Source organism: Nocardioides soli (assembly GCF_014191495.1).
Classification (GTDB): Bacteria; Actinomycetota; Actinomycetes; order Propionibacteriales; family Nocardioidaceae; genus Nocardioides; species Nocardioides soli.
The window spans coordinates 799967-857637 of the sequence record NZ_JACHWR010000003.1; the positions used below are offsets into that span (position 1 = coordinate 799967).

Consider the following 57671-nt stretch of genomic DNA (forward strand, 5'->3'; position numbering starts at 1 on the left):
CGCTGCCCACGCTGATCCTCGCGCTGGGCGCGCTGATGTCGCTGGACCCGTCACTGGTCGAGGGCGCGGCGGCCGCCGTGGTGATCGTGCGCCTCGTCGGCATCGGTGCGGTCGTCGACCGGTTCAGTGACCGGACGCATCGGCGGCGATCCTGGCTGGCCGGCGCCGTGGTGGCCGGGGTCAGCGTGCTGATCGTGGTGCTGAAGCTGGCCTTCGCGCACTGAGCACCTGCGGCCCCTCGGCACGGCGCGCCGTCCGACGGTCGTCGGGTCAGGCGTCGTCCTGGCGGCGCTTGAGATATCGCTCGAACTCGCGGGCGATCGCCTCGCCGGACGCCTCGGGGAGGTCGGTGGTGTCCCGCGTCTCCTCCAGCGAGCGGACGTAGTCGGCGACGTCCTCGTCCTCCTGGGCGAGCTCGTCGACGCCGCGCTCCCAGGCCCGCGCGTCCTCGGGGAGCTCGCCGAGGGGGATGCTCGCCTCCAGCAGGTCCTCGAGCTGGCCGAGCAGCGCGAGCGTGGCCTTGGGGCAGGGCGGCTGCGCGACGTAGTGAGGCACCGCCGCCCAGTACGACACCGACGGCATGTCGAGCCGCCCGCAGGCGTCCTGGAACACGCCGACGATCCCGGTCGGCCCCTCGTAGCTCGACTCCTCGAGCTTCAGCCGATCCATCAGCTCGGGCTCGCTGGCGGTCCCGGTCACCGGGATCGGCCGGGTGTGCGGCGTATCGGCCAGCAGCGCCCCCAGGGAGACGACCAGCTGGGCGCCGAGCTCGTCACAGGCGGCGAGCAGCTCCGCGCTGAACTGCCGCCAGCGCATGTTGGGCTCGATGCCGCGGACCAGGATGACGTCGCGGTCGAGGGTCGGGGGAGAGGCGATCGCGATCTGGGTGGTCGGCCAGGTGATCCGGCGGTGGCCGTTCTCGTCCACGCCGACGAGGGGCCGGTTGACCTGGAAGTCGTAGAAGTCCTCCGGGTCGATGGCGCCGACCACGCGCGCGCCCCAGACCTTCATCAGATGGTCGACGGTCGAGGAGGCGGCGTCCGCCGCGTCGTTCCAGCCCTCGAAGGCCGCGATCACGATCGGGTCCACCAGGTCGGGAACGCCCTCGAGCTCGATCACTCCTCCAGCGTAGTCTCCGAGGCGAGCACGCCGAGGATTTCTGCTGCCTCCGGGCCCGGTGTCACGATCTGGGAAGCCTGTCCACGAGGTGGACGAGGTTCCTAGGCTGGATCCTGGCCGTCCCCGCTGGCGGCCCGAGAGGAGAACTCGTGCCATCAGGGCAGACCCCGTCGCCCCACCTCCGGCCCGACGCCACCGAGGAGCTCACCCGCGCCCTCGAGTCGCGGATGCTCGTGCTGGACGGAGCGATGGGCACCGCGATCCAGCGCGACCGCCCGGACGAGGCGGGCTACCGCGGCGAGCGCTTCGCCGACTGGCCCTCCGACCTGATCGGCAACAACGACCTGCTCACGCTGACCCAGCCCGAGATCATCGCGGGCATCCACCGCGAGTACCTCGACGCCGGTGCGGACATCATCGAGACCAACACCTTCAACGCCAACGCGATCTCGCTGGGCGACTACGGCATGGCGGAGCTCGCCTACGAGCTCAACCTCGAGGCGGCTCGGCTCGCGCGCGGCGAGGCCGACGCGGTGGCGACCCCGCAGTGGCCGCGGTACGTCGCCGGGGCGCTCGGCCCGACCACCCGCACGGCGTCGATCTCGCCCGACGTCAACGACCCCGGCGCCCGCAACGTCTCCTTCGACGGCCTCGTCGCGGCGTACCTCGACGCGGCGCGCGGCCTCGTCGACGGCGGCGTCGACCTGCTGGTGATCGAGACGATCTTCGACACGCTCAACGCCAAGGCCGCCATCTTCGCGGTCGAGTCGCTCTTCGAGGAGCACGGACGCCGCTGGCCGGTGATCGTCTCCGGCACCATCACCGACGCCTCCGGCCGCACCCTCTCCGGTCAGGTCACCGAGGCGTTCTGGGACTCCGTGCGCCACGTCCGCCCGCTCGCGGTCGGCCTCAACTGCGCCCTCGGCGCGAAGGAGATGCGCCCCTACATCGCGGAGCTGGCCCGGATTGCCGACTCGTTCGTGTCCTGCTACCCCAACGCGGGTCTGCCCAACGCGTTCGGCGAGTACGACGAGGCGCCCGAGGAGACCTCGGCCGTCATCGCTGAGTTCGCCGAGAGCGGCTTCGTCAACATCGTCGGCGGCTGCTGCGGCACCACCCCGGACCACATCGCGGCGATCGCCGACGCGGTCCGGGGCAAGCAGCGTCGTACCCCCGTCGAGCTGTCGCCCGGCATGCGCCTGTCCGGCCTCGAGCCGCTGACGATCACCGACGACAGCCTCTTCGTCAACGTCGGCGAGCGCACCAACATCACCGGGTCCGCGCGGTTCCGCAACCTGATCAAGGCCGGCGACTACGACACCGCGCTCTCCGTCGCGGCGCAGCAGGTCGAGAACGGCGCCCAGGTCATCGACGTCAACATGGACGAGGGCATGATCGACGGCGTCGCGGCGATGGACCGCTTCACCAAGCTGATCGCCAGCGAGCCCGACATCAGCCGGGTCCCGGTGATGGTCGACTCCTCCAAGTGGGAGGTCATCGAGGCCGGCCTGAAGAACATCCAGGGCAAGCCGATCGTGAACTCGATCTCCATGAAGGAGGGCGAGGAGAAGTTCCGCGAGCAGGCCCGCCTCTGCCGCAAGTACGGCGCCGCGGCGGTCGTGATGGCCTTCGACGAGGACGGGCAGGCCGACAACCTCCAGCGCCGGACCACGATCTGCGAGCGCGCCTACCGGATCCTCGTCGACGAGGTCGGGTTCGCGCCCGACGACATCATCTTCGACCCGAACGTGTTCGCGGTCGCCACCGGCATCGAGGAGCACGCGTCGTACGGCGTGGACTTCATCGAGGCCACCCGGTGGATCAAGCAGAACCTGCCGGGCGCCAAGGTCTCCGGTGGCATCTCCAACGTGAGCTTCTCCTTCCGCGGCAACAACCCGGTCCGCGAGGCGATCCACGCGGTCTTCCTGTACCACGCGATCGCGGCGGGCCTCGACATGGGCATCGTCAACGCCGGCGCGCTGGCCGTCTACGACGAGGTGGAGCCCGAGCTGCGCGAGCGGATCGAGGACGTCGTACTCAACCGGCGCCCCGACGCCGCGGAGCGACTGCTCGAGATCGCGGAGAGCTACAACAAGGCCGGTGACGAGGCCGAGGCCGCCGCCGACGAGTGGCGCTCGCTCCCCGTCGCCGAGCGGATCACCCACGCCCTGGTCAAGGGCATCGACGCCTACGCCGAGGTCGACACCGAGGAGCTGCGGCTCGAGATCGCCGCACGCGGGGGGCGCCCGATCGAGGTGATCGAGGGCCCGCTGATGGACGGCATGAACGTCGTCGGCGACCTGTTCGGCGCCGGCAAGATGTTCCTGCCGCAGGTCGTGAAGTCCGCCCGGGTGATGAAGAAGGCGGTCGCCTACCTGATCCCGTTCATCGAGCAGGAGAAGCTCGACAACCCCGAGTTCGCGACCGCGAAGGACACCAACGGCACGATCGTGATGGCCACGGTCAAGGGCGACGTCCACGACATCGGCAAGAACATCGTCGGGGTCGTCCTGCAGTGCAACAACTACGAGGTCATCGACCTCGGGGTCATGGTGCCGGCGCAGAAGATCCTCGACGCCGCGGCCGAGCACGAGGCGGACATGATCGGCCTGTCCGGGCTGATCACCCCGTCGCTCGACGAGATGGTCAACTTCGCGGCCGAGATGCAGCGCCAGGGGCTCGACATCCCGCTGCTCATCGGGGGCGCGACCACCTCGCGCGCGCACACGGCGGTGAAGGTCGACAAGAAGTACGACGGGCCGGTGGTCTGGGTCAAGGACGCGTCGCGCTCGGTGCCCACCGCTGCGGCGCTCCTGGACGACAAGCAGCGCCCCGCCCTGCTGGCCACGATCCAGGAGGACTACGACGCGCTGCGCGCCCGGCACGCCGCCAAGCACGACCGGCCCCTGCTCAGCGTCGAGGGGGCCCGCGAGAACCGCACCCCGGTCGACTGGGACGGCTACGTCCCGCCGGCTCCGGCCCAGCCGGGCGTCCACGTGCTGTCGGCGTACGACCTGGGCGAGCTGCGCGAGTTCATCGACTGGCAGCCGTTCTTCAACGCCTGGGAGATGAAGGGGAAGTTCCCCGACATCCTCAACAACCCGCAGACGGGGGAGACGGCGCGCAAGCTCTACGACGACGCGCAGGCGATGCTCGACCGCGTCGTCGAGGAGAAGTGGCTCACCGCGAATGCGGTGTTCGGCCTGTTCCCGGCGAACGCCGTGGGCGACGACATCGAGCTGTACGCCGACGACGCGCGCGCCGAGGTCCGCGAGACCCTCCACCACCTGCGCCAGCAGGGCGAGCACCGCGCGGGCGTGCCCAACCGGGCGCTCAGCGACTTCGTCGCGCCGAAGGAGACCGGCCTGGCCGACCACGTCGGCGCGTTCGCGGTCACCGCCGGCCTGGGCTCGGTGGAGCGGATCATGAAGTTCAAGGAGGAGCTCGACGACTACTCCGCGATCCTGCTCGAGGCGCTGGCCGACCGGCTCGCCGAGGCGTTCGCGGAGCGGCTGCACCAGCGGGTGCGCACCGAGTTCTGGGGCTACGACTCCGGCGAGACCCTCGCGAACGAGGACCTGATCGCCGAGAAGTACCGCGGCGTCCGACCGGCCCCCGGCTATCCCGCCTGTCCTGAGCACACCGAGAAGCAGACGCTGTGGCGGCTGCTCGACGTCCACGCGAACACCGGCATCGAGCTGACCGAGTCGATGGCGATGTGGCCGGGCGCCGCGGTGTCGGGCTGGTACTTCTCCCACCCGCAGTCGCAGTACTTCGTGGTCGGCCGACTCGGTCGCGACCAGGTCGCCGACTACGCCGAGCGCAAGGGCTGGACGATGCCCGAGGCGGAGCGCTGGCTCTCGGCCAACCTCGGCTACGACCCCGATGACTGAGCGCCGGAGGAGTCCGTACGCCGTCCTGTGGGACATGGACGGCACGCTGGTCGACACCGAGCCCTACTGGATCGAGACCGAGTTCGAGCTCGCCGCCAAGTACGGCGGCACGTGGAGCAAGGCGCACGCGCTGAACCTGGTCGGCAACGGCCTGCTGGACTCGGGCCGCTACATCGTCGATGTCTTCGGCATCGACGTACCACCCGAGCAGATCGTGGAGGAGCTCCTCGACGGCGTCGTGGCCCGGGTCCAGGACTCGGTGCCGTGGCGACCCGGTGCCGTCGACCTGCTGGCCAGCCTCGCGGACGCGGGCACGCCGTGCGCATTGGTGACGATGTCCTATGAGCGCCTCGTCGCGCCGATCCTGAGCGGGCTCCCGGCCGAGACTTTTCGGGTGATCGTCACCGGCGACCAGGTCGAGTTCGGCAAGCCGCATCCCGAGCCCTACCTGACCGCTGCGGCCGCCCTCGGCGTCGCCGCCGGCCACTGCCTGGCGATCGAGGACTCCAACACCGGCGCCAAGTCGGCCGAGAGCGCGGGCTGCCTGGTCCTGGTGGTCGAGAACCATGTCCCCGTGCTGCCCAGCGAACGTCGGGTCTTCGCCGAGACCCTGGAGGGCATCGACCTCGACGGCGTCTGGGCCGAGTTCGACCGCTGAACCGACGACGGTGGTTGAGGAGGTTGCGCTAGCAACCGTCTCGGTGGTTTCGAGACAGGCGCCAGCGCGCCTTCCTCAACCACCGCGCCCCCGACGACGGTGGTTGAGGAGGTTGCGCTAGCAGCCGTCTCGGTGGTTTCGAGACAGGCGCCAGCGCGCCTTCCTCAACCACCGCGCCCCCGAGAACGGTGGTTGAGGAGGTTGCGCTAGCAGCCGTCTCGGTGGTTTCGAGACAGGCGCCAGCGCGCCTTCCTCAACCACCGCGCCCCCGAGAACGGTGGTTGAGGAGGTTGCGCTAGCAACCGTCTCGAAACCCACGCACCCACCCCGACCCAGTCCCGACAGCCACCGCCCCGGATGGTGGTTTCGAGACAGGCGCCAGCGCGCCTTCCTCAACCACCGCGCCCCCGAGAACGGTGGTTGAGGAGGTTGCGCTAGCAACCGTCTCGAAACCCACGCACCCACCCCGACCCACCCCGACCCAGTCCGGCCCAGTCCCGACAGCCACCGCCCCGGATGGTGGTTTCGAGACAGGCGCCAGCGCGCCTTCCTCAACCACCGTGGCCCCGAGAACGGTGGTTGAGGAGGTTGCGCTAGCAACCGTCTCGAAACCCACGCACCCACCCCGACCCACCCCGACCCAGTCCGGCCCAGTCCCGACAGCCACCGCCCCGGATGGTGGTTTCGAGACAGGCGCTAGCGCGCCTTCCTCAACCACCGGTACCGCCCAGGCGCTAGCGCGCCTTCCTCAACCACCGATACCGCCCAGGCGCCTGCGCGCCTTCCTCAACCACCGTGAAGCTCAGGCGCGAGCGCTCTCACACACGTCAACCACCGGGCCGGCGTCAGCCGGGCGACCCGACCTCGTCGTCGACGAGCGGGTCGCGCTCGGGCAGCGGGGGTGGGGTGCCGCCGTAGGCCGGGCAGATGGCCTGGTGGGCGCACCACGAGCACAGGCGGCTGGGACTGGGCCGCCAGTCGCCGGACTCCTCGGCGCGCCGGATCGCGTGCCAGACCGCCTCGACCTTGCGCTCGGTGGCGCGCAGGTCGGCCTCGTCGGGGACGTAGCGGAGGATCTCGCCGTTGCCGAGGTAGACGAGCTGGAGCATGGCGGGCACGATGCCGCGGGTGCGCCAGATGACCAGCGCGTAGAACTTCATCTGGAAGAGCGCCCTGCCCTCGAACATCTCGCTCGGACTCGACCCGCTCTTGTAGTCCACCACTCTGATCGAGCCGTCGGGCGCTACGTCGAGGCGGTCGACGAAGCCGCGCAGCAGCAGCTTCGACTCGAGCAGCGTCTCGACGTACAGCTCGCGCTCGGCCGGCTCGAGTCGGCGCGGGTCCTCGAGCGTGAAGTAGCGGGCCAGCACCTTCCGGCACGCCGCGAGCCAGGACGTGATCTCACGCCCCTCGGCGCCCTCGAACATCTCGTGGAGCGTCGGCTCCTGCTCGACGAGCGCCTCCCAGGCGGGCTCGAGCATGTCGTCGGCCCGCTCGGGCGTCCGGTCGGTGGCGGGCAGGTCGAAGAGGTCCTCGAGCACCTTGTGGATGACGGTCCCGCGGACCGCGTCGGGGGAGAAGGGCTCGGGGAGCCTGTCGATGGTGCGGAAGCGGTAGAGGAGCGGGCATGTCATGAAGTCGCCCGCGCGGCTCGGGGACAGTGCCCCGAGGACGTCGACGCCGTCGACCGGGGTCGAGATCCGGGTCGCCGGCGACTCCTGCTCCACACCCACGCGCTCACCCTAGACGGGCGCACGGACAGTGCCGGGCCCCGGGCGACGCGGGGGAGCGGAGGACCGGTCGGATAGCCTCGGAGACGTGCCCGACTCGCCTCCCCGTCCCCGGCCACCGGGCACCATCAGGATCGGCACCGTCGCCGGAAGCGACGTCCTCGTCTCGTCCTCGTGGTTCCTGGTCGCGGGCCTGATCGCGATCATCGTCGCGCCGCGCATCGAGGCCTCCGAGCCCGGCCTCGGCGCCTGGAAGTACGTCGCGGGGCTCGCGTTCGCGGTGATCCTGTACCTGTCGGTACTGCTCCACGAGGCCTCGCACGCCATCGTCGCCAAGCGCCTCGGGTTCCCGGTCGGGCCGATCACCCTGCACTTCCTCGGCGGCATGACGTCGATCGAGGGGGAGGCCCGCAAACCCCGGCAGGAGTTCCTGATCGCCGTGGTCGGCCCGCTGACCTCACTGGCGGTCGGCATCGTCGCGGTCGGGCTGTGGTTCGTCACCCCCGAGGGGCTGCTGCTGGTGGCCGTCGAGGGCCTGGCGGGCGCCAACCTGCTGGTCGGACTGCTCAACCTGGTGCCCGGACTGCCTCTCGACGGGGGGCGCGTGCTGAAGTCGCTGGTCTGGCAGGTCTCCGGCAACGCCCACCGCGGCACGATCGTCGCGGGCTGGACCGGGCGCGCGACCGCGGCCGCGGCCCTGCTCTGGCCGGTCTTCCAGGAGCAGCTCACCGGAACCCCTCCCACCATCCTCGACTTCGCGCTGGCGCTGATCGTCGCGGCGTTCCTGTGGTCGGGCGCCACCGCCGCGATGTCGGCCGCCCGCCTCCGCAGCCGGCTCCCGCGACTGGTGGGCCGGCAGCTCGCCCGGCGCACGCTCGCCGTCCCCGGTGACCTGCCGCTCGCCGAGGCCGTACGCCGCGCGCAGGAGGCCCAGGCGGGGAGCCTGGTCACGGTCACCTCGGACGGCCACCCGGTCGGCATCGTGAGCGAGGCCGCGCTCAACGCCACCCCCGAGGATCGCCGGCCCTGGGTCGCGACCTCGACCGTGGCGCGGACCCTCGACGACGGACTGCGGCTGCCGGCCACGATCGCCGGCGAGGACCTGGTCACCGCGATCAGCCGGCACCCGGCCGCCGAGTACCTGCTGGTGGAGGAGGACGGCTCGATCTGCGGAGTGCTGGTGACCGTCGACGTCGACCGGGCCTTCCGCGAGGCCGGCCGCTGATGGCCACTAGGGTTCCGAGGATGTCCGACAGACCCGATCCGCAGCCCGCTCGACAGACCGCGCCCGACGTCGCGCCCGAGGCCTGGTCCGGCGTGCACCGCGGGCCGCTCCGCGCGGGCGAGTGGGTGCGCCTCACCGACAGCAAGGGGCGCCGGCACAACATCTGCCTCGAGCCGGGCAAGCGCTTCTTCTCCAACCGCGGGCACTTCGACCACGACGAGCTGATCGGGCGTGAGGAGGGCTTCAGCGTCACCTCCTCGGCCGGCGGGGAGTACCTCGTGTTCCGGCCGCTGCTCTCCGAGTTCGTGGTCTCGATGCCCCGCGGCGCCGCGGTCGTCTACCCCAAGGACGCCGCCCAGATCGTCGCTCTCGCGGACATCTTCCCCGGCGCGCACGTCGTCGAGGCGGGGGTCGGGTCGGGCGCGCTCACCTGCTCGCTGCTGAGGGCCGTCGGACCGTACGGCCGGGTGTCGTCGTACGAGCGTCGCGAGGAGTTCGCCGACGTGGCCCGCCGCAACGTCGGCCAGTTCTTCGGCGCGCCCGAGGGCGAGACCCACCCCGCCTGGCGGCTCACGCTCGGCGACCTCGCCGAGGCGCTGCCGGCGTCGGAGGAGCGCGCGGACCGGATCATCCTCGACATGCTCGCGCCCTGGGAGTGCCTCGACGCCGCCGCCGACGCGCTGTGGCCCGGTGGCATCGTCTGCGCGTACGTCGCCACCACCACGCAGCTCTCGAGGTTCGTCGAGACCGTCAGGGTGCACGGCGGCTTCACCGAGCCGCAGGCGTGGGAGTCGCTGGTCCGCGACTGGCACGTCGAGGGTCTCGCGGTCCGGCCCGGCCACAAGATGATCGGGCACACGGCGTTCCTGGTCACCGCGCGCCGGATGGCCCCCGGGCAGCGGGCCCCGATGAAGAAGCGCCGTCCGGCACCGGGCGCCTACGGGCCGGACTACACGGGCCCGCGCCCCGCCGGGATCCCCGTCGAGCCTGCCGAGTGAGGCCGGAGTAGCGCCGGGTGACGGCCCGGTGACCGGGTCGCGTCCAAATCGTGATCAACTCCGCGAAATGAACCGGCTTGTCCCCTGTTCCCTTGGGTAGTGTCGAGGACACAGGAGGTGGCGCTGATGTCGACATCATCGGAAGGCGTGCCCAGCCCGGGGGGCCGTAGCCCCGAAGAGCTGACCGAGCAGGTGCGGCTCCTGGAGGCGGAGGTCACGGACCTCAGGTTCCGGCTCCGGGAGAGTCCCTCCGGCTCGCGCGGTCTCGAGCTCCGGCTCGCCGACGCGCAGCGCTCGCTGGCCGGCCTGACCGCCCAGAACGAGCGGCTGGCCCAGACCCTGCGCGAGGCGCGGGAGCAGATCATGAAGCTCAAGGAGGAGGTCGACCGGCTGGCGCAGCCGCCCGCCGGGTTCGGCACCTTCCTCTCGCGCAACGAGGACGACTCGATCGACGTGTTCACCGGCGGACGCAAGCTCCGCGTCAACGTGAGCCCCAGTGTCGACCTCGACGGTCTCCAGCGCGGCCAGGAGGTCATGCTCAACGAGGCCCTGAACGTCGTGGGCGCGCTCGAGTTCGAGCAGGTCGGCGAGGTCGTGATGTTCAAGGAGCTGCTCGCCGACGGCGACCGGGCCCTGGTCATCGCGAACGCCGACGAGGAGCGCGTCGTGCGCCTGGCCGAGCCGCTGTGCGGGGAGACGATCCGCGCCGGCGACTCGCTGCTGCTCGACTCGCGCTCCGGCTACGTCTACGAGAAGGTCCCCAAGTCGGAGGTCGAGGAGCTCATCCTCGAGGAGGTCCCCGACATCGCCTACGAGTCGATCGGCGGACTGGCGGGCCAGATCGAGCAGATCCAGGACGCCGTGGAGCTGCCCTACCTCTACCCCGAGCTGTTCAAGGAGCACCAGCTCAAGCCGCCCAAGGGCGTGCTCCTCTACGGCCCGCCCGGCTGCGGCAAGACGCTGATCGCGAAGGCGGTCGCCAACTCGCTCGCGAAGAAGGTCGCCGCCAAGACCGGCCAGGAGGGCAAGTCCTACTTCCTCAACATCAAGGGCCCCGAGCTGCTCAACAAGTACGTCGGCGAGACCGAGCGGCACATCCGCCTGGTCTTCCAGCGGGCGCGCGAGAAGGCGAGCACCGGCACGCCGGTCATCGTGTTCTTCGACGAGATGGACTCCCTGTTCCGCACCCGCGGCTCCGGCGTGTCCTCCGACGTCGAGAACACCATCGTCCCGCAGCTGCTCAGCGAGATCGACGGCGTCGAGCTGCTCGAGAACGTGCTGGTCATCGGCGCCTCCAACCGCGAGGACATGATCGACCCCGCGATCCTGCGACCCGGCCGGCTCGACGTGAAGATCAAGATCGAACGGCCCGACGCCGAGTCGGCGCGCGACATCTTCAGCAAGTACCTCACCACCAGCCTGCCGCTGCACGCCGACGACATCGCGGAGTTCGGCGGCGACCGGGACGCGACCGTCGCGGGCATGATCCGCGCAACCGTGGAGCGGATGTACACCGAGACCGAGGAGAACCGCTTCCTCGAGGTCACCTACGCCAACGGCGACAAGGAGGTCCTGTACTTCAAGGACTTCAACTCCGGCGCGATGATCCAGAACATCGTCGACCGGGCCAAGAAGATGGCGATCAAGGACTTCCTCGACCACGAGCAGTACGGTCTGCGGGTCTCCCACCTGCTCCAGGCGTGCGTGGACGAGTTCAAGGAGAACGAGGACCTGCCGAACACCACGAACCCCGACGACTGGGCCCGGATCTCCGGCAAGAAGGGCGAGCGGATCGTCTTCATCCGCACGCTCATCACCGGCAAGCAGGGCACCGAGCCGGGCCGGTCCATCGACACGGTCGCGAACACCGGTCAGTACCTGTAGACCGCACGCGACCACGATGGTCGAGGGGCGAGGCGCGCCAGTGCCGAGCCTCGAGACCACCGCGGACCGAGGCTGCTTCTCGGCTCACCGGGTTTCGAGGCTCCTGCGCTCGTTCCTCGCTCCGGAGCACCTCAACCACCGCAGGTTTCGAGGCTCCTGCGCTCGTTCCTCGCTCCGGCGCACCTCAACCGTCGCGGGCTCAGCGTGAGTGCCGCACCGCGAGGACGGCGCGCACCTGCTCCTCGTCGAAGGGCTCCCCGAGCCAGGCGAAGAACGGCGCCAGCGCGGCCGGGTCGGCGACGTAGTCGTCGTACCTGACGTGGTACGCCGCGTCGCCCAGGTCGGCGGCCGTGGCGAGCAGCCTCGCCTCGGCGCGCTCGAGCCGCTCCGGGGCGGTCGGGTCGTCGGCCCACCACATGCTCTTCGAGACGTCGTCGTGGTTGCGCGTGTTCACGACGAACCGGGCGTCGGGGAAGACCTGACGCAGCCAGGCGACGAAGTCGCCGAGGTCCTCCTTGGTCCACCGGATCTCCTTGAACCCGATGACCCGGGTGTCCTCCTCCGGCCGCAGGATGGTGTCCAGCGCCAGGCGGCGGAAGCCGGCGATCGACCGCTTGCTCGGGTAGCCGTCCATGCCGAAGAAGGGCCGGGTCGGGTCCGTCGGCGTCTTCGTGCCGGTCAGCCGGCGCATCACCTTGCGCTGCACCCGCCGTGCCTCCATGCCGGTGCGGTGGTAGTCGTAGAGGAGGCGCATCATCTGCCGGTTCTCGCCGCGGATCAGGTAGCCGGGGATCGAGTTCAGGACGCCCTGCAGCAGGGTGGAGCCGGAGCGCCCGTAGGTGAGCACGAAGAGGTACCCGAGGTCGGTGCGACCTTCGAGTGCGGCCAGCCGGCGGCGCAGCGCGGCGTTCTCGTCGCGGAGCCGGGCGAGCTCGCCGCGGCCGCGCAGCACTCTCGGCGGCCTCCCGGCCCCGTCCGTCTCCGTCCTGCTCATCGGGTCGAACCTACGGCCCGCCCGCGGTAGACGTAGGTCCAGGGTCGGCCGGCCGCCGGCCCGGGCAGGTAGGCGGCCGCCAGGGTGGCCGGTGTCAGACCCGCCGCCTCGACCAGCGCCGGGACGTCGCGGCTGAGATGACAGCCGCCCGCGACCCGCCGTTGGACCGGGTCCAGCCGCCGCTGCCAGGAGGCGACCTGGGGGTCGGGGGAGCGCCCGTGCTCCAGGAAGTGCAGGCTGCCGCCGGGGCGCAGCACCCGGCGCACCTCCGCGAGCGCCCGGGCGACGTCGGGGATGGTGCACAGCGTGAACGTCGACAGCACGGCGTCGTACGACGCGTCCTCGGCCTCGAGACGCTGTCCGTCGAGACCGACCCTGGCGACCGGTACCGGGCAGGCGGCGCGGGCCCGCTCGGACATCCGCCAGCCGACGTCCGACGGCTCGACCGCGTCCACGCTCTCGACCGCCTCGGGGTAGAGCGCCGCGTTGCGCCCGCTCCCGAAGCCGATCTCCAGCACCCGGCCACCGAGCCCCGTGACCGCCTCCCCACGCAGCCGCATCACCGGCCCGGTCGAGAGCGAACGGTCCGCCAGGCGCGGGACGACATGCTCGGTCCACCAGCCCATGCTCCGGAGCCTACGGCCTCTGCGGCTCGCGTACGCTCGAGTCATGAGCGAGCGCAGCGAGCGAGTCATCCAGGACAGCGTGTGCTGTGCCTCATGCGCGCACGGAGCGAAGCGAGTGCGCGCATGAGCGTGCGACGGGTGATGGGGACCGAGGTGGAGTACGGCATCGCCGTGCAGGGCCAGCCGCTGGCCAACCCGATGGTCGCCTCCTCGCAGATCGTCAACGCCTACGCGTCCGCGACCCTGCGGGCGCGCCGCGCCCGGTGGGACTTCGAGGAGGAGTCGCCGCTGCGCGACGCCCGCGGCTTCGACATGTCGCGGCAGGTCGCCGACCCGAGCCAGCTCACCGACGAGGACATGGGGCTGGCCAACGTCATCCTCACCAACGGCGCCCGCCTGTACGTCGACCACGCCCACCCGGAGTACTCCACGCCCGAGGTGACCACGCCGCTCGACGCGGTCACCTGGGACAAGGCGGGCGAGCTGGTGATGCTCGACGCCTCCCGGCGGGCCGGGCAGCTGCCGGGCGGACCGCCGATCGTGCTCTACAAGAACAACACCGACAACAAGGGCGCCTCCTACGGCGCCCATGAGAACTACCTGATGCGCCGCTCGACGCCGTTCGGCGACATCGTGCGGCACCTGACGCCGTTCTTCGTCAGCCGCCAGGTGGTGTGCGGTGCCGGCCGGGTCGGGATCGGCCAGGACGGCCGGGGCGACGGGTTCCAGATCAGCCAGCGCGCGGACTTCTTCGAGGTCGAGGTCGGCCTCGAGACCACCCTGAAGCGGCCGATCATCAACACCCGCGACGAGCCGCACGCCGACCCGGAGAAGTACCGCCGTCTCCACGTGATCATCGGCGACGCGAACCTGGCCGAGATCTCGACGTACCTCAAGGTCGGCACCACCGCGCTGGTGCTGGCGATGATCGAGGACCGGTTCATCACCACCGACCTGACCGTCGACGCCCCGGTCGCCGGCCTGCGGGCGATCTCCCACGACGCCTCGCTGCAGCACCGGGTGCGCCTGGTCGACGGGCGCGAGCTCACCGGCGTCCAGCTCCAGCTGGAGTACCTCGACCTGGCTCGCAAGTACGTCGAGGACCGCTACGGCACGGACGCCGACGCGCAGACCGTCGACATCCTCGCGCGCTGGGAGTCGGTGCTCGACCGCCTCGAGCGCGACCCCATGTCGCTGGCCGGCGAGCTCGACTGGGTGGCCAAGCTGCGGCTGCTCGAGCAGTACCGCCAGCGTGACGGGCTGGAGTGGGACGACGCCAAGCTGCAGCTGATCGACCTCCAGTACTCCGACATCCGTCCCGAGAAGGGGCTCTACCACCGGCTGGTCGCCGGAGGCCGGATGACGCGGCTGCTCGAGGACACCGTCATCGAGCGCGCCATGCACGACCCGCCGGAGGACACCCGGGCCTACTTCCGGGGTCGCTGCCTGGAGAAGTACGCCGAGCACGTCGCCGCCGCCTCGTGGGACTCGGTGATCTTCGACCTTCCGGGCCGCGAGTCGCTGCAGCGGGTGCCGACCATCGACCCGCTGCGTGGCAGCAAGGCCCACGTCGGAGAGCTGCTCGACCGCAGCGAGACCGCCGAGGCGCTGTTCACCGCGCTCACCTCCTGAGGCACCTCCCGAGGCTCACGGGCCGGCTTCCCGGATCCCGGTGTCTCGACGCGCCGCCGCGTCGCTGACCGGGTACCGCTGACTGGATAGGGTGGTGGTATGGCACAGGAGCAGAAGCAGCCGCGCCGCTCGTCGGAGTCCGAGGCGGCCGTCGAGACCGCGCCCGAGACCGACGTCGCCGAGCGCAAGGAGGCTCTCGACGACGAGGTTGACGACATCCTCGACGAGATCGACGACGTGCTCGAGACGAATGCCGAGGACTTCGTGAAGTCCTTCATCCAGAAGGGCGGGGAGTAGGAGTGGGCGAGCGAAGCGAGCTCACCATCCAATGCCGCGCCCTCCGTGCCTCATGCGCGCACGGAGCGAAGCGAGTACGTGCATGAGCAGTCCTCGTCTCCCGGCCGCCTTCCTGCAGCCGGGCACCACGTCGTTCGCCGACTTCCTCGCCGAGCAGGCGCCCGACCTGCTGCCGGGGCGCCGGGCGGTGCCCCAGGGGCAGGCACCGGGCCACGCCGGGGAACTGGCCCCGCACGGCACCACGATCGTCGCGGCGACCTTCGCCGGCGGCGTCGTGATGGCCGGTGACCGGCGCGCGACGATGGGCAACATCATCGCCCAGCGCGACATCGAGAAGGTCTTTCCGGCCGACGAGTTCTCCGCCGTCGGCATCGCGGGCACCGCCGGGATCGCCGTCGAGATGGTGCGGCTCTTCCAGGTCGAGCTGGAGCACTACGAGAAGATCGAGGGCACCACGCTCTCGATGGACGGCAAGGCCAACCGCCTCGCGGCGCTGATCCGCGGCAACCTGGGCATGGCGATGCAGGGTCTCGCCGTCGTACCCCTCTTCGCCGGCTACGACCTCACCACCGACCAGGGCCGGATCTTCAGCTACGACGTCACCGGGGGACGCTACGAGGAGACCGCCTTCCACTCGGTGGGCTCGGGCTCGCTGTTCGCGCGCGGCTCGCTGAAGAAGCTCTACCGCGACGACTTCGACGAGACCGGGTGCGTCACGGCGGTGGTCCAGGCGCTGTACGACGCGGCCGACGACGACTCGGCCACCGGTGGGCCCGACCTGACCCGGCGGATCTTCCCCGTCGTCCAGGTGATCACCGCCGACGGCGGGCGCCGGCTGGCCGACTCGGCCGTGGCCGCGGTCGCCGACCAGGTGATCGCCGGCCGGATGACCCGGCCCGACGGCCCCGCGGCCCCGCTGATGGAGGGTGGCCAGGCATGAGCATGCCGTTCTACGTCTCGCCCGAGCAGCTGATGAAGGACCGGGCCGACTTCGCCCGCAAGGGCATCGCCCGGGGACGCTCGGTGGTGGCGGTGCAGTACGCCGACGGCGTGCTGTTCGCGACCGAGAACCCCTCCCAGGCGCTGCACAAGGTCTCCGAGATCTACGACCGGATCGCGTTCGCCGCGGTCGGCCGCTACAACGAGTTCGAGAACCTGCGGATCGCCGGCGTCCGCCTCGCCGACATGCGCGGGTACGCCTACGACCGCCGCGACGTGACCGGGCGCGGCCTGGCCAACGCCTACGCCCAGACGCTCGGCACGATCTTCTCCAGCGGTGGCGAGAAGCCCTACGAGGTCGAGCTCTTCGTCGCCGAGATCGGCGACAGCGCGGCCGACGACCAGCTCTACCGGCTCACCTACGACGGCCAGGTGGCCGACGAGCACGGCTTCGCCGTCATGGGCGGCGCCGCCGACGTGGTGGGCGGCTACCTCGAGGAGCGGTACGCCGAGGGCGCCTCCCTCGCCGACGCGCTCCGGCTCGCCGTCGAGGCGCTGGGCCACAACGAGGCCGAGCACCGGGTCATCGAGGCGGGCGACCTCGAGATCGCCGTCCTCGACCGCACCCGCTCGCAGCCCCGGAAGTTCTCCCGGCTCCGCCCGGCCCGGCTCGCGGAGCTGCTCGGCGACCGGACGCCGGTGCCGACGGCCGAGCCCGCCGAGCAGCCGACGGACCAGACGGGGGCGCCAGCCGCCGACACCGGTGACGACGGCCCGCCGGTGGCACCGCCGGTCTCCTGACCGGCGGCCGCCCCGGCCTCCGGGCCCGCTCCGACGACTCGTCGGGCCCGAAGTGACCCGGTTCCAACCTCGGTGCGCCTAGGCTGCAACCGTGGACAGGCGGATCTTCGGGATCGAGAACGAGTACGGCGTCACGTGCACGTTCAAGGGGCAGCGGCGGCTGAGCCCCGACGAGGTCGCGCGCTACCTGTTCCGCAAGGTCGTCAGCTGGGGGCGCAGCAGCAACGTCTTCCTCCGCAACGGCGCCCGGCTCTACCTCGACGTGGGCAGCCACCCGGAGTACGCCACGCCCGAGTGCGACGACGTCGTCGACCTGGTCACCCACGACAAGGCGGGGGAGCGGGTCCTGGAGGGCCTCCTCCTGGACGCCGAGCAGCGGCTGCACGACGAGGGCATCGCGGGCGAGATCTACCTGTTCAAGAACAACACCGACTCGGCCGGCAACTCCTACGGCTGCCACGAGAACTACCTCGTCAGCCGGGCCGGGGAGTTCTCCCGGCTGGCCGACGTCCTCATCCCGTTCCTGGTGACCCGGCAGATCGTCGTCGGGGCCGGCAAGATCACCCAGACGCCGCGCGGCGCCTCGTACTCGGTCTCCCAGCGCGCCGAGCACATCTGGGAGGGCGTCAGCAGCGCCACCACGCGCAGCCGGCCGATCATCAACACCCGCGACGAGCCGCACGCCGACGCGGAGAAGTACCGGCGCCTGCACGTGATCGTCGGCGACAGCAACATGAGCGAGACCACCACGATGCTCAAGGTGGCCAGCTGCGACCTGGTGCTGCGGATGATCGAGGAGGGCGTGGTGATGCGCGACCTCACGATGGAGAACCCGATCCGCGCGATCCGCGAGATCTCCCACGACGTCACCGGCACCCGCAAGGTGCGGCTCGCGAACGGCCGCGAGGCCAGTGCGCTCGACATCCAGCAGGAGTACCTCTCGAAGGCACGCGACTTCGTCGACCGCCGGGGGATCAGCACCCCGGTGATCGAGCAGGCCCTCGACCTGTGGGAGCGCGGCCTCAAGGCGGTGGAGTCCGACGACCTCGGTCTGGTCGACCGCGAGATCGACTGGGTCATCAAGTGGAAACTGATCGAGCGCTACCGCGCGAAGCACGGCCTGCCGCTCGGCCACCCCCGCATCGCCCAGCTCGACCTCGCCTACCACGACATCCACCGCGGCCGCGGCCTCTACTACCTGCTGGAGAAGCGGGGCATGGTGGCGCGGGTGACCAGCGACCTGAAGATCTTCGAGGCCAAGTCGGTGCCGCCGCAGAACACCCGCGCCCGGCTGCGTGGCGAGTTCATCCGCCGGGCCCAGGAGCGCCGCCGCGACTTCACCGTCGACTGGGTACACCTGAAGCTCAACGACCAGGCCCAGCGCACCGTGCTGTGCAAGGACCCGTTCCGCGCGCACGACGAGCGGGTGCAGCGCCTGATCGACGGGATGTGAGCGCGGTCAGGTTGCCTTCAGGGTCGGCCGCTAGGGTGTCCGGGCTGGAGTCTCAGCATGTCCTCTGCATCCGAACCGAAGGTTGATCCCGTGTCACGACGTCTGCGACGGCTCCCGGCCATCGTCCTGCCGCTCCTCCTGGCCACCACGCTGGTCGCCTGCGGCGACGACGACGGCTCCGACAGCGGCTCCGGCTCGACCGATGCCCTGCACGGCATCACGATCACCGGCGACGTCGGCAAGGAGCCCGAGGTCGAGTGGGACGGCGAGCTCAAGGTCGACAAGACCGCCACCGAGGTCGTCACCGAGGGCGACGGCGAGAAGGTGGCCGAGGGCGACCAGGTCTCGGCCCACATCTGGATCGGCAACGGCACCACGCAGGAGAAGGCGTACTCGACGTACGACCAGAAGCAGCCGGAGTCGGTCCAGGCCAGCAACGACCTGAGCCCGGTGTTCAAGGACGCCATCATCGACCGGACCATCGGCTCGCGCATCGCCGTCACCGCCACCGCCGCCGACGCCTTCGGCGAGGCCGGCAACGCGCAGATGGGCATCGGCAACAAGGACACCGTGCTGCTGATCGTCGACCTCATGGACAAGCAGGTCGTCCTCGACGGCCCGGAGGGCAAGGAGCAGCCGGCGCCGTCGTGGGCGCCCGGCCTGATCACCGAGGGCGACAAGGTCACCGGTCTCGACTTCTCCAAGGCGCCCGAGCCCGACCGCAAGCTCCAGTCGGCGACCCTGATCCAGGGCGAGGGCGACGTGGTCAAGAAGGGCCAGACGATCACGGTCAACTACCTCGGCCAGGTCTACGGCGGCAAGAAGCCCTTCGACGAGAGCTACAGCAGCGCCCCGGCGTCCTTCGCCATCGGCGTCGGTCAGGTCGTCTCCGGCTGGGACAAGACCCTGGTCGGCGCCAAGGTCGGCAGCCGGATGATCATCGCGCTGCCGCCGGCCTGGGGCTACGGCAAGGACGGCAACCCGGACGCCGGCATCAAGGGCACCGACACGCTGTACTTCGTGGTCGACATCCTGGCGGCGTCCTGACCCGTCGGGAAGGATCGGCAGCATGAGCGGGACGACGGGCAGGAAGAGCGAGCGTCTGCTCAACCTCCTGATCATGCTGCTGGTCCAGCGCCACTTCGTCTCGAAGGACCGGATCCGGGAGATCCTCTACCCGGGCATGTCGGACGACGCCTTCGAGAAGATGTTCGAGCGGGACAAGGAGGAGCTGCGCAGCCTCGGGGTCCCGATCGAGGTCGGCAGCATCGACGCCTACTTCGACGACGAGCCCGGCTACCGGGTCCGGCCCGACGAGCTCTCGCTACCCGACATCGCGCTGACGCCCGACGAGGCGGCGGTGATCGGCCTCGCCACCCGGGTCTGGCAGCACGCCCGGCTGGCCGACGCCACGACGGAGGCGGTGCGCAAGCTCGCGGCCTTCGGGGTGGAAGTCGACGAGTCGGCCCTCGACATCGCGGAGCCGCGGCTCTCGGCGGAGGAGCCGTCGTTCGACGTGTTCTGGGAGGCCACCCAGGAGCGCACGCCGGTCGAGTTCGAGTACCGCCGCTCCGGTGCGACCCGGACCACCACGCGGCACCTCCAGCCGTGGGGTGTCGTCCGCTACTCCGGCCGCTGGTACGTCGTCGGCCTCGACACCGACCGCGGCCAGGAGCGGGTCTTCCGCCTGTCGCGGGTCCAGGGGGAGGCGCGCCGCGCCGGGGCGCCGGGCTCGTACGACGTACCGCCCGGGACGGACGTACGGGCCACCGCGATGCGGCTGGCCCCACCGCCGCCCGCGGGGGAGACCGTGGTCCTGGTGCGTCGCGACGCGGGCGGACCGCTGCGCCGCGACGCCGTCGCCGTCGAGACCGACGTCGCCGGTCCGGACCGCCGGACCGCCTGGGACCGGGTCCGGCTGGCGCGCAGCGGCTCCGAGGTGGCCGAGCAGCTGCTCGGGTACGGCGCCGACGTCTACGTCGAGTCACCCGACGAGGTGCGCACCATCGTGATCGAGCGGCTGCGTGCCGTCGTGGGGAGGGACTCGTGAGCACCCAGCCGGCGGGCGCGAAGGACCAGGTGGCCCGGCTGCTGACCCTGGTCCCGTTCCTGCACGCCCGGGGCAAGGTCCGGCTCGAGGACGCCGCGGCGGCCCTCGGCGTCCCCGCCGAGCAGGTGCTCGCCGACCTCAAGGTGCTGCTCATGTGCGGGCTGCCGGGGGGCTATCCGGACGATCTCATCGACGTCGACCTCGACGCGCTCGAGGAGCCGGAGGGCGACGGCGTGATCCGGGTGACCAACGCCGACTACCTGGCGCGCCCGCTCCGGCTGTCCCCGACGGAGGCCACCGCGATCATCGTCGCGCTGCGTGCCCTGCGCGGCAGCGCGGGCGACGACACCCGTGAGGTGGTGGACCGCGCGCTCGCGAAGCTCGAGGCCGCCGCCGCCCACGGCTCCGGCGCCCACCAGATCGATCCCGGGGAGATCCCCGGCGGCGCCGACCTGGTCCGGCTCGAGGCCGACCTGCGCCGCGCGAGCGGCGCCCGACGGCAGGTCCGGCTGCGCTACTACGTGCCCTCCCGCGACGAGCTCTCCGAACGCGTGGTCGACCCTCGCGGCATCGTGACGGCCCACGGCTCGACCTACCTCGACGCGTGGTGCCACAGTGCCGACGCACCTCGCCTCTTCCGGCTGGACCGGGTCGAGGCGGCCCACGTGCTGGAGAGCGAGATCGTCTCCGACCCCGAGCCGCCCCGCGACCTGACCGACACGGGCCTCTTCCCCCGGTCGCCCGAGACGACGCTCGCGACCCTCGAGCTCGACCCGGCCGCGCGGTGGGTGGTCGAGTACTACCCGGTCGAGGACGTCCGGCCGCGCCGCGGGGGCCGGCTCGAGGTCGACCTCGTCATCGCCAACGAGCGCTGGCTGCAGCGCCTGCTGCTGCGGCTCGCGCCCCATGCCCGGGTGATCGCGCCGGCTGCGTACGCCGAGTCGTACGCCGCCGCCGCGCGCGAGGCGCTCGACCTGTACGGATGACCGTCGGCCACCCCGTCCGGCCGAGCGGCGGGGCGTACGATGGAGCCGCTACCCACCAACAGATGAGGTCACGATGCTCAACCCCATGATCGGAATGCCCCAGGGAGCCGAGTGGCTCGTCATCCTGGCAATCGTGGTGCTCGTCTTCGGTGCCGCCAAGCTCCCCGATCTCGCGCGCGGCACCGGCCAGGCCCTGCGGATCTTCAAGGCCGAGACCAAGGGTCTGCGCGACGACGACGATGACGAGCCGACGCCGCCGACCAAGCCGGCGAGCGAGCTGCCGCCGACCACACCCGAGCAGCCCCAGGCCGAGGACCGGCAGGCCGACAAGAACAACGGCTGACCTCGAACCCACAGCACCCCCGTGGCGTTCCGAGGTCTGCTCCTGTTCCTCTCCACCAAGCCGGTCCATCCGGTCGGAGAAGACGGTCGGATGGCACTCTCCGACCATTTCCGGGAGTTGCGTGCCCGGATCCTGAGGGTCTTCCTGACCCTCGTCGTCGTCTTCGTGGTCGCGCTGTTCTTCTTCGACCCGCTGTTCGACTTCGTCTACGGCCCCTACGAGGACGCCGTGGCGAAGCTGCCGGAGGGCACCAGCCTGGCGACCACCAGCGGCGCCGGCGGCGGCCTGATGCTCTACCTCAAGCTCTGCGGGTTCACGGCGCTGCTGGTCACCTCACCGGTCTGGCTCTACCAGATCTGGGCGTTCATCCTCCCCGGCCTGCACCCCAGCGAGCGGCGCTGGACGCGGATCTTCATGGCCGTGGCCGTGCCCCTGTTCTTCATCGGGGTGGTCCTGGGCTTCCTCACCCTGCCCAAGGGGCTCGAGGTGCTGATCGGGCTGAACCCCGACCCGATCACCAACCTGGTGGACTTCAACGAGTACCTCCAGTTCTTCACCCGCACCCTGCTGGTCTTCGGCCTCGCCTTCGAGATCCCGGTCTTCGTGGTGATGCTCAACCGGGCCGGTGTGGTCAAGGGCAAGACCCTGGCCCGCTACCGCCCCTGGATCATCGTCGGCATCTTCGTCTTCGCCGCGGTCGCCACCCCGTCGACGGACCCGTTCACGATGACGTTCATGGCGGTGCCGATGGTGCTCCTCTACTTCGTGTCCGAGGTGATGGCCCGCGTCCACGACCGCCGCAAGGCCGAGCGGCGGCCGTTCAAGGACCTCTCGCCCGACGAGGCATCGCCCCTGTGACGGACGACGAGACCGCGGTCGACCCGTTCGACCTGCCCGACTGGCTCGGCATCGCGGACGTGACGTGGTCGGCGCGCGCCGGGCTGCGCACCGGGTACGCCGTACCCGGCGAGCTCGCGGCCGACGGCCAGGACCCGCTCCCGTGCGACCTGCTCGCGGTCGACGAGGCGTACCCGGCCCCGGTCGCGTCCGACCGGCTGCGTCGCCTGGCGCACCAGGCCTGGCGGCACGGCGAGGTGCACCTCATCGAGCGCGGCGACCGGATGACGCTCGCGGTGCCGGGCACGTCGTTCTCGGCCGACCTGGTGCTCGATGCGGTGGGCCGGCTCGCCCGCGCGGTCGGTGCCTCCGCGGAGCGCTACTCCGTGCGCCTGCGCATCGGTGACGTGGGCCGAACGCCTCGCTGAGCGGCCCTGCGTCGTCTACTGTTCGGCCGTGACCGGCACCCGCGACATCGCGCTCCTCACCAACCCCACGGCCGGCAGGGGGCGCGGCGCAAAGGCCCGCGACGCCGCGCTGCAGCGGCTCCGGGAGGCCGGCATCACCCCGCGCACGCTGCAGGGTCGCGACCCGGCCGAGGCGCTCGACCTGGCCCACCAGTGCGTCGCCGACGGCGTGGAGACGCTGGTCGTGGTCGGCGGCGACGGCATGGTGCACCTCGGCGTCCAGGCCACCGCCGGCACCTCCACGGCGCTCGGCCTGATCCCGGCGGGCACCGGCAACGACGTGGCCCGCTACTTCGACCTGCCGCGCAAGGACCCTCGCGCCGCCACCGAGCGGCTGCTGGCCGGTGCACCCCGCCGGATCGACCTGGCCCGCAGCGGCGATCGATACTTCCTGACCGTGCTCGCCGCGGGCTTCGACGCGATCGTCAACGAGCGCGCCAACCGGATGACCTGGCCGCGGGGCCAGATGCGCTACAACATCGCGACGCTGGCCGAGCTCCGCGTCTTCGAGCCGATCCCGTACACGCTCGACCTCGACGGTGAGAGCCACCACCTGGAGGCGATGCTGGTCGCCGTCGGCAACGGCCCGTCGTTCGGCGGCGGGCTCCGGATCACCGAGGGCGCCCTCCTCGACGACGGGCTGCTCGACGTGGTCGTCATCAAGCCGATGAGCAAGACCGGCCTGGTCCGCACATACCCGAAGCTCTTCAAGGGCACCCACGTCACCCACCCCGCCTACGAGCACCACCGCGTCCACTCGGTCACGGTGGCAGCACCCGGCATCGTGTCGTACGCCGACGGCGAGCGCTTCGGCGCGCTCCCGCTCACCGTCGAGTGTGTGCCCGGCGCGCTCACGGTGATCTGCTGACGCGGGCTGGTCGAGCCCGCGGGCCGCAGCCGGTCAGAACGGGTAGGGCGCGATCTGGCCACGGACGGTGAGCCACTGGGTCTCCGTGAACGCCTCGATGTTGGCGGCGGCGCCGCCGAACCGGCTGCCCGTTCCTGACGCGCCGACCCCGCCGAAGGGAGCCTGGGGCTCGTCGGAGACGGTCTGCTCGTTGATGTGGACGATCCCGCTGGGGATCCGGTCGGCGAGCTCCATCGCCTCCCCGACGTCACCCAGCAGCCCGAGTGCGAGGCCGTGCTCGTCGGCCCGGCAGGAGGACACGACGTCGTCGAGCGTCCGGAACGGTGTCACCGGGGCTACCGGGCCGAAGATCTCCGAGCCGAACGCGCTGGTCTCTCCCCGACGGTCCGCGATGACGGTCGGCCGATAGAACAGACGCTCCGACGTGCCGCCGGCCGCCAGGTGCGCGCCGCCCGACACGGACTCCGTCACGATCCGGTCGACCCGGGCCCGCTGACCCTCGTCGATCAACGGGCCCAGGGCGACGTCCGACCGGTAGGGGTCGCCCACGGGGAGGGCGTCTGCCTTCGCCGCGAGGGCGGCGACATAGTCGTCGTAGAGGCTCTCGTGCACGAGGTGACGGCCGGTCGTCATGCAGATCTGCCCCTGGTGCAGGAACGATCCGAAGGCACCGGCGGCCGCCGCGGGCTCGACATCGGCCGACCCCAGCACGACGAGTGCGTTGTTGCCGCCGAGCTCGAGGTGGGTGCGCTTGAGCAGGCGGCCGCCCAGTTCGCCGACCGCCCGCCCGGCCCCGGTCGAACCCGTGAACGAGACGACGGAGACCTCGGGCGCCGCGACGACGGCCGCGCCGACATCGACCCCGCCGGGCAGGACGTGGAGCAGTCCCGCGGGCAGGCCGGCCAGCTCGAAGACGCGCGCCAGGGCGACCCCACCCCCGACCGCCGTGCGCGGGTCGGGCTTGAGCAGCACCGCGTTGCCCAGGGCCAGCGCGGGGGCCACGGACCGGATCGACAGCACGAGCGGGAAGTTGAACGGGGCGATGACGGCGACGACCCCGGCCGGGCGCCTGCGCGCGAAGCTCCACCGCGGCTCGTTGGAGGTCAGCACCTCGCCGTGGGGAGCCGTCGGCAGCCCGGCCGCCTCATGGCACTCGGCCGCAGCGACGCGGAGCTCCAGCTCCGCCTTGGTGCGGACCGAGCCGCTCTCTCGCACGATCCAGGTGGCGATCTCGTCGAGGTTCTCCTCCCAGAGCGCGGCGGCTCGACGGAGCACAGCGGCGCGCTCGGACGGGGGGAGTGCCGCCCACCGGGGCTGCGCCGAGGCGGCCTGTCGCGCGGCCGCGGCCACGTCCTCCGGACTGGCCCCACCCACACCGGCCAGCACCTCCCCGGTCGCCGGCTCGACCACGTCGAGAACGGCGGAGGAACGCTGCCATCCCTCGCTGAAGATCGTGTCGTGCCAGACATTGGTCTCGAGGATGGGCATCGCGAACCTCCCGGATCGACTGGACGGCCCCGCGGCCGAAGGGAGCCGACCATCGCAGCACGACCGCGGCGAGTGGAAGCACTCCTCGCGCCCTGCGGAATACCGGTCAGTTGAACGATGCGGGCGGAAGCCCGCCGACCTGGGCGCGCGCCTGCAGCGCCCTCGAGAGTGCGTGAGCGACGGTTCTGAGCGGCTGTGCCAGACGGGCCGTGTCGATGCTGTCGGCGGCGCCGACCACCGCGAGGGCGGCGACGGCGTCGCGGCCCTCGGCGAAGACCGGAGCCGCCACGGACGCCGTACCGGCGGAGGCCTCCTCGCGCGAGATCGCCACTCCGGTCCGGCGGATGTCGGCCAGGGCCGCTCGAAGCGCGCGCTCGGAGGTGATCGTGGCCGGCGTGAGGCGGGGCAGGCCGTTCTCGACCACCCGTTCCAGGAGCGACGGGTCCCCGAACGCGAGGAGCACCTTGCCGGGCCCGGTGGCGTGCATCGGCAGGCGGCGACCGACTCCGGAGGTCACCCGGACCGACCTGCGCGCGGTGATTTTCTCCAGGTAGAGCACCTCGTCGCCGTCGGGCACGGCCATGTGCACGACCAGGTGCGTCGCCTCGTAGAGATCCTCGAGATAGGGCAGGGCCAGATCGCGCAGCACCCGGGCCGAGGGCACCGCCGCCCCCAGCCGCCACATGTGCAGACCCAGGCGGTAGCGGCCACGACCGATCCGCTCGACGCCGCCCCACTCCACGAGGGTCGCCAGGATCCGGTGGACCGTGGCTGGCGGCAGCCCGGTGGTCGCGCCGATGGTCGTCGGCGTGTGCGGACCCGGCGTGGCACCGAGGCAGTCGAGGACTCGCAGGCACCGCATGATGGCGGTGTCCGGGGCGCTGCTCGCGCTCGGGGGCATGTCCACTCCTCGTGGTCGTTGCTGTCGACGGGAAGATATTCCGCCACATGCGACAAGCCGTTGTCGAGTGTTCCACGCGTCGACAGGCTCCCGGTCAACGACGAGAGGAGGCTGCACCGGATGCCCGAGACGACTGTGCGTGACGCAGCCCTGGACCTGCTCCGCGAGCTGGGGATGACCACGGTGTTCTCCAACCCGGGCTCGACCGAGATCGACCTGCTCGCGGGTCTCCCGGACGACGTCCGCTTCATGCTCGGGCTGCACGAGGGCTCGGTGGTGGGCATGGCGACCGGCCATGCGCTAGGGACCGGCCGGCCCGCCCTGGCCGTGCTCCACACGACCGCCGGCCTCGGCAACGCGGTCGGGGCGATCGCGACGGCCCGGGTGAACCGGGCGCCGGTCGTCGTGATCGTCGGTCAGCAGGACTCGCGCCACCTGGTCAACGAGCCCTTCCTCGTCGGGCGACTCAACGGGCTGGCGGGGGAGTATCCGGTCTGGTGTGGTCAACCCGGGTCTGCCGCGGACGTGCCCTCACTTCTGCTCCGAGCCACCAATGAGGCGATGCTGCACCGTGGGCCGGCAGTCCTGGTGGTGCCGACCGACTACTGGAGCGCGCCGTGGCCGGACGGCCGGGAGCTGGCGAGTCCACGACGCCTCACCGTGGCCACCGGCGTCCGCGCGGCGGAGGTGGAGGACTACGTCGACGTGCTCGGTGCCGCGGCGTCACCGGTCATCGTCGTCGGTGCGGACGCCGACTCGGCAGCGACCTGGGACGCGGTCGGCCGCCTCGCCGAGGCCCTGGGGTGTGCGGTGTGGCAGGAGCCCTTCGGCGCGCGGGCCGGCTTCCGGCAGGACGACCCCCGCTTCGCGGGCCACCTGCCGGCCCACCGGCGACAGCTGCGCGCGACGCTGGATCCACACGACGTCGTCGTGGTGGTCGGCGCGCCCTCGCTGCGCCAGTACCTGTTCGACGAGGGTCCACTGTTCTCGCCCGGCACTCGGGTGCTGTCCTTGGTCGTCGATCCGACGGAGGCGACGGTCAGTACGGCGGAGCAGCTCGTGCTCGGCTCGTTGGCCCCCGCGTGTACGGCGTTGGCCGATCGGGTCCGGGCCGTGCGAGCCGCACCGACGCCTCCCGGTCGCCCACCGCAGCGACGTCCGCGGCCGCCGGGCCCGACCCGGTTCGACGCCGACGGCGTCCTCAGAGAACTGGCCCGCCGCCTCCCGGAGGACGCGGTCGTCGTGGAGGAGTGTCCCTCGGACCGACACCGGTTGCTCGAGGCGCTGCCTGCCCGGCGTCCCGGAGGCTTCTTCAGCGCGGCGATGGGCGGCCTCGGTTTCGCGATGCCCGCCGCGGCCGGCCTGCGGCTCGCCCAACCGGACCGGCCCGTGGTCGCCGTCGTTGGCGACGGTTCCTCGATGTACGCGATCCAGTCGCTGTGGAGCGCGCAGCACTACGGCATCGGCGTGCTGTACGTCGTCCTCGCGAACGGGGGCTACGCGATCATGGACCAGCTCGCCGCGCCCCACGGCCGGGCGCCGTGGCCCCGGCATCTCGGTCTGGACATCTCCAGCATGGCGCGCGGACTCGGATGTCGTGCCGAGCGCGTGTCCACCACTGCCGAGCTCGCCGCGAGCATGGACGACCTCATCCCCGGCCTCCGTGCTGCGGAGGCTCCCGTACTCATCGAAGCCGTGCTCGACGACGGCGCACATGAAGGAGCGAAGACGGAATGAACCAGCAGCACGTGGAGGGCTTCGTCGCACCAGACCTCTTGGTGAAGGCCGAGCTCGACGAGTACCTCGGCTCCGGGATGAAGGTGTTCTCGTACCCGTTCGACTCCGTGCGTCCGGGCGAGAACACCTGGATCTCCGTCGCGACCCTGGAGAAGGGCTGGGACAAGCCACGACACAAGCACAACTTCGACCAGTTCCGGTACATCGTGTCGGGCTCGGTGCGACTCGGTGATCACGTGCTGCGAGCCGGCGACTGCGCCTACTTCCCGGAGAGCGTCGCCTACGGGCCGCAGCACCAGGACGAGGACGCCGACGTCCTCGCCGTCCAGTTCCCGGGGGCCAGCGGCCAGTACTACCTGTCGTGGGACGAGCAGGCGCGGGTCGTCGCCCGGCTCGACGCTGAGACGGAGAACTTCGGACTCGACGTGCACGGCCGCCCGATGGAGACCAGCCACCTGGTCTGGGCGGCTCATCAGGGCCGCAAGGTCGAGTACGCGTCGCCCCGCTACCGCGACATCGTGATGATGCGTCCGCAGGCGTTCGACTGGGTGCCTGCGGGTGCCGGCCTCGAGCGCCGCTACCTCGGCATCTTCGGCGAGCGTCGCACCAGCGTCGAGATGGTGCGGATCACCAGCCCCCAGACGCTGCAGCCGATCTCCGAGCACCAGCCGGAGTTCTGGTTCCTGACCGGGGGCTCGTTCACCTGCGACTCGACGACCTTCGGAGTCGGAGCCGGCGCGATGGTGCGCACCGGTGAGACGCACCTCCGGTCCGTGGCCCCGGTCGGGTCCGCCGAGTTCCTCGTCGTCCGTTATCCCCTCCCGCTGCCGATCGCGGCGGCACCCATCCCTGAGGAGCAAGCATGATGCAGTCCAGCAGGTCCCGCCGTTGCCGCACCCGACGCATCGCCGTCCCGTCGCTCGCCGTCGCCGTGGCGATGGGGCTGACCGCCTGCGGCTCCGGGGGCTCCACGGTCAAGACCGACGACGACGGCGTACGGCACGTGTCGGTCGTCGTCGGCGCCTACCCCGTGCTCGAGTCGAGCGTTCCCTGGATCGTGGGCACCGCGAAGGGAACGTTCGCCGAGCACGGAGTCGAGGTCGACGAGATCATCGGCAGCGCCGGCGGCAGCAGCGACATCCGCAACGCCCTGGCGGCCGAGGTGCCGCTGGCCAGCGTCGGCACCCTGGCCGCGGCGGAGGCGGCGCAGAGCGGAATCGAGGTCACCGCGGTCGCAGCGCCCTCACGCAACCTGGCCGGCACGTATCTGGTCGCCTCGCAGAAGTCCGGCCTGAAGACCCTCGACGACGTGCGAGGGAGCGACGGGCTCCGGTGGGGCTACACGAACCCGAAGTCGGTGACCGAATCGTTGGCCTACCTCGCGATGGACGAGTTCGGACTCGCCGAGGGCGAACAGGTGGAGATGGTGTCCTCCGGCGGGTCGGGCGAGGCGGTGACGCTGCTGTCCAGTGGCGACCTCGACCTCGCCTTCATCCCGGCGACGCTCTACGTGGGCAGCGAGCAGCGCTTCGGAGCGATGCTCGGCACCGCCAGCGAGATCGTGCCGGACTACAGCTGGGAGCTGCTCGTGACGACGCCGGCGATCCTCGACGAGAACCGGGACGTCATCAAGGATCTGCTCCAGGGATATGCCGCCGCCGTGGAGTACATCGAGCAGGACCCGGCCGAGGCCGGCAAGCTCTGGGCCGAGGCGGCCGAGATCGATCCCGACGTCGCCGTCGAGGTCCTCGAGGTCGCCGTGGCGGCGGGGGCGTTCGGCACCGGTGGCCTGGACGACAACGGATGGCTCGCGGTCGAGGACAGCCTCGACCGCGCCGGGGTGAAGCAGACGACCACCGCCACGCTGTTCGCCGCCGACTTCATGCAGGACGTGGGCTTCGAACTGCCCGCGCGGCTGCGGTGACCCAGGTGAGCGGGGCGATCGACCGCGCCGCCGTCTCCGTGCGCGCGGTGTCCAAGGCCTACGGCGGGGTGCCGGCAGTCGATGGCATCAGCTTCGAGCTCGCCCCCGGGTCGTTCGTCGCGCTCGTGGGCCCCAGCGGATGCGGGAAGAGCTCGCTGCTCGAGATCATGGCCGGCATCCGCGGTGCCGACCGGGGCGAGGTCGTCGTCGGAGGTCGGCGGGTCGACCGGCCGATCCGTTCGGTCGGCGTGATGTTCCAGGAGGACACCACGCTCCCGTGGCGCACGGTCTACCGCAACGTCGCCTTTCCGCTCGAGGCCTCGCGCCGGGATCGTCACGAGATCGCCGCCAAGGTCGAGGCGGCGCTGCGGATGGTCGACCTCTGGGAGCACCGCACCATGCACCCGGCCGCCCTCTCGGGCGGGATGCGTCAGCGGGTGTCGCTCGCCCGGGTGCTGGCCACCGACCCGTCGGTGCTGCTGCTCGACGAGCCGTTCGGAGCCCTCGACGAGCAGCTGCGCCTCCGGCTGGGGCTCGAGGTGCAGCGCATCTGTCGGGAGCAGGGACGTACCGCCGTGCTCATCACCCACAGCATCCAGGAGGCGGTGCTGCTGGCCGATCGGGTCCTGGTGCTCTCCGGCCGACCCGCGACCGTGGTCCAGGATCTCGAGGTACCGCTGCCCGACCATCGGTCCGCGGACCAGTTGGGCGACCCCCGGGTCGCTCAGGTCGTCGCGAAGGTGTGGGCGTCCCTTGCGTACTAGACGCGACCGACTGTCGCTGCCGGTGTTGCTCGTCGCCGCCGTCGCCGCCTTGGAGGTCGGCTGCCGGGTCGGCCTGATCGACCCGCAGATCGTCGTGCCGCCGACCCAGATGGTCCGGGGAGCGTGGGAGATCGTCGGTCGGGGCGAGGGATGGCGAACGGTCATCCTGCCGTCGGCGACGGCGATCCTGGTCGCGACCTGCTTCTCCGTGCTCATCGGGACCTGCTGCGCCCTTGCGCTCTCGCGGAGCCGGATGATCAGGTCGGCGTGCGAGCCCTACATCGTGGTCCTGCCCGCCATCCCGGTCTTCGCGCTCTACCCCGTGTTCATCGCCGTGCTCGGGCAGGGCGTCGTCTCCCTGGTCCTGACGGGGGTGCTCCTCGGGGTCGTCCCCATGCTGACCCAGGTGCTGGCGGGGCTCGACTCACTGCCTGCGTACCTGGACAAGCTGGCGCGGGTCTACGAGGTGCGCGGCCTCTCGCGCCTGACGCGTCTGACCCTGCCGGGCATGGCCCCCGCGCTGCTGACCGGGCTGCGACTGAGCTCCGCCTACAGCGCCATCGGCGTGATCGCCGCTGAGCTCATCCTGTCCCCGCGGGGCCTCGGCCACGCGATCCACTCGGCGTACGAGAGCTTCGACCTGACCCGGATGTACGGCGCGATCCTGCTCGTGCTGGCGCTGATCGGCTCGATGTACGTCGGCATCGCGATGGTCCAACGGCGGGTACTCGCCCCCGGGCACATGGAGGTTCGCGCATGAGCTCCCTGGTGCGTGGCGCCGCGACCTACCTGGCCGCGCCCATCGTGGTGCTGGTCCTGTGGCAGGCGATCAGCATGATGGTGGCGAGCCCGTCGGTGCCGACCTCGACCGACGCCGTCGAAGGGATGGTCGATGCCCTCGGCAACCCCCGGTTCCGATCGAGCGTCCTCTCGACGCTGCGGCTGTTGGGGCTGTCGTTCCTGCTTGCTGCCGTCATCGGGATCCTCGCCGGCGCGCTCGCGGGTGGCTCGTCGCTGGCCCGCAGAGTGCTCGGCCCGGTCCTGCACCTGGTGAACGCGACCCCCAAGATCGTGTTCTTCCCGGTGTTCATCCTCGCGCTCGGGCTGGGGGACTCGGCGAAGCTGAGCTTCGCCGTCTTCCACGGCGTGTTCATCGCCGCGATCGTCATGATGGAGGCCACCGAGGGCCTGAACCCCCGCTATCGCAAGGTCATCTCTGCCTACCGACTGCGCCCCGTCCAGGCGACGCGGCTGATCGTGCTTCCCGCGCTGCTGCCCTACGTGGTCACGGCCCTGCGGCTGTGTCTCGCCTTCACCTTCATCGGTCTGATCCTGGCCGAGCTGCTGACCGGCACCGGCGGCATCGGAGGCGAGATCCTCCGGCTGATGCGGCTGGCCGAGGTCGAGCGGATCACCGGGATCGTCCTCCTCGTGATGGTGATCGCGGTGGTGCCCGTGATGCTCCTGCGGGCGGTCGAGGTGCGGATCCGGAGCCGGTACGCCCCGAACCCCTGAGCACGAACCCCTGAGCACGACAACCCCTGAGCACGACAACCCCTGGGCACGACAACCCCTGGGCACGGTCCCGATCGAGAAGGACACTGATGACATCTCCCGACCTCTTCGTCGCCACCTGCGACCTCGGCGCGCAGGTGCGTGGGCGAGGTGCACCCGGATCCCGCCTCGACTCGGTGCTGCGCTCCGGCGTCGGCTGGGTCCCGGCCAACCTGGCGCTGACCGCGTTCGGTGACATCGCCCCGGACAACGCCTTCGGCTCCGCCGGCGATCTCCGGCTGATCCCCGACGAGGCGACGTCCGTCGTGGTGCCCACCGACCCGGAGACCGACGCGCCGGCCCTGCGACTCTTCCTCGCCGACCAGACGCTGACCGACGGGGCGCCGTGGACAGGTTGTCCTCGCGGATTCCTGAGACAGGTGCTCGCCGACTTCGAGCAGACGCTCGGCCTCCGGGTGGTCGCCAGCTTCGAGCACGAGTTCGTGCTCCTCGGGCTGGACGGCTCGCCGCCCTTCTCCCTGCGTCGCCATCGCGATGCGGCCCGCTTCGGCGGCGAGCTCCTCGACCTGTTGGCGAACTGCGGCTTCGAGCCGGAGACCTGGCTGCCCGAGTACGGCGAGTCGCAGTTCGAGATCACCCTCGCGCCGACGGGAGCCCTGGTGGCAGCCGACCGGGCCGTCCTCCTGCGCGAGCTGGTGCGCGACCTGGCGGCCCGGCGCGGGCTGCGGGCGTCCTTCGCCCCGTTGCAGCGCCCCGACGGCACCGGCACGGGCGTGCACGTCCATCTCAGCTTCCGCTCCGCCGACGGGCAGCCGACCCTCTTCGACCCGACGCGGCCCGGGCGCTTGTCCGAGTCGGGCACGAGATTCGCCGCCGGAGTGCTGCGGCACGCACGTGCACTGAGCGCGTGGACGGCACCCAGCCCCGCGTCCTTCCTGAGGCTCACGCCCCGTCGCTGGAGCAGCGCCGGCGCCTTCCTCGCGGAGCGCAACCGGGAGGCGCTGCTGCGGATCTGCCCGACCACCTCGGCGGACGAGGACGAAGCAGCCCGGCAGCTGAACCTCGAGTACCGCGCGTGCGACGCCACGGCCAACCCCTGGCTCGCGCTCGGCCTGCTGCTCCGAGCCGGGCTGGCGGGGATGACCGATCCGAGCTGTCCCAGTCCGACCGTCTGGCCCGAGGACGTCACCGCAACCGGCCCGGCCGAGGTGGCGCCGCTTCCGACGAGTCTTCCCGAGGCGCTCGGTGCCCTCGTCGCGGACGAGGAGCTGTGTTCGTGGCTCCCGGCTCCGTTGCTGGACACGTTCCTCGCGGTGAAGCGGCACGAGATCGCTCAGGTCGACGGGCTCGAGGCCGCCGACGTGGTGCAGCGGATCGCCGATGTGTACTGAGGAGGTGGGGTCGGTGACGGTCCGAGACGCAGACCTGCCCACACCGGTCGAGACACAGGCCCAGATCCGGCTCGCGGAGGCCGTGGTGGCACGCAACTACGCGCCGCTGCCGGTGGTGGTCACCGACGCAGACGGTGCCTGGGTGCGCGACATCGAGGGCAGGCGCTACCTCGACTGCCTGGCCGGATACTCCGCGCTCAACTTCGGGCACCGGCATCCGCGCCTCATCGCCGCCGCCGAGCAGCAGCTCCACCGGGTCACGCTGACCAGCCGGGCCTTCCACCACGACCGGCTCGGGCCCTTCTGCCGCGACCTGGCGGAGCTGGCCGGCCTGGAGACGGTGCTCCCGATGAACACCGGCGCCGAGGCCGTCGAGACCGCGATCAAGCTGGTCCGCCGATGGGGATACGAGGCCAAGGGCATCGAGCCGGGCCGGGCGAAGATCGTGGTTGCCGCCGACAGCTTCCACGGCCGCACGACGACGATCGTCGGCTTCTCGAGCGACCACGAGGCACGGAGCGGATTCGGCCCCTTCACGCCGGGCTTCGTGACCGTCCCGTTCGGCGACGCGGACGCGTTGTCGGCGGCGGTCGACGACGAGACCGCGGCCGTGCTGCTCGAGCCGATCCAGGGCGAGGCCGGCGTCATCGTCCCGCCCGACGGCTACCTGAGCGCGGTCCGGGCACTCACCCGGCAGCAGGACGTGCTGTTCGTGGCCGACGAGATCCAGAGCGGTCTGGGCCGGACCGGAACGACGTTCGCCGTCGATCACGAGTCGGTGCGCCCCGACGTCCTGATCCTCGGCAAGGCCCTGGGCGGCGGTCTCCTTCCCGTCTCCGCCGTGCTGGCCACTCGCGACGTCATGCGGGTGATCCGGCCGGGCAGCCACGGCTCGACATTCGGCGGCAACCCCCTGGCGGCCGCGGTCGGCCAGGCGGTTGTCGCACTGCTCGACACGGGCGAGTACCAGGAACGTGCCCGGGCGCTCGGAGAGGCGCTCGCGGCCGGCCTGCACGAGCTCGTCGGACAGGGATTGACGGCCGTCCGGAGCCGGGGTCTGTGGGCGGGTGTCGACGTGGAGCCGGACCTGATGAGCGGCCGCCAGCTCTGCGAACGTCTCCTCGGCCGTGGGCTGCTCACGAAGGACACCCACGGGCAGACGGTACGGCTCGCGCCGCCCCTGGTGATCACCCGGTCCGAGATCGAATGGATGATCGAGCAGCTGGCCGACGCGCTGGCCGACGGTCGGGAGGCTCAGCACCACGGTTGACGGAGAGGTGGAGCGTTGCGGCCCCACTAGTGTGGGGCCTATGAGCACCGCGGACGACCAGCAGCTCTCGCCGGCCGAGCGGTACGCCGACTATCGCAAGCACCGGCAGCACCCGGTGCTCAAGGACTTCGTCGCGCTCTATGACTTCCCGCTCGACGACTTCCAGCGCCGGGGGTGCGAGGCGATCGAGGAGGGTCGCGGCGTGCTCGTCGCGGCCCCGACCGGCTCCGGCAAGACGATCGTGGGGGAGTTCGCCGTCCACCTCGCCCTCCAGACCGGCCGCAAGTGCTTCTACACGACGCCGATCAAGGCGCTGTCGAACCAGAAGTACAACGACCTCGTGGCGCGGTACGGCGCCGACCAGGTCGGCCTGCTCACCGGTGACAACGTCGTCAACGGCGAGGCACCGATCGTCGTGATGACCACCGAGGTGCTGCGCAACATGCTGTACGCCGGCAGCCGCACGCTGCTGGGTCTCGGGTTCGTGGTGATGGACGAGGTGCACTACCTCGCCGACCGGGCCCGCGGTGCCGTCTGGGAGGAGGTGATCATCCACCTGCCGGAGTCGGTCGCGCTCGTGTCGCTCTCGGCGACGGTGTCGAACGCCGAGGAGTTCGGCGAGTGGCTGGAGACCGTCCGCGGCGACACCAGCGTGATCGTCGAGGAGCGGCGTCCCGTGCCGCTCTACCAGCACGTCATGGTGGGGAAGCGGCTGCTGGACCTGTTCGCGTCGTCCGACGTCGACGCGGCCGCGGGCTTCGTGAAGGAGGGCGCCCCGGTCAACGACGAGCTGCTCAAGGTGGCGCGCGACGACTGGGCGAGCACCCGCATGCGCGACCGGCGCTCGCCGCGCGACCGCAACCGGAAGGCGACCAGCAAGCACGCGGCCGCCAGGACCGTCGGCAACGGCCGCCGGGTGTGGATCCCCAGCCGGGTCGACGTCATCGACCGGCTCGACCGCGAGGGCCTGCTGCCGGCGATCGTGTTCATCTTCAGCCGGGTCGGCTGCGACGCCGCGGTCACGCAGTGCCTGAACGCCGGGGTGCGGCTCACCACCCCGGAGGAGCGCGACGAGATCTACGCCTACGTCGAGGCCGCCTGCCGACACCTCCCGCCCGACGACCTGCACGTGCTGGGCTACCACGACTTCCTCGACGGCCTGACCCGCGGCGTGGCCGCCCACCACGCCGGCATGCTGCCCACCTTCAAGGAGTGCGTCGAGGAGCTCTACCTGCGCGGGCTCTGCAAGGTCGTCTTCGCGACCGAGACCCTGGCGCTCGGCATCAACATGCCCGCCCGCACGGTCGTGATCGAGAAGCTCGACAAGTGGAACGGCGAGACCCACGCCGCCATCACGCCGGGGGAGTACACCCAGCTCACCGGTCGGGCGGGCCGGCGCGGGCTCGACGTGGAGGGCCACGGAGTCGTGCTCTGGCAGCCCGGCATGAACCCGCGCGAGCTCGCCGGCCTGGCCTCGACGCGCACCTATCCGCTCCGGTCGTCCTTCCGCCCGTCGTACAACATGGCGGTCAACCTCGTGCACCAGTTCGGCCGGGCCCGCTCGCGGGAGCTGCTCGAGCAGTCGTTCGCCCAGTTCCAGGCCGACAAGGCGGTCGTCGGGCTGGCCCGGCAGCTGCACAAGGCCGAAGAGGCGCTCGACGGCTACCGGGAGGCCGCGACCTGCGACCGCGGCGACTTCATGGAGTACGCCGCGCTGCGCCGCCGGATCGGCGAGGTCGAGAAGGGCGCCAGCCGGGCGCGCAAGGCGGACCTGCGCGACGAGGCGATGGCCTCGCTGCGCGAGCTGAAGCCCGGCGACGTGATCATGGTGCCGACCGGCAAGTTCGCCGGCTGGGCGGTCGTGGTCGACCCTGGCTGGTCGCCCGAGGGGCCGCGGCCCTACGTCGTGACGTCGGATCGGCAGGCCCGGCGGCTGGCCATGATCGACTTCCCGGCCCCGGTGGCGGCGCAGGCGAAGGTCCGGATCCCGAAGAACTTCAACGGCCGCAACCCGCAGATGCGGCGCGACCTGGCCTCCGCGCTGCGGTCGAAGACCCACGACCTGGCGCCGCCCCGGCTGGCCAAGCAGGGTGCCCGGCGTACCGACCCGACGCGGACCCACGCCGACGAGGAGATCGCCCGGCTCCGCGCGGAGCTCCGTGGGCATCCGTGCCACGACTGCCCGGACCGGGAGGACCACGCCCGCTGGGCCGAGCGCTACTTCAAGCTCGACAAGGACGCCCAGACCCTGCGCCGGCGGGTGGAGCAGCGCACCAACACGGTCGCGCGGCAGTTCGACCGCGTCTGCGACGTGCTGACGGCTCTGGACTACCTCGAGGGCGACGCCATCACCGATCGGGGCCGGCACCTGATGCGGCTGTACTCCGAGATGGATCTGGTCGCCGCCGAGTCGATCCGCCTCGGGCTGTGGGACGACCTCGCGCCGTCGGGCCTCGCCGCGGCGCTGTCCGTGCTGGTCTTCGAGGCGCGCCGCCCCGACGACGCGAGCGCCCCTCGCCTGCCCGGCGGTGCGATCCGTGAGGCGATCGGCGAGATGGTCAGGCTCTGGGGCAGCCTCGACGCGCTCGAGCGCGACCACCGGCTCGACTTCCTGCGCGCGCCCGACCTGGGCTTCGCCTGGGTCGCCTACCGGTGGGCGGAGGGCGACGAGCTCGACGACGTGCTGGTGGCCAGCGATCTCGCCGCCGGTGACTTCGTGCGGTGGATGAAGCAGCTGATCGACCTGGCCGGACAGGTCGCGGACGCCGCCGGCCCGGGGCCGCTGCGGGAGACCGCACGCGAGGTCGTGCGCCGCCTGCGCCGCGGCGTGGTGGCCTACTCCAGCCTGGCCGACGACGAGGAGTGACCGGGCGGTTCCGGGCGGCCGACACCGCCCCGGCGCGGACCGGGACGGTGTCGGACGGAGCTCAGCGCGTGACGCTCACATCGCTGTCCAGCGTGGTCACACCGGGCACCTTCGGCGCCGTCAGCTCGGTGTGCACGACCCCGCTGCCCTTCTTCACCCCCTTCGCGGTCACCGTGTAGGTGAACGTGTCACCGGGCGTCGGGTCGGTCGAGGTCACGCGCAGCGTCCCGGTCGGCAGCGTCGCGGACATGTCACCCTCCCCGGCCTCGTTCTCCGCGCCGACCAGGAAGGGCTGTCCGCCCGGGTCGGTCTGCGGGGCGCTGTACTCGTAGGTGATGTCCTGGGTCGGCTGGGTGCCGATCCAGACCTGGAAGTGCCGGGTGTCGGTCGTCCCGAACACGTTGACATCCCACTGGACGACGATCCATTGGCTCACGCCGTCGGTGAGGGTGCCCACCCTGACCCCGGGCGCGCCGGTGCCGTTCAGGTCGGTCCAGAAGGGCGCGAGCACGTTGTTCGGCCGCGCCGAGGACGCGCCGGACGGCAGCGTGCAGCACTCGTTGTCCTCCGAGGTGGCGCCGCCGACGACGAGATAGCCGTTGGTGTCGATGCCGATGCTGCTTGCCGCCTTGCCGTTGAACATGAACGACGGCGTCGTGAAGTTGAGGACGTCCTCGTCCCCGACCGAGATCGGGGCGATCCCGAACCCGGCCAGGTCCAGGAACCCGCCGGCGGGGGAGTCGCTGGCCGGAGCCACCGACGGCACCCCCAGGCTGGCGCCGGCCAGGGTGGTGAGACCGCTGACCTTGCCGCCCCGCAGGCGGCCCGCCGTGGTGCCGGTGAGCTGGAGCCGGTCGTTGGTCGTGGTGCTGAACGACACCGCCTGTGCGTCGAAGTCGGTGTTGGTCGCCGAGATCGTGCAGGTCGTCGTCGCCTTGACCCGCACGCTGGCCGGGTCGCAGGACTGGGTCGCCGTCACGGTGCCCTGCTGGCGGATGAACGCCACCGGCAGGTGCAGGTCGCCGCGGTTGGTGTCGAAGTACACCGTGCCGAACTGCTGGTCGCCGATCGGGGCGTCCGAGGTGAGCCGCATCTCGACCGACGTCGACCGGCCGGGCTTGAGCGTGAACGACCGCGGCGAGAAGCTGATCTCCGTGTCGTCGGGCAGCGACGCGTACGCCTTCACGTGCAGCGTCTTGCCGGTCACGTTCTGCACGGTCCGGACCGTGTCGATGTAGCCGGGCATCGTGGGTGCGTTGATCGACGGGATGTTCAGGTCGATCGCGTGCACCGGGTCCGCGGTGTAGGCCAACATGTCGTCGGTCGTGTCCGAGATCGTCATCGGCGCGTCGGCCGCGCGCCCGACGTCGATCCGGCCGGCGCCCATGTCGAACGCGTCGGCCGGAGTCGTCTCGTCCTCCTTGACGACCTTCGTGAGCGACTGCGTCATCATGGCCGACTTGATCTGGCCCGGCGTCCAGCTCGGGTGGAGCGCCTTGAGCAGGATCGCCGCTCCCGCGATGTGCGGAGCCGACATCGATGTCCCCGCGATCACCTGGTAGTACTCGCCGGGCGGTCCGTTGACGACCTCGGTCGGGGTGGGCGTCATCGCCGCAAGGATCTGGACCCCGGGCGCGGTGATGTCGGGCTTGATGAAGGAGCCGCCCGGGCCGCGTGAAGAGAACGCCGCCATCACGTCGCCCTTGCCGGTGTCGGCCCGGCCCGCCGTGAAGCTGGCGGTGACGCCGGAGTGGGCGGCGAGGAACGCCGTCAGGTCGGTGCCGTCGGCCACGTGCACCGACGGCAGCCAGTGGTTGTCGGTCTCCACGTCGGCCAGGGTCGGGTTGTAGAGGATCATCCCGACCGCGCCGCCCTGCAGCACGTTGTAGCCCTTCTCGACCCGGCCGTTGACGCCGCGCTGGCAGACCACGATCTGCCCGGTGAAGGTCCCGGCGGGCGCCGGGGTCTGGCACAGCGGGTCGCCGTACGGCGCTGCCGATGCGGGCGTCACCGGGGCCGGACCGGCGCCCGCGGTGATCGACGCACCCTTGACCGAGTACGTCGCGCCGTCACCGGCGGTCAGGGTCAGCGTGGAGGTGAACGACCGCGTCTGGGTGGAGGCGGCCACGGTGGTGACCCACGGGCTCAGGTGGTCCGAGGTGGATGCTCCCGGACCGCTGTTGCCCGCCGAGGCCGCGACGAAGACGCCGGCGTTGTAGGCGTCGAGGAAGGCGAGCTCGGTCGAGTCGGTGAGCGGGCTGCTCCCACCGCTGATGGAGTAGTTGATGACGTCGGCGCCGTCGACGATCGCCTGCTGGACCGCGGCGGTCAGGTCGGAGGCGTAGCCGCCCTGGGGGCCGAGGGCCTTGTACTCCACGACCCAGGCGCCGGGGGCGACGCCGTTGATCCGGGAGAGCGTCGGTCCGAGCGTCTTGACGTTCGTGACGATGTCGCCCGCGGAGGTCGACGACGTGTGCGAGCCGTGGCCCTCGGAGTCGCGCGCGGTACCGGGGTAGACCAGGTCGTCGTTGAGGGCGGCGTAGGTGTCGAGGAAGGGCTGGCCGCCGATCAGCTTGTTGTTGCAGACGAACGGGTCGTCGGCCGGCGTCAGCGGGTTGTCGCCGAACGCGCAGGCCCGGGCCGGGCCCGGGGGAGCGGACAGGTTGCCGTGGTCGGCGAAGGAGGGGTGCTCGGGCCACAGACCGGTGTCGATGTTGGCGAGGATGATCCCCTTGCCGGCGCTCCTCGTCGTGCGCAGCTCCTCGTAGGCCGCCGTGGCGTTGATGAACCTGGTGCTCGAGTCCGTCAGCGGCTGCCGCAGCGCGTCCCGCTGGACCGCCACGACGCCGGGCACGGCGAGCAGCGTGCGGATCTGGTTGCCGGGCACGACGGCCGAGACACCGCCGTACGCGACCTGGTAGCTCTGGTCGATGCTGGTGGCCGGGACGGCCGCCTCGACCCGGCGACTGATCGCCTGCTCCTGGCGGTTCACGTACGCGCGGTAGTCGCGGAGCGCGCTGGTCCCGGCGGTCACCGGACGGCCGGTCACGCTCGGGCTGGTCGCCGCAAGCCCGGGCACGGTGCCGGTGTAGCTCGCGATCGCGTCGTAGTCGTACTTGATGACGACGGGGACGCGCTTGGCCGAATCGAGCTTGAGCAGGGACGGCGAGGTCTCGGCCATGGAGCTCGACGGCGCCTTGTCGCCGCTGGACCGGCCGGTCAGGGTCGGCTGGGTATAGGCGATCGTGAAGCCGTCGCCGGGCGGACCTCCGCTGGCCGGAGCCGCGGTCGCGACCAGGCCGGTGATCGCGAGGGCCGCAGCCGAGCCGGCCACGGCGAGTCGGAGCTGACGAGAGTGGGGCGCGCGTGGGGACATGCTGGTCCGCCTTCCATGAGACCGAGATTGCGCCGCACGGAGCCCGGGGCCCGTGACGTCGCGACCCCGGCACCGCACTTCTCGGACCGTAGGGCCCCCACGGGTACGGCGACAAGACACGTCCCCAGTTTTTGACGTGGACCGCCGCCGCGGCCTCAGCGTGGATCGAGCTTCAGCCCGCGGTCGCGACCGCCTCGGCCACCGGGGTGTCCCCGCCCACCAGGTCCCACTGCCGGCCGACGGTGCGCGGAGCATCCACGACGGCGGCGAGCACCGCGGCGACGTCGGCACGGGTCACATCGCCCCGCAGCACGGAGGAGCCGAGGGTGACCAACCCGGTCGCCGGGTCGTCGGTGAGGCGGCCGGGACGGATGATCGTCCAGTCGAGATCGCTGGACCGCAGGGCCGCGTCGGCGTCGCGCTTGGCCTCGACGTACGCCCGCCACACCTCGCCGGTGTCGTCGGGCAGCGGGTCGTCGACGCCGATGGCGGAGACCTGGACGAAGCGCCGGATCCCGGCCGAGCGGGCGCCCTCGATCGACTTCAGCGAGCCCTCCAGGTCGACGGTCCGCTTCCGCTCCTTGTTGCCGTCCGGCCCACCGCCCGCGGCGAACACCACCACCGCACACCCCGCGAACGCCGCGGCGAAGTCAGCGGCACCCTGCTCCTCGATGTCGAGCAGCCGCACCTGCGCGCCCCGCTGCTCGAGCTCGGCCCGGTAGGACTCCCGCCGGACCAGCGCCACCACGTCGTGGTCGGAGCGCCGGAGGTCGTGGATGAGATGGCGGGCCACCTGGCCGTGGCCCCCGACGATCGCGATCCGGCTCATGCCCACCACCGTACGGCGTCGACGGGTCAGCCGCAGAGCGCCTCGGTCAGCCGCTGCACGGGCGACTCGATGCCCCACGTCGTGCCGAGCTCGGCGACCCGCGCCAGGTCGCGCGGCTCGCGCGGCAGCCGGGTGTCGGGGGAGTCGAGGTCGAGCTCGCGAGCGACGGCCACGACCCGGGGTGCCACCTCGAGGTAGCCGGCCGCGGCCTTGATCTTGCCGCGCGGGCCCGGCCCCAGGTCGGAGTCGGGGTCAAGCGCGGCCGCGACGATCCCGTCCATGTCGCCGAACCGGCCGAGCAGGGTCGCCGCGGTCTTCTCGCCCACGCCGGCGACGCCCGGGAGCCCGTCGGAGGCATCGCCGCGCAGCGTGGCGAAGTCGGCGTACTGTGCCGCGTCGATGCCGTACTTCTCGCGCACCCAGTCGTTGGTGACCCGCTCGTGCCTGCCGACGCCGCGAGCGATGTAGAGCACCCGCACGTCGCGCACGTCGTCGACCAGCTGGAACAGGTCCCGGTCGCCGGTGACGACGTCGACCGGCTGCGTCGCCTGCGTGGCGAACGACCCGATCACGTCGTCGGCCTCGTAGCCGTCGACGCCCCGCACGCAGAGCCCGAAGGCCTCCAGGACATCGCGGATGATCGGCACCTGCACCTCCAGCGGGTCGGGCACCTCCTCGACGTCGGGGGCGTCGCTGCGCTCGGCGACCACCCGGTGCGCCTTGTACGACGGCAGCAGGTCGACCCGCCACTGCGGACGCCAGTCGTTGTCCCAGCAGCAGACCAGGTCGCTCGGCCGGTAGTCGGTCACCAGCCGGGAGATGAAGTCCAGGAAGCCCCGCACGGCGTTGACCGGGGTGCCGTCCGGCGCCGCGATCTCCGGGACCCCGAAGAAGGCCCGGAAGTACATCGAAGCGGAGTCGAGGAGCATCAGTCGGCCGGCCTGGGAATCGGTCACAGCCGCATCCTCCCACGCGATCGGGTCTAGTCTGTCCGCCGTGAGCCAGCCCGAACTCGAAGCCACGGACCGCAAGATCCTCGAGCTCCTGGCCGGTGACGGCCGGATGTCCTTCACGGATCTGGGCAAGTCGACGGGACTCTCCACCTCGGCGGTCCACCAGCGCGTCAAGCGGCTCGAGCAGCGCGGGCTGATCCTCGGCTACGGCGCGACCATCGACCACGAGCAGCTCGGGCTGCCGCTGACGGCGTTCATCTCGATCCGCCCGATCGATCCCTCCCAGCCCGACGACTCCCCGGAGCGGTTGCGCGGGATCGGCGAGATCGAGTCGTGCTGGTCGGTCGCGGGCGACGAGTCCTACATCCTCAAGGTGCGCGTCGCCGCCCCGACCGACCTCGAGGATCTGCTCGCCCGGGTGCGGGCTGCGGCCAACGTGTCGACGCGCACGACGATCGTGCTGTCGACGCCCTACGAGAACCGCTCTGTCGTCTGAGCGTCGCGGGTTGAGGTGCTCCGGAGCGAGGAACGAGCGCAGGAGCCTCGAAACCCCGCGACCCGAGAAGCAGCCCCCGCCCCACGTGGTCTTCGGGCGGTGGTGGTTTCGAGGCTCGGCGCTGGCGCGCCTCACACCTCAACCACCGGGGGTTGAGGTGCTCCGGAGCGAGGAACGAGCGCAGGAGCCTCGAAACCCCGCGACCCGAGAAGCAGCCTCGCCCCCCACGTGGTCTTCGGGCGGTGGTGGTCTCGAGGCTCGGCGCTGGCGCGCCTCACACCTCAACCACCGGGCTGGTGCTCACCAGGCCTGGAGCGCCGCCGTCCGTCGCGACGCCTCGGCGGCCTCGGCCGCCTTCAGCGCGGTCTCGGACAGGTCGGCGTGCTCGGCCCACCACGCCTGGCCGTCGGCGGGCAGGGTGTGGATCGGGTCGTAGTACTCGTAGGTCCGGGTCAGCGCGTCCGAGGAGGCGTCCTCGATCGAGGTGCGGTAGTTCTTGGTCCAGTACGAGATGCCCCGCTCGGTGTCGTACGACGCGAGCTGGTGCACCCAGCGCTTCCCGACGAACGGCACGTCGCACACGATCCGCGGCGTCGCGAAGCCGGGCAGGTAGCCCATGATGTGGTGCTGCAGCCGCTGCGCGGCGCCGACCGAGACCCGCCAGTGCTCCGAGAACGGGATCATGTCGCACATGTAGAAGTAGTAGGGCATGATCTGCGCACCGTCGAGCAGCCGGAAGCACAGGTCGAGCAGCGCGTGCGGGTCGGCGTTGACGCCGTTGAGCAGCACGCCCTGGTTGCGCACGTCGCGCACACCGGCCTCCAGCATCGCCGCCGAGGCCCGCGCCACCAGCGGCGTGATGGAGTTGGCGTGGTTGGCGTGGGTGTGGATCGCCAGTGACACCCCGCGGGAGCGGGCCAGCGTCGCGACCCGCTCGACCCCGGAGCGGACGTCGTCCTGCAGCCAGTGCTGGGGGAGCCCGATCAGCGCCTTGGTCGCGAGCCGGATGTCGCGGATGTTCTCGACCTCCAGCAGCGAGGTCAGGAACGACTCGAGTCGCGGCCACGGCATGTTGGCCACGTCGCCGCCCGACACCACGACGTCGCGTACCTGCGGCGTCCGCCGCAGGTAGTCGAGCATCGAGCCGAGCCGATCCTGGGGCTTGCCGACGAACTTCAGCTTGTCGACGGTCGGCGTCGAGTTGCCGACCAGGTCCATGCGGGTGCAGTGGCCGCAGTACTGCGGACAGGTGGGCAGCAGCTCGGCCAGCACCTTGGTCGGATAGCGGTGGGTGAGCCCCTCGGCCACCCACATGTCGTGCTCGTGCAGCGAGTCGCGGGTGGCGTGCGGGTGGGACGGCCAGTCGGTGCGACGGTCGGAGAGGACCGGGATCATGTAGTGCCGCACCGGGTCGGCGTAGAACTCCTCGGTCAGGGAGCCCGGGCCGTGCGGCACCGCCGACGGCACCATCGTGTTCATCATCTGCGGCGGCACCAGCATCGACATCGTCGCGCGCTCGGCCTGATCGCGCTCGAGGTCGGCGTAGAAGCGCTCCTCGAGCAGGTCGCCCATCAGCTCACGCAGCTGCTTGACGTTCTTGATGCAGTGCGCGCGCTGCCACTGCACCGACTCCCAGTCCGCGGCCGTGACGTCGCGCCAGCCGGGGAAGCGGGTCCAGTCGGGCTCCACCAGCTCGACGCGCCGGTAGGGGTACGGCTGGCCGGTCTGGTCCTCGACGAGGGCAGCGATGGAGGTCTCGATGCTCATACTGCCGAGAGTAGGTGGAGATCTTGCGGCCATGCAAACATATAGCCGCATGTTCTTCGGTCAAATCAGGTCACTGGCCAGCAACGTCCGGCGCACCTGGGGATGGTCCGGGTCGCTGCCGTAGCGGAGCCAGTACACCCCCTCGACCAGCTCGCGCAGTTCGGCCCGGTCGCCGGCTCCCAGCACGGTGTCCATGAGGCGCATCTGGGGCTCGTGCCCGTCGTCGTGGGGCGGGTGGTACTCGCGCACCGGCAGGAGCCGCGCGCCGAGGCGCTCGTAGAAGGCGATCCGGCGCCGGTGCTCGGTGACGGCGTCCTCCGACAACCCGCGCTCGTCAGGGTCCTCGACGTCCCAGACCAGCCGGGTGCGGCCCTCGTCGGTGAGCAGCCGGGTGAGCTCACCCCACATGGCCGAGCCGGTGCCGCGGCCGCGGCGGCCGACGGCGTAGTAGCGAAGGAACGTCCAGGTGGTGCCGGCGAGATCGCGCACCAGGGCCAGGCCGGCCGGGCCGTCGTCGTCCAGCAGCACCAGCATCCGGTCGGCGAAGAGATCGGGGAACGGCGCCAACAGCTCCTCCGGAAAGGCGTCTCGATAGATCCGCTCGACCGCCGCGAGCTCGGCGGGGGACAGCTCGTCCGCTTCGACCAGCCTCACCGCTCCCACACCACCTCTCCGGCCAGGACGGTCGAGAGCACCTCGATGTCGCGGATCGTCGTGGGGTCGACGATAGCGGGGTCGTCGGACAGCACGGCGAGGTCGGCGTACTTTCCGGCGGCGATCGTGCCGCGGTCGCGCTCGGCGTGCGAGGCGTACGCCGAGCCGAGCGTGTACGCCGTCAGCGCCTCGAGCCCGCTGACCGCCTCCTCGGGCCCGCACGGCAGCCCGCCGTCGGTGCGCCGGTTGACCAGGTCGTGCATCCCGAGCAGCGGGGCCCCGTCGACCACCGGCCGGTCGGAGCTGCCGGGGACCGTGATCCCGGCGTCGAGCAGGGAGCGGTAGCGGTAGGCCCAGCCGGCGCGCGCGGGCCCGAGGGCGCGCAGCATCCCGTCGCCGATCTCGCCGACGAACCGCCCCTGCGGCACCGGCACCACGCCGAGCGCCGCCGCGCGGGCGACCTGGTCGGGCCGGGAGACCCCGAAGTGCTCGATCCGGTGTCGTACGTCGGGCCGCGGCCAGCGCCGCTGCGCCTCCTCGACGGCGTCGAGCACCAGGTCGATGGCCGCGTCGCCGATCGCGTGCGCGGCGACCCGCCAGCCCGAGCGGTGCGCCTCGACGATGCGGGTGCGCAGTGCCGCGGCGTCGTCCTGGAGGAAGCCGTGGTTGCCGGGGCTGTCCGCGAAGTCCTCGGTCAGCGCGCACGTGTGGCCGATCAGCGACCCGTCGCTGAAGATCTTCACCGGCCCGATGCGCAGCCGGTTGTCGCCCAGCCCGGTCCGGATCCCCAGGTCGAGGCCGAGCGTGATGTCGTCGGACTCGTGCGCGGGCAGGTCGTGCAGCACGTCGGCCGCGACCATCAGCTCGACCCGCACCGGCAGCCGGCCCCCGTCGCGGGCCCGCTGGTACGCCGCGACCTCGACCGGGCTCTTGCCGATCCAGCCGCCCCCGACGCCCGCCTCGGTGACGCTGGTGATGCCCTGCGACAGGTAGACCCGGCCGGCGCGCTCGATCGCGTCGACGAGCGTGGCGACGGGGTAGGGGAGGACCAGCCGGTTCAGCAGCTGCTGCGCCTGCTCCTGCAGCAGCCCGGTCGGCCGACCGTCGGCGTCCACGACGACCAGCCCGCCCGCAACGTGCGCCGGAGCGTCGGCGATCCCGAGATCGGCGAGCAGCGGGCCGTTGACCAGGCACATGTGGCCCGACGTGTGCTTGAGCCAGACCCTGCGTCCCGGCGCCGCCCGGTCGAGCGCGTCACGGTCGGGATGGGCACCGAGCTTGTTCTCGTCGTACCCCGCGCCGACGATCCAGGCGCCCGCCGGCGCCGCGGCGGCCCGCCTCGCGATCGCGTCGTACAGCGCGTCCAGGGTCGGCACCCGTAGGTCCACCTCGTCCAGCGACAGGCCGTACCACGCCATGTGGTTGTGCGCGTCGTGGAAGCCGGGCGTCACGACGGCGCCGCCGAGGTCGATCGTGCGGTGCGCGGGCATGTCCTCGAGGGCGACGATCCGGTCGCGCCAGATCGCCACGGCCGAGGCGACCTCGCCGTTCCCGGGACCCTCGAGCGTGCGCACCCGGGCGTTGGTCAGGAGCAGGTCCGCCTTCACAGCCTGCTCTTCTCGACGCGGTGGGAGGCGGTCAGCGGCAGATCGTCGCGGAACTCCCACAGCCGGGGCACCTTGAACGCCGCCAGCCGGTCCGCGCACCACGCCTCGAGCTCGTCGGAGGAGACACCCGGCGCCACGACGTACGCCTTGACCTCTTCGCCGCGGATCTCGTCGGGCACGCCGACGACCGCGACCAGCCGGACGGCGGGGTGGGCGAGCAGCACCTCCTCGACCTCACGGGCGGCGATGTTCTCCCCGCTGCGGCGGATCATGTCCTTGAGCCGACCCACCAGGTACACGCGGCCCTCGTCGTCGAGGCGCGCGAGGTCGCCGGTCGGGAACCAGCCGTCGACGAACGGCGAGGGGTGCCCGAGGTAGCCGTCCATCATCCCCGGGCCGCGCAGCCACAGCTGGCCGTCGTCGTCGAGGCGCACCTCGCGGTGCGCCGCGGGCCGGCCGAGGCAGCCTGACCCGACCAGCTCGTCGTGGTCCTCGGGGGTGACCCGGATGTCGGCGCCGGTCTCGGTCATGCCGAAGGCCTCGAACCACGGCACGCCCCAGCGCTCCTCCAGCTCGGCGTGCAGCGCGGGCGGGATCGCCGAGCACTGCACGGCGCGCACCCGATGGTCGCGGTCGCGCTCGTCGGCCGGCATCTTCAGCAGCAGCGTCGGCATCGCGGCGAGGCAGTAGAAGTACGTCACCTCGTAGCGGCGGACCTGCTGCCAGAACGTCGACGGGTGGAAGCCGTCGAGCACGATCAGGTGGGCGCCGGCCATCAGCGCGGTGACGAGGTTCCACATCGGGTCGAGGTAGAAGAACGGCTGCGCGGTGAGCAGCACGTCGTCGGACCCGATGCGCGGGAACTCCTCGATCATGCTCCCGCCCAGCGTGGTCCAGTAGCGGTGGGAGAGCAGGCAGCCCTTGGGCCGCCCGGTGGTGCCGGAGGTGTACTGCAGGTTGACGGTCGCGCCCGGGTCGACCGGCCCGAGCCCTGGGAGCTCGCCGGTGGTCGGCACCAGTTCGTCGACCAGCGCGACCTCGGGCGCGGGGGAGAGGCCGCGGAGCAGGTCGGCGTACGCCGGCGACGTGACCGTCAGCCGCGCGCCGGCGTCGTCGAGGACGTGCTGGGCGTCGGCGCTGCGGTACTTCACGTTGAGCGGCACGATCGCCGCACCCAGCCGGGCGAGCGCCAGCCAGACGATCGGGAAGTCGATGACGTTGTCGAGCATGACCGCGACCCGGTCGCCAGGTCCGACGCCGCGCTCGCGCAGCGCATGGGCGCGGACCGCGGTCTGATCCTCGATCGCGAGGAAGCTCAGCGTCTCGGTCCGGTCCGGGCCGGCGAACGTCCAGGCCGGGCGCTCCGGCCACCGCTCGGCGGCCTCCAGGAGCGCGGAGACGAGCGTCGGCTCAGCCACGGGTGAAGGCCTCCTTGGGCGCGGCGCCCTCGCCCGACAGCGACGTCAGGATGGCGTGGTCCACCTCGCGCAGCATGGCGTCCTCCAGGGTGGCGTCGAGGCCGTGGTCGAGCACCTGCTTCGCGAGGCTCAGCGCGAGCGGCGGCCGCTCGGCCAGCCGACGGGCGAGCTCGACCGCGGCGGTCTCGTGCTCCCCTGGCGGCACCACCCGCGCCACCATGCCGATCCGCCCCGCCTCGGCGCCGGTGATCCGGTCGCCGAGCAGCAGCAGCTCCTTGGCCTTCGCCCAGCCGACGAGGACGGGCAGCAGCTTGGAGATCCCCCCGGTGACGCTCAGCCCGACGCCCACCTCGGGGAAGCCGAACTGCGCGTCCTCGGTCGCCACCACCACGTCGCAGGCGAGCGCGAACTCGCAACCGGCGCCGAGGGCGTAGCCGTGCACGGCGGCGACGACCGGCCCGGGGAAGCGGCGGACCAGCCGGGTGACGTCCTGGATCTCCTCCAGCCGGGCGCGGGTCTGCACCGGCGTCTCGACCGGCTCCGGCTCCTTGAGGTCGTGGCCGGCGCAGAACGCCCGACCGCGCCCGGCCAGCACCACGGCCCGGGCGTCCTCGCGCGCGGCGCGGGCGAGCGCCGCCGCGAGGTCCTCGGTGAGGGCGGGCACGACGGCGTTGAGCCGGTCGGGGCGGTTGAGATGGATCAGCGCGAGGCCCCCGTCGCGCACGTACTCGACCTCCACGGCCGCCTCCTTCGATCGTCAGGTCGGTCACCCGTCCCTACCGATCGATCGATCGATAGGGCATCATCGGCACGGTAGGACTTCGTACGAGAGGGGGTCAAGTGCCCGCACGGCCCACGACCGAGTCCCCAGCCGAGCCCGCAGCAGGCACCGGTTCCACCGAGGAGCGGCTGCGGTCGGTCGCGCTCACTCTCTTCGCCGAGCGCGGCTACCACGGCACCGGCATCCGGCAGCTCGCGGACGCCGCCGGACTCTCGTCGGCGTCGCTCTACCACTACATGGGCACCAAGGAGGACCTCCTCGTGGCGATCATGCGGGCGAGCCTCGAGGACCTGCTGGCGGCGGGGGAGCGAGCGGTCGCCGCGCACCCGTCGCCGCGCGAGCGGCTGGTCGCCCTGGTGGAGCTGCACGTCCGCACCCATGCTGCTGCCCCCGCGCGGACCCGCGTCGTCGACGACGAGGTGCGGGCGCTGGCCTCCGCGGCGCGTGCCGAGATCGTGGCGCTGCGCGACCGCTACGAGCGGATCTGGCAGCGGGCACTCGACGACGGGGTGGCGACCGGCGAGTTCCGGATCGGCCGCCCGGCCGTCGTACGCCGCGCGCTGCTCGAGATGTGCAGCGGTGTGGCCCGCTGGTGGACCCCCGGCGGCGAGCTCGACCTCGACGCGCTGGCGGCGGAGTACGCCCAGATGGCGCTGCGCCTGGCGGACCCGACCTGAGCCGTCCGAGCCGCACCATCGGCGCGTCGCGCGCGACACGCCGATGAAGCCTGGAAATTTTGCCCGGAATTGGTCTCGTGACGCGCGCGTCTGACCTGCGGATTCACGCATCGGCGCAGGTCATCGGGCGGTTGACACGGAGCCGTTCGCGCACCACTGTGACGGCGGTCCGTTCATGCAGATCGCGGTCGGCGAACCGGCGTCCGAGTGGCCGGGTCGGGGGTGGGCGTGCCACCCACGCTTCCGACCCTGTTCGCGGAGGTCGGTCCGCCGGCCCCGAGAGCGGATGCGGAGGGGGCCCGCGTCCCCTAGACAACAGCACGACCCCGGCAGCCGGTCGGGTTCGGGTTGGTCCGAAGGGCGCGGGATCCTTCCGGTGAACCGGCCCGGCGGTATTGCAGGTCGCTGGATATCGTCGGGTCGTGCTGCCCCGGATCCTGGTCGCCGCCCTCGGTGGCGTGGCGCTGTCGCTCGCCTTCGAGCCCGTGGCGCTCCCGACGGTGATCCCCTTCTGCATCGCCGCCTTCGTGCTGTGCTGTCGCGGCCTGCGGCTGCGCACCGGATGGATCCCCGCGCTCGCCTTCGGGATCGGCTTCCAGTGGGTGCACCTGTTCTGGATGCGCGCGGTCGGCCCGGACGCCTGGCTCGCCCTCGCCACCGCGGAGGCCCTCTTCATCGCCCTGCTGGGCTCGCTGGTCACCGTGCTCACCCGGCACCGTTGGTGGCCGCTGTGGACGGCGGCCGCCTGGACCGCGATCGAGGTCTGGCGCAGCGGCTGGCCGTTCAGCGGGATGCCGTGGGGCCGGCTGGCCTTCGCCACCGCCGACACCTTCGTCGCCGACGCGCTGCCGTGGATCGGCTCGGTCGGCGTCAGCTTCGTGCTGGCCCTGAGCGGCACGCTGCTCGCCTGGCTCCTGGTCGCGCGCGGCCGGGAACGCCGGATCGCGGCGGGCACCCTGGCCGGCCTGGTGGCCGCGTCGCTGGTGCCGATGGCGGTCTCGTGGCAGGGCGACAGTGCGGGCACCGCGACGGTCGCGGCGATCCAGGGCGACGTGCCGGGCGCCGGCGACGACATCCTCTACGACTACCGCCAGGTCACCCAGAACCAGATCGACGTCACGACCCGGCTGGCGCAGGACGTCGCCGCCGGCCGTGAGCCACGACCCGACTTCGTGGTCTGGCCCGAGAACTCCACCGCGATCGACCCGTTCCGCGACCGGCAGACCAATGCGGGCATCCTGGCCGCGAGCGACGCGATCGGCGTACCGATCCTCGTCGGCGCCATCGTCGACGCCGGGCCCGAGCACGTGCTCAACCAGGGGATCGTGTGGGACCCTGTCACCGGTGCGGGCGACCGGTACACGAAGCGGCACCCGGTGCCCTTCGGCGAGTACATCCCCGCCCGCAAGTTCTTCACCCGCCAGTTCGGCCGGCTCGCCGAGATCCCCCGCGACATGCTCAGCGGCACCCGGGAGGAGCCGTTGCGGATCGCGGGCTTCGAGGTCGCGGACTCGATCTGCTTCGACGTCGCGTACGACGACGGCATCTACGCCCAGGTCTCGCGGGGCGCCGAGATGCTGACCGTGCAGACCAGCAACGCGACCTTCATCCACACCGACCAGATCGACCAGCAGTTCGCGATCACCCGGCTCCGGGCGATCGAGACCGGACGCTGGCTCGTCGTGGCCTCGACGAACGGCGTCACCGGGGTGATCGCCCCCGACGGCACGGTGGTCACGAGCGCCGAGCCGCGCACCCAGGCCGCGCTCGTCGAGCAGGTCGGACTGGTCTCCTCGGTGACGCCCGCGGTGCGGATCGGCCCGTGGTCCGGACGCCTGTTCGCCGCGCTCACCGTCGTCGGCCTCGCGTTCGCCTGGGTCCCGTATCGTCGGTCACGTGCTCGGCGAGACGTCGAGCCGGCACCCCAGCCGACCGGCGTCGCCGGCGCCGAGGAGAGCAGGAGCGAGTGAGCAGGCGACACCGGTGACCCCCACCCCGAGAGACGAGATCGACGGCCTGGGCCGTGTGGTCATGGTGATCCCGACCTACAACGAGGCCGAGAACCTGCCGTGGATCGTCGGGCGGCTGCGCGCCGCGCACCCGGCGATCGACGTGCTGGTCGTCGACGACGGCTCGCCCGACGGCACCGGCGCGATCGCCGACGAGCTGGCCGCCGCCGACGAGGCGGTCCGGGTCGTCCACCGCACCGCCAAGGAGGGCCTCGGCGCGGCGTACCTGCACGGCTTCCGGGTCGCGCTCGAGGCCGGCTACGACGTGATCGGCGAGATGGACGCCGACGGGTCCCACCAGCCCGAGCAGCTGGACCGACTGCTCGAAGCGCTGCGGGACGCCGACCTGGTCATCGGGTCCCGCTGGGTGCCCGGGGGAGCGGTGGTCAACTGGCCGCTGCGGCGCGAGCTGCTCTCGCGTGGCGGCAACCTCTATGTGCGGCTGCTGCTCGGCGTGCCCGTGCGGGACGCGACCGCCGGCTATCGACTGTTCCGTCGCACGACGCTCGAGAAGATCGACCTGGGCTCGGTGCAGTCGACCGGCTACGTCTTCCAGACCGACATGGTCGCCCGGACCCTCAACGCCGGGCTGACCGTCCGCGAGGTCCCGATCGAGTTCGTCGAGCGGATCCGCGGCGACTCCAAGATGAGCGGCGCGGTCGCCGCCGAGTCGCTGCGGCGGATCACCGCCTGGGGCGCGTGCGAGCGGCTCGCCCAGGTACGCCGGAGGGTCACCCGATGAACCGGCGCCGCCGGCTGGTCCAGGGCGTGCTCTTCGTCGCCTTCGTGCTGGTCCCGCTGGTCGAGATCTACGTACTGGTCCAGGTCGGCCAGGTGATCGGCGCCGGCTGGACGATCCTGCTCCTGGTGCTCGACGCACTCCTGGGCACCTGGCTGATCAAGCACGAGGGCGGCCGGGCCTGGCGGGCGCTGCGCGAGGCGATCGACGGCGGGCGGATGCCGGCCACGGAGATCGCGGACGGGGCCCTGATCCTGCTCGGCGGCACCCTGCTGCTGGCGCCCGGATTCGTCACCGACGCGTTCGGGATCCTGCTGATCCTGCCCTTCACCCGGCCGCTGTTCCGGCGCCTGCTCGCGGCGGCGGTCGCCCGCCGGCTGACGATCGGGAGCATCGACGTACGGCCGCCGAGCGGACCCCAGGGCGGCGCAGGGGGACCGGGACGACAAGGCCCCGGACCCGGGCCCGGCTCGGGGCCCGTCGTCCGGGGCGAGGTCATCGACGACGAGTGACCGGCGACCCGGTCACTCGTCGTCGGCGTCAGGAGACCCGACGCTTCTTGTTCGCGCGGTGCAGGTGCGCGGGGCCGATCTCACCACCGCGCAGGAGCTCGAGTCGCTCCTTGAGGATGTCCTCGAGCTCCTTCTCCGAGCGCCGCTCCAGCAGCATGTCCCAGTGGGTGCGGGCCGGCTTCTCGACCTTCGCCTCGGGCTGGATGCCGGCGACGCTGAGCGCCTCGGCGCCGCAGCGCGGGCACTCCCACACGGCCGGCACGTCGGCCTCGACCGACATCGTGATCTCGAACTCGTGCCCCTGCGGGCACCGGTAGCCGACCTGCTGACGAGCCGCGAACTCGATGCCGCGCTCATCCTCGAAACTCTGGCCCCCGAGCCGCGCTCCACGCAGAGTGCGCTCCGCCATGAGCCACCTCCCGAATCTTGTCCCCCGAAATTTGCCTGTCCGAGACGGACGAGTGTCCCACGTATGACGCGGGGTCTCGGGGAATCGTGTACCCCGCTCGTCGGCACCTCAACCCGTTCAACGGTAGAGGGCGGGGCAAGATTCCGGGAATCGACGCGCGTGCGCGTCATCACAGGGACTTCTCAGCAAAGTCCGGAGTACGCCGGCCCGGGTGGCTGTCAGACCACCTGGGGGAGCTCGTTGCCGGCCTCCCGGATGCCGCGACGCGGGTCGACCCGGACCAGCAGCGCGATGCCCAGCACGAACAGCACCATCAGGGCGAGCAGTGCCGGCCGGTACGAGTCGGTCCACTGGTGGACCAGACCGAAGATCAGCGTGCCGATCCAGCTCGTGCCGCGCTCGCAGGCCTGGTAGAGCGAGAAGTACTCCGCCTCGCGGCCGCGGGGGATCAGCTGGCTGTAGAAGGACCGGGAGAGCGCCTGCGTGCCGCCCAGGACCACGCCGATCGCCATCGCGAGCAGCAGGAACAGCACGAGGTTGTCCGCGGGGGTCAGCCAGCCGGCGACCACCACGAGCAGCCAGATGAACAGGCCGCCCAGGATCACCCGGTAGGCCCCGACCCGGGCCGCGACCCGGCCGAAGCCGAGCGCGCCCGCGATGCCGACGAACTGCACGACGAGGAAGGCCATCAGCACGGTGCTCTTCTCGAAGCCCAGCTGCTTCTCGCCGTACACCGACGCGGCGTAGATGACCGTCTGGATCCCGTCGTTGTAGAAGAGGTAGGCGAGCAGGAACGTGAGCGTGACGGGGTAGCCGCGCAGGTCCTTCAGGGTGTGCCAGAGCTGCCCGAAGCTCGCCTGCAGCAGGCCGGCTCGACCGTCGCCCGGCACGCGCACCGGGTCGACGGGTGGCCGCGACCGGATGCCGCGCACCGGGATGATCGTGAAGACGGCCCACCAGACGCCGGCGGAGAGCAGGCTGATCCGCACCGCCAGCTCGGTGTTGTCGCTCATCACACTGAGCAGCACGAAGTTGAGCGCGAGCAGCAGCCCGCCGCCGAGGTACCCGAGCGCCCAGCCCTTGGAGGAGACCTTGTCGCGCTCGTCGGGCTCGGCGATCTCGACCAGGATCGCGTCGTAGACGACCAGGCTCGCGCCGAGGCACAGCGTGGCCAGCAGGAGCAGCAGCGCGCCCAGCTGCCAGTTGCTGCCCGCCACCAGGAACATCAGCGCCGCCATCAGGCTGCCCGCCCACGCGAAGCCGCCGAGCAGCCGAGGCTTGCTCGAGCTGCGGTCGGCGACCGCGCCGACGATCGGCAGCACCACCGCGGAGATGATCGTGGCGACCGTGACGATGTAGAAGACCAGCGACCCGGCCGAGAGGCTGAGCCCCAGAACGTGGAGGTCGGTCGTGCACTTCTCGCCGGCGTCCTCGTCGGTCACGAACCCGCAGGCGGCCTTCTCGGCGACCGAGGTGAGGTACGGCGCGAACAGCACCGCCGCCGTGGTCGTGACGTAGGCACTGTTGGCCCAGTCGTACCAGTACCACGCCCGCTGCTCCCGAGCCCTGCTCCGTGGATCGAGGCCGGCTGCGGTCATCACTACTCCCTCCACTGACCCCGCTCGACGAGGACCGCCTTGAGTATGTCGGTGCGGTCGGTGAAGAGACCGTCGACGCCCCGGTCCAGCAGCACCCGCATCTCGTCGGCGGTGTCGATGGTCCAGACGTGCACGTGCCGACCGGCTGCGTGCGCCCGGCGCACCAGCCCCGCGGTCGCGACCACGAGCCGCCCGCGTCGATGCGGGATCTGCAGGGCCGCGGCGTTGCGGGCGAGCAGGCCCGCCAGCCGGGCGGGCAGCAGCCGGAACGCCGCGATCTCGGCGGGCGTCGCGCAGGTCGGCACCCGACCGTGGGTGAGCCGCCGGAACCGCGCCGTACGACGGCGCGAGAAGGAGCCGACCAGCACCCGGTCCCACGCGTCGCGGGCCGCGATGAACTCCGCCAGCGCCGGGACCGCGCCGTCGGACTTGAGGTCGATGTTGAACCGGGCGTCGGGGAAGGCGTCGAAGAGCTCGGCAAGGGACGGCACCGACTCGCGGCCGCCGACCAGCGCGCCACGCACCTCGGCGTGGCTCAGCGCACCGATCTCGCCGCGGTGGTCGGTGACCCGGTCGAGGACGCTGTCGTGGAACGCGAGCAGCACGCCGTCCCGCGTCACGTGCACGTCGGTCTCGAGGTAGTGGTAGCCGAGGCCGGCGGCGTGCCGGAAGGCGGCCAGCGTGTTCTCCAGGCCCTCGACCTCGGGATGGTAGGCACCGCCGCGGTGCGCGAAGGCCAGGACGCCGCCCGGGTGGTCGAGCACGGCGTCGAGGTAGGCGTAGCCGGTGCGCGGGGCGGTCACGGATGAAGTATCCATGCAGCGGCGTGCATCCGAGCCGGGTGCCCGGCCGAGCGGTAGCGTCGGACCATGGAGACCTTGACCTGTCCTCGCTGTGGCTCCGAGATGGTCACGCGCTCGCTCGGCGCGGCCCACGGGGAGGGCGAGATCGCTTCGTGCCCCGACGGGCACGGGGTCTTCCTCGCCCGCGCCGACCTCGGCGCCCTGATCGAGGCCGAGGGCGACTGGCACCGGCACGCCGGGCAGCACACCGCGCCCATGCCGCGGATCACCGAGGACATGACCGCCCCGCCCGCCGGCCGGCCGCACGCCCGCGCCTGGGTGGAGACTCTCTTCGACTGAGCCGCGGCACGGTGGTTGAGGAGGTTGCGCTAGCAACCGACTCGATCCGGCCGACAGGTCGCGGTCCCGAAACGCCCACAGCACGGTGGTTGAGGAGGTTGCGCTAGCAACCGTCTCGATCCGGCCGATAGGTCGCGGTCCCGAAACGCCCGCAGCACGGTGGTTGAGGAGGTTGCGCTAGCAACCGTCTCGAAACCACCGACCGCCGACTCGACCCGGGCCGACCGGCTAGGTTTCGAGACCACGACTGAGGTCTCGAGACGCCCGTCGCGGCTTCGTTCCTCAGCCGCGGGGCTCCTCGACCTGGCGCGGGTTTCCGACGCCTCGCAAGCTCGGCGTCGGCGCGCTCAAATGTCCCGGAAGGGCTCGATGTTGGCGCCGAGCTGGTTGAGCCGCTCGGCGAGGTCCTCGTAGCCGCGGTGGATGACGTACGTCGACCGCAGCACCGAGGTGCCCTTCGACGCGAGCATGGCCAGCAGGATCACCACGGCCGGGCGCAGGGCCGGCGGGCAGACCAGCTCGGTGCCGCTGAAACCGGTGGGCCCCTCGATCATCACCCGGTGCGGGTCGAGCAGCTTGACCCGCGCACCGAGCTTGTTCAGGTCGGTCAGGTAGATCGCGCGGTTCTCGTAGACCCAGTCGTGCAGCAGCGTCTGCCCCTGGGCGACGGCGGCGATCACCGCGAAGAAGGGCAGGTTGTCGATGTTGAGGCCGGGGAACGGCATCGGGTGGATCTTGTCGAGCGGGGCGTGCAGCTCGGAGGGCTTCGTGGTGATGTCGACGAGGCGGGTGTGCCCGTTGAGCGCGACGTACTCGGCGGAGGAGTCGTACTTCAGGCCCATCTCCTCGAGCACCGCGAGCTCGATCTCCATGAACTCGATCGGCACCCGCCGGATGGTGATCTCCGACTTCGTCACGATCGCCGCCGCGAGCAGCGACATCGCCTCGATCGGGTCCTCGCTCGGCGCGTAGTCGACGTCGACGTCGATCTCGCTGCGTCCGGTGACGGTGAGCGTCGTCGTGCCGATGCCCTCCACGGCCACGCCGA

The 57671-nt window shown here is 71.5% G+C and carries 51 protein-coding genes (2 of these 51 running past the window's edge); 33 read left to right on the top strand and 18 right to left on the bottom strand.

What is annotated here, in order from left to right:
* A protein-coding gene (locus FHU40_RS22575) for a hypothetical protein (protein WP_183594690.1) crosses the window boundary here: on the top strand, positions 1-224 show its 3' end. It extends 268 nt beyond the left edge of the window; only the last 224 of its 492 coding nucleotides appear in the window; the start codon falls outside the window, past its left edge; its stop codon occupies positions 222-224.
* Between the two features lie 46 nt (positions 225-270).
* On the opposite strand, the gene FHU40_RS22580 is transcribed toward FHU40_RS22575, so the two are convergent.
* Positions 271-1119, bottom strand: coding sequence for a PAC2 family protein (locus tag FHU40_RS22580; RefSeq protein WP_183594691.1), 849 nt, complete (start codon positions 1117-1119; stop codon positions 271-273).
* A gap of 227 nt (positions 1120-1346) precedes the next feature.
* Between FHU40_RS22580 and metH the strand changes: the two genes are divergently transcribed.
* Both metH and FHU40_RS22590 read left to right on the top strand, forming a co-directional pair.
* Positions 1347-5012, top strand: a complete 3666-nt coding sequence (gene metH, locus FHU40_RS22585) for a methionine synthase (protein WP_183594822.1) — start codon at positions 1347-1349, stop codon at positions 5010-5012.
* Positions 5005-5670: an HAD family hydrolase gene (locus tag FHU40_RS22590; RefSeq protein WP_183594692.1), complete on the top strand. Its 666-nt coding sequence runs from the start codon at positions 5005-5007 to the stop codon at positions 5668-5670. The genes metH and FHU40_RS22590 overlap by 8 nt, the downstream gene beginning before the upstream one ends.
* A gap of 845 nt (positions 5671-6515) precedes the next feature.
* Here FHU40_RS22590 and FHU40_RS22595 read toward each other — a convergent pair.
* Positions 6516-7397 carry a RecB family exonuclease gene (locus FHU40_RS22595; RefSeq protein ID WP_183594823.1) on the bottom strand — a complete coding sequence of 294 codons (882 nt, stop codon included), beginning with the start codon at positions 7395-7397 and terminating at the stop codon, positions 6516-6518.
* A 91-nt stretch (positions 7398-7488) separates the two neighbouring features.
* On the opposite strand from FHU40_RS22595, the gene FHU40_RS22600 reads away from it, so the two are divergent.
* From FHU40_RS22600 to arc, 3 genes are all read left to right on the top strand, one after another.
* Positions 7489-8625 carry a site-2 protease family protein gene (locus tag FHU40_RS22600; protein WP_183594693.1) on the top strand — a complete coding sequence of 379 codons (1137 nt, stop codon included), beginning with the start codon at positions 7489-7491 and terminating at the stop codon, positions 8623-8625.
* A 20-nt stretch (positions 8626-8645) separates the two neighbouring features.
* A complete protein-coding gene (locus tag FHU40_RS22605; RefSeq protein ID WP_221200108.1) occupies positions 8646-9623 on the top strand; it encodes a tRNA (adenine-N1)-methyltransferase in 978 nt (325 codons plus the stop codon).
* A 126-nt stretch (positions 9624-9749) separates the two neighbouring features.
* Entirely contained in the window at positions 9750-11507 is a 1758-nt protein-coding gene (gene arc / locus FHU40_RS22610; RefSeq protein ID WP_183594694.1) for a proteasome ATPase, read from the top strand.
* Between the two features lie 199 nt (positions 11508-11706).
* On the opposite strand, the gene FHU40_RS22615 is transcribed toward arc, so the two are convergent.
* Both FHU40_RS22615 and FHU40_RS22620 read right to left on the bottom strand, forming a co-directional pair.
* Entirely contained in the window at positions 11707-12501 is a 795-nt protein-coding gene (locus tag FHU40_RS22615) for a sulfotransferase (RefSeq protein ID WP_183594695.1), read from the bottom strand.
* Complete coding sequence (locus tag FHU40_RS22620) at positions 12498-13127, bottom strand: class I SAM-dependent methyltransferase (protein WP_183594696.1); 630 nt, start codon at positions 13125-13127, stop codon at positions 12498-12500. The genes FHU40_RS22615 and FHU40_RS22620 overlap by 4 nt, the downstream gene beginning before the upstream one ends.
* 123 nt (positions 13128-13250) lie before the next feature.
* On the opposite strand from FHU40_RS22620, the gene dop reads away from it, so the two are divergent.
* From dop to FHU40_RS22680, 12 genes are all read left to right on the top strand, one after another.
* Positions 13251-14759, top strand: a complete 1509-nt coding sequence (gene dop, locus FHU40_RS22625; protein WP_183594697.1) for a depupylase/deamidase Dop — start codon at positions 13251-13253, stop codon at positions 14757-14759.
* Between the two features lie 99 nt (positions 14760-14858).
* Positions 14859-15056, top strand: a complete 198-nt coding sequence (locus tag FHU40_RS22630; RefSeq protein WP_183594698.1) for a ubiquitin-like protein Pup — start codon at positions 14859-14861, stop codon at positions 15054-15056.
* A gap of 82 nt (positions 15057-15138) precedes the next feature.
* Positions 15139-15996, top strand: coding sequence for a proteasome subunit beta (gene prcB / locus FHU40_RS22635; RefSeq protein ID WP_183594699.1), 858 nt, complete (start codon positions 15139-15141; stop codon positions 15994-15996).
* On the top strand, positions 15993-16796 hold the full coding sequence (gene prcA / locus FHU40_RS22640; RefSeq protein ID WP_183594700.1) for a proteasome subunit alpha: 804 nt from the start codon (positions 15993-15995) through the stop codon (positions 16794-16796). The genes prcB and prcA overlap by 4 nt, the downstream gene beginning before the upstream one ends.
* 91 nt (positions 16797-16887) lie before the next feature.
* The gene (gene pafA, locus FHU40_RS22645; RefSeq protein WP_183594701.1) at positions 16888-18249 is read left to right on the top strand and encodes a Pup--protein ligase; all 1362 of its coding nucleotides are present in this window, start codon (positions 16888-16890) and stop codon (positions 18247-18249) included.
* A 90-nt stretch (positions 18250-18339) separates the two neighbouring features.
* The gene (locus tag FHU40_RS29730; protein WP_183594702.1) at positions 18340-19296 is read left to right on the top strand and encodes an FKBP-type peptidyl-prolyl cis-trans isomerase; all 957 of its coding nucleotides are present in this window, start codon (positions 18340-18342) and stop codon (positions 19294-19296) included.
* A 22-nt stretch (positions 19297-19318) separates the two neighbouring features.
* Positions 19319-20299 (top strand): helix-turn-helix transcriptional regulator, encoded by a 981-nt coding sequence (locus FHU40_RS22655; RefSeq protein WP_183594703.1) that lies wholly within the window; start codon positions 19319-19321, stop codon positions 20297-20299.
* Positions 20296-21285, top strand: a complete 990-nt coding sequence (locus FHU40_RS29735; protein ID WP_183594704.1) for a WYL domain-containing protein — start codon at positions 20296-20298, stop codon at positions 21283-21285. Before FHU40_RS22655 ends, FHU40_RS29735 begins: the two co-directional genes overlap by 4 nt.
* Positions 21286-21370: 85 nt before the next feature.
* Positions 21371-21628 (top strand): Sec-independent protein translocase subunit TatA, encoded by a 258-nt coding sequence (gene tatA, locus FHU40_RS22665; protein ID WP_246391256.1) that lies wholly within the window; start codon positions 21371-21373, stop codon positions 21626-21628.
* A 90-nt stretch (positions 21629-21718) separates the two neighbouring features.
* Positions 21719-22486, top strand: a complete 768-nt coding sequence (tatC, locus tag FHU40_RS22670; RefSeq protein ID WP_183594705.1) for a twin-arginine translocase subunit TatC — start codon at positions 21719-21721, stop codon at positions 22484-22486.
* Positions 22483-22893: a hypothetical protein gene (locus tag FHU40_RS22675; RefSeq protein WP_183594706.1), complete on the top strand. Its 411-nt coding sequence runs from the start codon at positions 22483-22485 to the stop codon at positions 22891-22893. The genes tatC and FHU40_RS22675 overlap by 4 nt, the downstream gene beginning before the upstream one ends.
* 28 nt (positions 22894-22921) lie before the next feature.
* Complete coding sequence (locus tag FHU40_RS22680) at positions 22922-23800, top strand: diacylglycerol/lipid kinase family protein (protein WP_252274461.1); 879 nt, start codon at positions 22922-22924, stop codon at positions 23798-23800.
* A 33-nt stretch (positions 23801-23833) separates the two neighbouring features.
* On the opposite strand, the gene FHU40_RS22685 is transcribed toward FHU40_RS22680, so the two are convergent.
* Together FHU40_RS22685 and FHU40_RS22690 are read right to left on the bottom strand one after the other, a co-directional pair.
* Positions 23834-25288: an aldehyde dehydrogenase family protein gene (locus FHU40_RS22685; RefSeq protein ID WP_183594708.1), complete on the bottom strand. Its 1455-nt coding sequence runs from the start codon at positions 25286-25288 to the stop codon at positions 23834-23836.
* Between the two features lie 106 nt (positions 25289-25394).
* Entirely contained in the window at positions 25395-26189 is a 795-nt protein-coding gene (locus FHU40_RS22690) for an IclR family transcriptional regulator (RefSeq protein ID WP_183594709.1), read from the bottom strand.
* 120 nt (positions 26190-26309) lie between these two features.
* Here FHU40_RS22690 and FHU40_RS22695 point away from each other — a divergent pair, with 120 nt between their 5' ends.
* The 9 genes from FHU40_RS22695 to FHU40_RS22735 all read left to right on the top strand — a co-directional run bounded on the left by FHU40_RS22695 (position 26310) and on the right by FHU40_RS22735 (position 37656).
* Complete coding sequence (locus FHU40_RS22695; RefSeq protein WP_183594710.1) at positions 26310-27926, top strand: thiamine pyrophosphate-dependent enzyme; 1617 nt, start codon at positions 26310-26312, stop codon at positions 27924-27926.
* Entirely contained in the window at positions 27923-28792 is an 870-nt protein-coding gene (locus FHU40_RS22700) for a cupin domain-containing protein (protein ID WP_183594711.1), read from the top strand. The genes FHU40_RS22695 and FHU40_RS22700 overlap by 4 nt, the downstream gene beginning before the upstream one ends.
* Complete coding sequence (locus FHU40_RS22705) at positions 28789-29850, top strand: ABC transporter substrate-binding protein (RefSeq protein ID WP_183594712.1); 1062 nt, start codon at positions 28789-28791, stop codon at positions 29848-29850. Before FHU40_RS22700 ends, FHU40_RS22705 begins: the two co-directional genes overlap by 4 nt.
* Positions 29851-29855: 5 nt before the next feature.
* A complete protein-coding gene (locus FHU40_RS22710; protein WP_183594713.1) occupies positions 29856-30614 on the top strand; it encodes an ABC transporter ATP-binding protein in 759 nt (252 codons plus the stop codon).
* Positions 30604-31374: an ABC transporter permease gene (locus tag FHU40_RS22715; RefSeq protein WP_183594714.1), complete on the top strand. Its 771-nt coding sequence runs from the start codon at positions 30604-30606 to the stop codon at positions 31372-31374. The genes FHU40_RS22710 and FHU40_RS22715 overlap by 11 nt, the downstream gene beginning before the upstream one ends.
* The gene (locus FHU40_RS22720; protein WP_183594715.1) at positions 31371-32129 is read left to right on the top strand and encodes an ABC transporter permease; all 759 of its coding nucleotides are present in this window, start codon (positions 31371-31373) and stop codon (positions 32127-32129) included. Before FHU40_RS22715 ends, FHU40_RS22720 begins: the two co-directional genes overlap by 4 nt.
* 89 nt (positions 32130-32218) lie before the next feature.
* The gene (locus FHU40_RS22725; RefSeq protein WP_183594716.1) at positions 32219-33520 is read left to right on the top strand and encodes a type I glutamate--ammonia ligase; all 1302 of its coding nucleotides are present in this window, start codon (positions 32219-32221) and stop codon (positions 33518-33520) included.
* Between the two features lie 13 nt (positions 33521-33533).
* Positions 33534-34790, top strand: a complete 1257-nt coding sequence (gene rocD, locus FHU40_RS22730; RefSeq protein WP_343057991.1) for an ornithine--oxo-acid transaminase — start codon at positions 33534-33536, stop codon at positions 34788-34790.
* 40 nt (positions 34791-34830) lie between these two features.
* A complete protein-coding gene (locus FHU40_RS22735; RefSeq protein ID WP_183594718.1) occupies positions 34831-37656 on the top strand; it encodes a DEAD/DEAH box helicase in 2826 nt (941 codons plus the stop codon).
* Positions 37657-37717: 61 nt separating this feature from the next.
* Here FHU40_RS22735 and FHU40_RS22740 read toward each other — a convergent pair whose 3' ends face one another.
* The 3 genes from FHU40_RS22740 to FHU40_RS22750 form a co-directional block, all read right to left on the bottom strand.
* Positions 37718-41032 carry a S8 family serine peptidase gene (locus FHU40_RS22740; protein WP_183594719.1) on the bottom strand — a complete coding sequence of 1105 codons (3315 nt, stop codon included), beginning with the start codon at positions 41030-41032 and terminating at the stop codon, positions 37718-37720.
* Between the two features lie 172 nt (positions 41033-41204).
* The gene (locus FHU40_RS22745; protein ID WP_183594720.1) at positions 41205-41861 is read right to left on the bottom strand and encodes an NAD(P)H-binding protein; all 657 of its coding nucleotides are present in this window, start codon (positions 41859-41861) and stop codon (positions 41205-41207) included.
* A 26-nt stretch (positions 41862-41887) separates the two neighbouring features.
* Complete coding sequence (locus FHU40_RS22750) at positions 41888-42790, bottom strand: 5'-3' exonuclease (protein ID WP_183594721.1); 903 nt, start codon at positions 42788-42790, stop codon at positions 41888-41890.
* Positions 42791-42857: 67 nt separating this feature from the next.
* Between FHU40_RS22750 and FHU40_RS29150 the strand changes: the two genes are divergently transcribed.
* Positions 42858-43310, top strand: coding sequence for an Lrp/AsnC family transcriptional regulator (locus FHU40_RS29150; RefSeq protein ID WP_252274457.1), 453 nt, complete (start codon positions 42858-42860; stop codon positions 43308-43310).
* A gap of 300 nt (positions 43311-43610) precedes the next feature.
* Here the strand turns inward: FHU40_RS29150 and FHU40_RS22760 are convergent, their stop codons facing one another.
* Genes FHU40_RS22760 through FHU40_RS22780 form a run of 5 tightly spaced genes read right to left on the bottom strand, consistent with a single transcriptional unit; the run spans position 43611 to position 49495 of the window.
* Positions 43611-45077: a KamA family radical SAM protein gene (locus FHU40_RS22760; RefSeq protein WP_183594723.1), complete on the bottom strand. Its 1467-nt coding sequence runs from the start codon at positions 45075-45077 to the stop codon at positions 43611-43613.
* A 60-nt stretch (positions 45078-45137) separates the two neighbouring features.
* On the bottom strand, positions 45138-45731 hold the full coding sequence (locus tag FHU40_RS22765; RefSeq protein WP_183594724.1) for a GNAT family N-acetyltransferase: 594 nt from the start codon (positions 45729-45731) through the stop codon (positions 45138-45140).
* Positions 45728-47338 carry an amidohydrolase family protein gene (locus FHU40_RS22770; RefSeq protein WP_221200109.1) on the bottom strand — a complete coding sequence of 537 codons (1611 nt, stop codon included), beginning with the start codon at positions 47336-47338 and terminating at the stop codon, positions 45728-45730. Before FHU40_RS22770 ends, FHU40_RS22765 begins: the two co-directional genes overlap by 4 nt.
* Positions 47335-48756, bottom strand: a complete 1422-nt coding sequence (locus FHU40_RS22775; RefSeq protein ID WP_183594725.1) for an AMP-binding protein — start codon at positions 48754-48756, stop codon at positions 47335-47337. Before FHU40_RS22775 ends, FHU40_RS22770 begins: the two co-directional genes overlap by 4 nt.
* Positions 48749-49495, bottom strand: coding sequence for an enoyl-CoA hydratase/isomerase family protein (locus tag FHU40_RS22780; RefSeq protein ID WP_183594726.1), 747 nt, complete (start codon positions 49493-49495; stop codon positions 48749-48751). The genes FHU40_RS22775 and FHU40_RS22780 overlap by 8 nt, the downstream gene beginning before the upstream one ends.
* Before the next feature lie 101 nt (positions 49496-49596).
* On the opposite strand from FHU40_RS22780, the gene FHU40_RS22785 reads away from it, so the two are divergent.
* The 4 genes from FHU40_RS22785 to FHU40_RS22800 all read left to right on the top strand — a co-directional run bounded on the left by FHU40_RS22785 (position 49597) and on the right by FHU40_RS22800 (position 53474).
* Entirely contained in the window at positions 49597-50214 is a 618-nt protein-coding gene (locus FHU40_RS22785; protein WP_183594727.1) for a TetR/AcrR family transcriptional regulator, read from the top strand.
* Between the two features lie 422 nt (positions 50215-50636).
* The gene (lnt, locus tag FHU40_RS22790) at positions 50637-52184 is read left to right on the top strand and encodes an apolipoprotein N-acyltransferase (protein WP_343057993.1); all 1548 of its coding nucleotides are present in this window, start codon (positions 50637-50639) and stop codon (positions 52182-52184) included.
* A 13-nt stretch (positions 52185-52197) separates the two neighbouring features.
* Positions 52198-52965 carry a polyprenol monophosphomannose synthase gene (locus FHU40_RS22795; RefSeq protein WP_425490204.1) on the top strand — a complete coding sequence of 256 codons (768 nt, stop codon included), beginning with the start codon at positions 52198-52200 and terminating at the stop codon, positions 52963-52965.
* A complete protein-coding gene (locus FHU40_RS22800; protein WP_183594728.1) occupies positions 52962-53474 on the top strand; it encodes an FxsA family protein in 513 nt (170 codons plus the stop codon). Before FHU40_RS22795 ends, FHU40_RS22800 begins: the two co-directional genes overlap by 4 nt.
* Before the next feature lie 28 nt (positions 53475-53502).
* Here FHU40_RS22800 and FHU40_RS22805 read toward each other — a convergent pair whose 3' ends face one another.
* The 3 genes from FHU40_RS22805 to FHU40_RS22815 form a co-directional block, all read right to left on the bottom strand.
* Positions 53503-53883, bottom strand: a complete 381-nt coding sequence (locus FHU40_RS22805) for an RNA polymerase-binding protein RbpA (protein WP_183594729.1) — start codon at positions 53881-53883, stop codon at positions 53503-53505.
* Between the two features lie 218 nt (positions 53884-54101).
* Positions 54102-55481, bottom strand: coding sequence for an MFS transporter (locus FHU40_RS22810; RefSeq protein WP_183594730.1), 1380 nt, complete (start codon positions 55479-55481; stop codon positions 54102-54104).
* 2 nt (positions 55482-55483) lie between these two features.
* A complete protein-coding gene (locus FHU40_RS22815; protein WP_343057995.1) occupies positions 55484-56284 on the bottom strand; it encodes a glycerophosphodiester phosphodiesterase family protein in 801 nt (266 codons plus the stop codon).
* 66 nt (positions 56285-56350) lie between these two features.
* On the opposite strand from FHU40_RS22815, the gene FHU40_RS22820 reads away from it, so the two are divergent.
* Positions 56351-56623 carry a TFIIB-type zinc ribbon-containing protein gene (locus FHU40_RS22820; protein ID WP_183594732.1) on the top strand — a complete coding sequence of 91 codons (273 nt, stop codon included), beginning with the start codon at positions 56351-56353 and terminating at the stop codon, positions 56621-56623.
* Positions 56624-56970: 347 nt separating this feature from the next.
* Here the strand turns inward: FHU40_RS22820 and FHU40_RS22825 are convergent, their stop codons facing one another.
* Positions 56971-57671: the 3' end of a helix-turn-helix domain-containing protein gene (locus FHU40_RS22825; RefSeq protein WP_183594733.1), read on the bottom strand. 826 nt of this gene lie beyond the right edge of the window; the window shows 701 of its 1527 coding nt (coding positions 827-1527); the start codon falls outside the window, past its right edge; the stop codon is at positions 56971-56973.

What these genes read in the sequence shown, in the direction of transcription:
- metH (WP_183594822.1), top strand. Translation starts at nt 1,347, where the DNA reads ATGCTCGTGCTGGACGGAGCGATGGGCACCGCGATCCAGCGCGACCGC.
- FHU40_RS22590 (WP_183594692.1), top strand. Translation starts at nt 5,005, where the DNA reads ATGACTGAGCGCCGGAGGAGTCCGTACGCCGTCCTGTGGGACATGGAC.
- FHU40_RS22605 (WP_221200108.1), top strand. Translation starts at nt 8,646, where the DNA reads ATGTCCGACAGACCCGATCCGCAGCCCGCTCGACAGACCGCGCCCGAC.
- arc (WP_183594694.1), top strand. Translation starts at nt 9,750, where the DNA reads ATGTCGACATCATCGGAAGGCGTGCCCAGCCCGGGGGGCCGTAGCCCC.
- FHU40_RS22615 (WP_183594695.1), bottom strand. Translation starts at nt 12,501, where the DNA reads ATGAGCAGGACGGAGACGGACGGGGCCGGGAGGCCGCCGAGAGTGCTG.
- FHU40_RS22620 (WP_183594696.1), bottom strand. Translation starts at nt 13,127, where the DNA reads ATGGGCTGGTGGACCGAGCATGTCGTCCCGCGCCTGGCGGACCGTTCG.
- dop (WP_183594697.1), top strand. Translation starts at nt 13,251, where the DNA reads ATGAGCGTGCGACGGGTGATGGGGACCGAGGTGGAGTACGGCATCGCC.
- FHU40_RS22630 (WP_183594698.1), top strand. Translation starts at nt 14,859, where the DNA reads ATGGCACAGGAGCAGAAGCAGCCGCGCCGCTCGTCGGAGTCCGAGGCG.
- prcB (WP_183594699.1), top strand. Translation starts at nt 15,139, where the DNA reads ATGAGCAGTCCTCGTCTCCCGGCCGCCTTCCTGCAGCCGGGCACCACG.
- prcA (WP_183594700.1), top strand. Translation starts at nt 15,993, where the DNA reads ATGAGCATGCCGTTCTACGTCTCGCCCGAGCAGCTGATGAAGGACCGG.
- FHU40_RS22655 (WP_183594703.1), top strand. Translation starts at nt 19,319, where the DNA reads ATGAGCGGGACGACGGGCAGGAAGAGCGAGCGTCTGCTCAACCTCCTG.
- tatA (WP_246391256.1), top strand. Translation starts at nt 21,371, where the DNA reads ATGATCGGAATGCCCCAGGGAGCCGAGTGGCTCGTCATCCTGGCAATC.
- tatC (WP_183594705.1), top strand. Translation starts at nt 21,719, where the DNA reads ATGGCACTCTCCGACCATTTCCGGGAGTTGCGTGCCCGGATCCTGAGG.
- FHU40_RS22685 (WP_183594708.1), bottom strand. Translation starts at nt 25,288, where the DNA reads ATGCCCATCCTCGAGACCAATGTCTGGCACGACACGATCTTCAGCGAG.
- FHU40_RS22690 (WP_183594709.1), bottom strand. Translation starts at nt 26,189, where the DNA reads ATGCCCCCGAGCGCGAGCAGCGCCCCGGACACCGCCATCATGCGGTGC.
- FHU40_RS22695 (WP_183594710.1), top strand. Translation starts at nt 26,310, where the DNA reads ATGCCCGAGACGACTGTGCGTGACGCAGCCCTGGACCTGCTCCGCGAG.
- FHU40_RS22700 (WP_183594711.1), top strand. Translation starts at nt 27,923, where the DNA reads ATGAACCAGCAGCACGTGGAGGGCTTCGTCGCACCAGACCTCTTGGTG.
- FHU40_RS22705 (WP_183594712.1), top strand. Translation starts at nt 28,789, where the DNA reads ATGATGCAGTCCAGCAGGTCCCGCCGTTGCCGCACCCGACGCATCGCC.
- FHU40_RS22720 (WP_183594715.1), top strand. Translation starts at nt 31,371, where the DNA reads ATGAGCTCCCTGGTGCGTGGCGCCGCGACCTACCTGGCCGCGCCCATC.
- FHU40_RS22725 (WP_183594716.1), top strand. Translation starts at nt 32,219, where the DNA reads ATGACATCTCCCGACCTCTTCGTCGCCACCTGCGACCTCGGCGCGCAG.
- FHU40_RS22735 (WP_183594718.1), top strand. Translation starts at nt 34,831, where the DNA reads ATGAGCACCGCGGACGACCAGCAGCTCTCGCCGGCCGAGCGGTACGCC.
- FHU40_RS22740 (WP_183594719.1), bottom strand. Translation starts at nt 41,032, where the DNA reads ATGTCCCCACGCGCGCCCCACTCTCGTCAGCTCCGACTCGCCGTGGCC.
- FHU40_RS22745 (WP_183594720.1), bottom strand. Translation starts at nt 41,861, where the DNA reads ATGAGCCGGATCGCGATCGTCGGGGGCCACGGCCAGGTGGCCCGCCAT.
- FHU40_RS22750 (WP_183594721.1), bottom strand. Translation starts at nt 42,790, where the DNA reads ATGCTCCTCGACTCCGCTTCGATGTACTTCCGGGCCTTCTTCGGGGTC.
- FHU40_RS22760 (WP_183594723.1), bottom strand. Translation starts at nt 45,077, where the DNA reads ATGAGCATCGAGACCTCCATCGCTGCCCTCGTCGAGGACCAGACCGGC.
- FHU40_RS22800 (WP_183594728.1), top strand. Translation starts at nt 52,962, where the DNA reads ATGAACCGGCGCCGCCGGCTGGTCCAGGGCGTGCTCTTCGTCGCCTTC.
- FHU40_RS22805 (WP_183594729.1), bottom strand. Translation starts at nt 53,883, where the DNA reads ATGGCGGAGCGCACTCTGCGTGGAGCGCGGCTCGGGGGCCAGAGTTTC.
- FHU40_RS22810 (WP_183594730.1), bottom strand. Translation starts at nt 55,481, where the DNA reads ATGACCGCAGCCGGCCTCGATCCACGGAGCAGGGCTCGGGAGCAGCGG.
- FHU40_RS22820 (WP_183594732.1), top strand. Translation starts at nt 56,351, where the DNA reads ATGGAGACCTTGACCTGTCCTCGCTGTGGCTCCGAGATGGTCACGCGC.